Annotated in this window: 56 protein-coding genes and 1 pseudogene; 23 read left to right on the top strand and 34 right to left on the bottom strand. The window is 74.7% G+C overall.

The window, feature by feature from the left end; all coding sequences use genetic code 11:
• Positions 1-198 precede the first annotated feature (198 nt).
• Both ACYVJ4_RS11665 and ACYVJ4_RS11660 read left to right on the top strand, forming a co-directional pair.
• Positions 199-567, top strand: a complete 369-nt coding sequence (locus ACYVJ4_RS11665; protein WP_460460292.1) for a gamma-glutamylcyclotransferase family protein — start codon at positions 199-201, stop codon at positions 565-567.
• Positions 564-1376, top strand: coding sequence for an LLM class flavin-dependent oxidoreductase (locus ACYVJ4_RS11660; RefSeq protein ID WP_460460291.1), 813 nt, complete (start codon positions 564-566; stop codon positions 1374-1376). Before ACYVJ4_RS11665 ends, ACYVJ4_RS11660 begins: the two co-directional genes overlap by 4 nt.
• Positions 1377-1382: 6 nt before the next feature.
• Here ACYVJ4_RS11660 and ACYVJ4_RS11655 read toward each other — a convergent pair whose 3' ends face one another.
• The 5 genes from ACYVJ4_RS11655 to ACYVJ4_RS11635 are packed head-to-tail and all read right to left on the bottom strand — an operon-like array spanning position 1383 to position 5570.
• Positions 1383-1901: a GNAT family N-acetyltransferase gene (locus tag ACYVJ4_RS11655; RefSeq protein WP_460460290.1), complete on the bottom strand. Its 519-nt coding sequence runs from the start codon at positions 1899-1901 to the stop codon at positions 1383-1385.
• 60 nt (positions 1902-1961) lie between these two features.
• Positions 1962-2822 carry a pyrroline-5-carboxylate reductase gene (proC, locus tag ACYVJ4_RS11650; protein ID WP_460460289.1) on the bottom strand — a complete coding sequence of 287 codons (861 nt, stop codon included), beginning with the start codon at positions 2820-2822 and terminating at the stop codon, positions 1962-1964.
• Positions 2823-2824: 2 nt separating this feature from the next.
• Positions 2825-3760: a proline dehydrogenase family protein gene (locus tag ACYVJ4_RS11645; RefSeq protein WP_460460288.1), complete on the bottom strand. Its 936-nt coding sequence runs from the start codon at positions 3758-3760 to the stop codon at positions 2825-2827.
• Positions 3761-3782: 22 nt separating this feature from the next.
• The gene (locus tag ACYVJ4_RS11640) at positions 3783-4604 is read right to left on the bottom strand and encodes a sugar phosphate isomerase/epimerase family protein (protein ID WP_460460287.1); all 822 of its coding nucleotides are present in this window, start codon (positions 4602-4604) and stop codon (positions 3783-3785) included.
• Positions 4605-4637: 33 nt separating this feature from the next.
• Positions 4638-5570, bottom strand: coding sequence for a Ppx/GppA family phosphatase (locus ACYVJ4_RS11635; RefSeq protein WP_460460286.1), 933 nt, complete (start codon positions 5568-5570; stop codon positions 4638-4640).
• 54 nt (positions 5571-5624) lie between these two features.
• Here ACYVJ4_RS11635 and ACYVJ4_RS11630 point away from each other — a divergent pair, with 54 nt between their 5' ends.
• The 9 genes from ACYVJ4_RS11630 to ACYVJ4_RS11590 all read left to right on the top strand — a co-directional run bounded on the left by ACYVJ4_RS11630 (position 5625) and on the right by ACYVJ4_RS11590 (position 13907).
• Positions 5625-6530, top strand: coding sequence for a hypothetical protein (locus ACYVJ4_RS11630; RefSeq protein ID WP_460460285.1), 906 nt, complete (start codon positions 5625-5627; stop codon positions 6528-6530).
• Positions 6531-6532: 2 nt separating this feature from the next.
• Complete coding sequence (locus ACYVJ4_RS11625; RefSeq protein WP_460460284.1) at positions 6533-7240, top strand: class I SAM-dependent methyltransferase; 708 nt, start codon at positions 6533-6535, stop codon at positions 7238-7240.
• A 48-nt stretch (positions 7241-7288) separates the two neighbouring features.
• Complete coding sequence (locus ACYVJ4_RS11620) at positions 7289-7642, top strand: hypothetical protein (protein WP_460460283.1); 354 nt, start codon at positions 7289-7291, stop codon at positions 7640-7642.
• A 56-nt stretch (positions 7643-7698) separates the two neighbouring features.
• A complete protein-coding gene (radA, locus tag ACYVJ4_RS11615; RefSeq protein ID WP_460460282.1) occupies positions 7699-9096 on the top strand; it encodes a DNA repair protein RadA in 1398 nt (465 codons plus the stop codon).
• Between the two features lie 151 nt (positions 9097-9247).
• Positions 9248-10339: a DNA integrity scanning diadenylate cyclase DisA gene (disA, locus tag ACYVJ4_RS11610; RefSeq protein ID WP_460460300.1), complete on the top strand. Its 1092-nt coding sequence runs from the start codon at positions 9248-9250 to the stop codon at positions 10337-10339.
• Between the two features lie 7 nt (positions 10340-10346).
• Positions 10347-11255, top strand: coding sequence for an HhH-GPD family protein (locus ACYVJ4_RS11605; RefSeq protein WP_460460281.1), 909 nt, complete (start codon positions 10347-10349; stop codon positions 11253-11255).
• A 75-nt stretch (positions 11256-11330) separates the two neighbouring features.
• Positions 11331-12125 (top strand): ABC transporter permease, encoded by a 795-nt coding sequence (locus ACYVJ4_RS11600; protein ID WP_460460280.1) that lies wholly within the window; start codon positions 11331-11333, stop codon positions 12123-12125.
• Positions 12118-12918 carry an ABC transporter permease gene (locus ACYVJ4_RS11595; RefSeq protein WP_460460279.1) on the top strand — a complete coding sequence of 267 codons (801 nt, stop codon included), beginning with the start codon at positions 12118-12120 and terminating at the stop codon, positions 12916-12918. The genes ACYVJ4_RS11600 and ACYVJ4_RS11595 overlap by 8 nt, the downstream gene beginning before the upstream one ends.
• Complete coding sequence (locus ACYVJ4_RS11590) at positions 12915-13907, top strand: ABC transporter ATP-binding protein (protein WP_460460278.1); 993 nt, start codon at positions 12915-12917, stop codon at positions 13905-13907. The genes ACYVJ4_RS11595 and ACYVJ4_RS11590 overlap by 4 nt, the downstream gene beginning before the upstream one ends.
• Here ACYVJ4_RS11590 and ACYVJ4_RS11585 read toward each other — a convergent pair whose 3' ends face one another.
• A complete protein-coding gene (locus ACYVJ4_RS11585) occupies positions 13908-14783 on the bottom strand; it encodes a polysaccharide deacetylase family protein (RefSeq protein ID WP_460460277.1) in 876 nt (291 codons plus the stop codon).
• Positions 14784-14804: 21 nt separating this feature from the next.
• A complete protein-coding gene (locus ACYVJ4_RS11580) occupies positions 14805-15353 on the bottom strand; it encodes an amino-acid N-acetyltransferase (protein WP_460460276.1) in 549 nt (182 codons plus the stop codon).
• Positions 15354-15414: 61 nt separating this feature from the next.
• Between ACYVJ4_RS11580 and ACYVJ4_RS11575 the strand changes: the two genes are divergently transcribed.
• The 3 genes from ACYVJ4_RS11575 (at position 15415) to ACYVJ4_RS11565 (ending at position 19789) form a co-directional block, all read left to right on the top strand.
• Positions 15415-16458 carry a LacI family DNA-binding transcriptional regulator gene (locus ACYVJ4_RS11575; protein WP_460460275.1) on the top strand — a complete coding sequence of 348 codons (1044 nt, stop codon included), beginning with the start codon at positions 15415-15417 and terminating at the stop codon, positions 16456-16458.
• Positions 16459-16663: 205 nt separating this feature from the next.
• Positions 16664-18157, top strand: a complete 1494-nt coding sequence (locus ACYVJ4_RS11570; RefSeq protein WP_460460274.1) for a GH1 family beta-glucosidase — start codon at positions 16664-16666, stop codon at positions 18155-18157.
• Between the two features lie 66 nt (positions 18158-18223).
• Positions 18224-19789, top strand: coding sequence for a GGDEF domain-containing protein (locus tag ACYVJ4_RS11565; RefSeq protein WP_460460273.1), 1566 nt, complete (start codon positions 18224-18226; stop codon positions 19787-19789).
• A gap of 94 nt (positions 19790-19883) precedes the next feature.
• Here ACYVJ4_RS11565 and ACYVJ4_RS11560 read toward each other — a convergent pair whose 3' ends face one another.
• The 3 genes from ACYVJ4_RS11560 to ku form a co-directional block, all read right to left on the bottom strand.
• The gene (locus tag ACYVJ4_RS11560; protein ID WP_460460272.1) at positions 19884-22433 is read right to left on the bottom strand and encodes an ATP-dependent Clp protease ATP-binding subunit; all 2550 of its coding nucleotides are present in this window, start codon (positions 22431-22433) and stop codon (positions 19884-19886) included.
• 221 nt (positions 22434-22654) lie between these two features.
• Complete coding sequence (locus ACYVJ4_RS11555) at positions 22655-22900, bottom strand: hypothetical protein (RefSeq protein ID WP_460460271.1); 246 nt, start codon at positions 22898-22900, stop codon at positions 22655-22657.
• Positions 22901-23151: 251 nt separating this feature from the next.
• Positions 23152-24141, bottom strand: a complete 990-nt coding sequence (gene ku, locus ACYVJ4_RS11550) for a non-homologous end joining protein Ku (protein WP_460460270.1) — start codon at positions 24139-24141, stop codon at positions 23152-23154.
• A gap of 73 nt (positions 24142-24214) precedes the next feature.
• Here ku and ligD (ACYVJ4_RS11545) point away from each other — a divergent pair, with 73 nt between their 5' ends.
• Both ligD (ACYVJ4_RS11545) and ligD (ACYVJ4_RS11540) read left to right on the top strand, forming a co-directional pair.
• Positions 24215-25177: a non-homologous end-joining DNA ligase gene (gene ligD, locus ACYVJ4_RS11545; RefSeq protein ID WP_460460299.1), complete on the top strand. Its 963-nt coding sequence runs from the start codon at positions 24215-24217 to the stop codon at positions 25175-25177.
• Positions 25167-26114: a non-homologous end-joining DNA ligase gene (gene ligD / locus ACYVJ4_RS11540; protein ID WP_460460269.1), complete on the top strand. Its 948-nt coding sequence runs from the start codon at positions 25167-25169 to the stop codon at positions 26112-26114. Before ligD (ACYVJ4_RS11545) ends, ligD (ACYVJ4_RS11540) begins: the two co-directional genes overlap by 11 nt.
• 30 nt (positions 26115-26144) lie before the next feature.
• On the opposite strand, the gene ACYVJ4_RS11535 is transcribed toward ligD (ACYVJ4_RS11540), so the two are convergent.
• From ACYVJ4_RS11535 to ACYVJ4_RS11505, 7 genes are all read right to left on the bottom strand, one after another.
• Positions 26145-26486 carry a histone-like nucleoid-structuring protein Lsr2 gene (locus ACYVJ4_RS11535; RefSeq protein ID WP_460460268.1) on the bottom strand — a complete coding sequence of 114 codons (342 nt, stop codon included), beginning with the start codon at positions 26484-26486 and terminating at the stop codon, positions 26145-26147.
• Positions 26487-26612: 126 nt separating this feature from the next.
• The gene (locus ACYVJ4_RS11530; RefSeq protein ID WP_460460267.1) at positions 26613-26771 is read right to left on the bottom strand and encodes a hypothetical protein; all 159 of its coding nucleotides are present in this window, start codon (positions 26769-26771) and stop codon (positions 26613-26615) included.
• Positions 26772-26799: 28 nt separating this feature from the next.
• The gene (lysS, locus tag ACYVJ4_RS11525) at positions 26800-28269 is read right to left on the bottom strand and encodes a lysine--tRNA ligase (RefSeq protein WP_460460298.1); all 1470 of its coding nucleotides are present in this window, start codon (positions 28267-28269) and stop codon (positions 26800-26802) included.
• Between the two features lie 94 nt (positions 28270-28363).
• Positions 28364-29257: a carboxylating nicotinate-nucleotide diphosphorylase gene (gene nadC, locus ACYVJ4_RS11520; protein WP_460460266.1), complete on the bottom strand. Its 894-nt coding sequence runs from the start codon at positions 29255-29257 to the stop codon at positions 28364-28366.
• Entirely contained in the window at positions 29254-30930 is a 1677-nt protein-coding gene (locus tag ACYVJ4_RS11515; RefSeq protein ID WP_460460265.1) for an L-aspartate oxidase, read from the bottom strand. The genes nadC and ACYVJ4_RS11515 overlap by 4 nt, the downstream gene beginning before the upstream one ends.
• Positions 30927-31835, bottom strand: a complete 909-nt coding sequence (panC, locus tag ACYVJ4_RS11510; protein WP_460460264.1) for a pantoate--beta-alanine ligase — start codon at positions 31833-31835, stop codon at positions 30927-30929. Before panC ends, ACYVJ4_RS11515 begins: the two co-directional genes overlap by 4 nt.
• Positions 31832-32737: a Rossmann-like and DUF2520 domain-containing protein gene (locus ACYVJ4_RS11505; protein WP_460460263.1), complete on the bottom strand. Its 906-nt coding sequence runs from the start codon at positions 32735-32737 to the stop codon at positions 31832-31834. The genes panC and ACYVJ4_RS11505 overlap by 4 nt, the downstream gene beginning before the upstream one ends.
• A 42-nt stretch (positions 32738-32779) precedes the next feature.
• On the opposite strand from ACYVJ4_RS11505, the gene ACYVJ4_RS11500 reads away from it, so the two are divergent.
• Genes ACYVJ4_RS11500 through ACYVJ4_RS11490 form a run of 3 tightly spaced genes read left to right on the top strand, consistent with a single transcriptional unit; the run spans position 32780 to position 35086 of the window.
• Positions 32780-33499 carry a methyltransferase domain-containing protein gene (locus tag ACYVJ4_RS11500; protein ID WP_460460262.1) on the top strand — a complete coding sequence of 240 codons (720 nt, stop codon included), beginning with the start codon at positions 32780-32782 and terminating at the stop codon, positions 33497-33499.
• 4 nt (positions 33500-33503) lie between these two features.
• The gene (locus ACYVJ4_RS11495) at positions 33504-34520 is read left to right on the top strand and encodes an SAM-dependent methyltransferase (protein ID WP_460460261.1); all 1017 of its coding nucleotides are present in this window, start codon (positions 33504-33506) and stop codon (positions 34518-34520) included.
• The gene (locus ACYVJ4_RS11490) at positions 34517-35086 is read left to right on the top strand and encodes a hypothetical protein (protein ID WP_460460260.1); all 570 of its coding nucleotides are present in this window, start codon (positions 34517-34519) and stop codon (positions 35084-35086) included. Before ACYVJ4_RS11495 ends, ACYVJ4_RS11490 begins: the two co-directional genes overlap by 4 nt.
• A gap of 11 nt (positions 35087-35097) precedes the next feature.
• Here ACYVJ4_RS11490 and ACYVJ4_RS11485 read toward each other — a convergent pair whose 3' ends face one another.
• Genes ACYVJ4_RS11485 through ACYVJ4_RS11475 form a run of 3 tightly spaced genes read right to left on the bottom strand, consistent with a single transcriptional unit; the run spans position 35098 to position 38269 of the window.
• The gene (locus ACYVJ4_RS11485) at positions 35098-36357 is read right to left on the bottom strand and encodes a cytochrome P450 (RefSeq protein ID WP_460460259.1); all 1260 of its coding nucleotides are present in this window, start codon (positions 36355-36357) and stop codon (positions 35098-35100) included.
• Positions 36339-37775 (bottom strand): PH domain-containing protein, encoded by a 1437-nt coding sequence (locus tag ACYVJ4_RS11480; RefSeq protein WP_460460258.1) that lies wholly within the window; start codon positions 37773-37775, stop codon positions 36339-36341. Before ACYVJ4_RS11480 ends, ACYVJ4_RS11485 begins: the two co-directional genes overlap by 19 nt.
• Entirely contained in the window at positions 37772-38269 is a 498-nt protein-coding gene (locus ACYVJ4_RS11475) for a PH domain-containing protein (RefSeq protein ID WP_460460257.1), read from the bottom strand. Before ACYVJ4_RS11475 ends, ACYVJ4_RS11480 begins: the two co-directional genes overlap by 4 nt.
• An 88-nt stretch (positions 38270-38357) precedes the next feature.
• Between ACYVJ4_RS11475 and ACYVJ4_RS11470 the strand changes: the two genes are divergently transcribed.
• Positions 38358-39491 (top strand): NADH-quinone oxidoreductase subunit D, encoded by a 1134-nt coding sequence (locus ACYVJ4_RS11470; RefSeq protein WP_460460297.1) that lies wholly within the window; start codon positions 38358-38360, stop codon positions 39489-39491.
• Positions 39492-39524: 33 nt separating this feature from the next.
• Here the strand turns inward: ACYVJ4_RS11470 and ACYVJ4_RS11465 are convergent, their stop codons facing one another.
• A complete protein-coding gene (locus tag ACYVJ4_RS11465; protein WP_460460256.1) occupies positions 39525-40061 on the bottom strand; it encodes a hypothetical protein in 537 nt (178 codons plus the stop codon).
• An 81-nt stretch (positions 40062-40142) separates the two neighbouring features.
• Here ACYVJ4_RS11465 and ACYVJ4_RS11460 point away from each other — a divergent pair, with 81 nt between their 5' ends.
• Entirely contained in the window at positions 40143-40838 is a 696-nt protein-coding gene (locus ACYVJ4_RS11460; protein ID WP_460460255.1) for a DUF1684 domain-containing protein, read from the top strand.
• Here the strand turns inward: ACYVJ4_RS11460 and ACYVJ4_RS11455 are convergent.
• The 3 genes from ACYVJ4_RS11455 to ACYVJ4_RS11445 all read right to left on the bottom strand — a co-directional run bounded on the left by ACYVJ4_RS11455 (position 40835) and on the right by ACYVJ4_RS11445 (position 43267).
• Positions 40835-41827 carry a glycine betaine ABC transporter substrate-binding protein gene (locus tag ACYVJ4_RS11455; protein ID WP_460460254.1) on the bottom strand — a complete coding sequence of 331 codons (993 nt, stop codon included), beginning with the start codon at positions 41825-41827 and terminating at the stop codon, positions 40835-40837. The genes ACYVJ4_RS11460 and ACYVJ4_RS11455 overlap by 4 nt on opposite strands.
• 133 nt (positions 41828-41960) lie before the next feature.
• The gene (locus ACYVJ4_RS11450; protein ID WP_460460253.1) at positions 41961-42668 is read right to left on the bottom strand and encodes an ABC transporter permease; all 708 of its coding nucleotides are present in this window, start codon (positions 42666-42668) and stop codon (positions 41961-41963) included.
• The gene (locus ACYVJ4_RS11445; protein ID WP_460460296.1) at positions 42665-43267 is read right to left on the bottom strand and encodes an ABC transporter permease; all 603 of its coding nucleotides are present in this window, start codon (positions 43265-43267) and stop codon (positions 42665-42667) included. The genes ACYVJ4_RS11450 and ACYVJ4_RS11445 overlap by 4 nt, the downstream gene beginning before the upstream one ends.
• Positions 43268-43389: 122 nt before the next feature.
• Here ACYVJ4_RS11445 and ACYVJ4_RS11440 point away from each other — a divergent pair, with 122 nt between their 5' ends.
• A complete protein-coding gene (locus ACYVJ4_RS11440; protein WP_460460252.1) occupies positions 43390-44538 on the top strand; it encodes an ABC transporter ATP-binding protein in 1149 nt (382 codons plus the stop codon).
• Here the strand turns inward: ACYVJ4_RS11440 and ACYVJ4_RS11435 are convergent.
• On the bottom strand, positions 44535-45200 hold the full coding sequence (locus ACYVJ4_RS11435; protein ID WP_460460251.1) for a response regulator transcription factor: 666 nt from the start codon (positions 45198-45200) through the stop codon (positions 44535-44537). The two genes, ACYVJ4_RS11440 and ACYVJ4_RS11435, sit on opposite strands and share 4 nt — an antisense overlap.
• Positions 45193-46392: a sensor histidine kinase gene (locus tag ACYVJ4_RS11430; protein WP_460460250.1), complete on the bottom strand. Its 1200-nt coding sequence runs from the start codon at positions 46390-46392 to the stop codon at positions 45193-45195. Before ACYVJ4_RS11430 ends, ACYVJ4_RS11435 begins: the two co-directional genes overlap by 8 nt.
• Positions 46393-46520: 128 nt before the next feature.
• On the opposite strand from ACYVJ4_RS11430, the gene ACYVJ4_RS11425 reads away from it, so the two are divergent.
• The gene (locus tag ACYVJ4_RS11425; RefSeq protein ID WP_460460249.1) at positions 46521-46970 is read left to right on the top strand and encodes a DUF6069 family protein; all 450 of its coding nucleotides are present in this window, start codon (positions 46521-46523) and stop codon (positions 46968-46970) included.
• 10 nt (positions 46971-46980) lie between these two features.
• On the opposite strand, the gene ACYVJ4_RS11420 is transcribed toward ACYVJ4_RS11425, so the two are convergent.
• From ACYVJ4_RS11420 to ACYVJ4_RS11385, 8 genes and pseudogenes are all read right to left on the bottom strand, one after another.
• Positions 46981-47463 (bottom strand): DUF3180 domain-containing protein, encoded by a 483-nt coding sequence (locus tag ACYVJ4_RS11420; protein WP_460460248.1) that lies wholly within the window; start codon positions 47461-47463, stop codon positions 46981-46983.
• The gene (folK, locus tag ACYVJ4_RS11415; protein WP_460460247.1) at positions 47460-47999 is read right to left on the bottom strand and encodes a 2-amino-4-hydroxy-6-hydroxymethyldihydropteridine diphosphokinase; all 540 of its coding nucleotides are present in this window, start codon (positions 47997-47999) and stop codon (positions 47460-47462) included. The genes ACYVJ4_RS11420 and folK overlap by 4 nt, the downstream gene beginning before the upstream one ends.
• Entirely contained in the window at positions 47996-48355 is a 360-nt protein-coding gene (gene folB, locus ACYVJ4_RS11410) for a dihydroneopterin aldolase (RefSeq protein WP_460460295.1), read from the bottom strand. Before folB ends, folK begins: the two co-directional genes overlap by 4 nt.
• Before the next feature lie 41 nt (positions 48356-48396).
• On the bottom strand, positions 48397-49233 hold the full coding sequence (gene folP / locus ACYVJ4_RS11405; protein ID WP_460460294.1) for a dihydropteroate synthase: 837 nt from the start codon (positions 49231-49233) through the stop codon (positions 48397-48399).
• A gap of 82 nt (positions 49234-49315) precedes the next feature.
• On the bottom strand, positions 49316-49882 hold the full coding sequence (gene folE / locus ACYVJ4_RS11400) for a GTP cyclohydrolase I FolE (protein ID WP_460460246.1): 567 nt from the start codon (positions 49880-49882) through the stop codon (positions 49316-49318).
• 13 nt (positions 49883-49895) lie between these two features.
• Positions 49896-51932 carry an ATP-dependent zinc metalloprotease FtsH gene (gene ftsH, locus ACYVJ4_RS11395; protein WP_460460245.1) on the bottom strand — a complete coding sequence of 679 codons (2037 nt, stop codon included), beginning with the start codon at positions 51930-51932 and terminating at the stop codon, positions 49896-49898.
• 222 nt (positions 51933-52154) lie between these two features.
• Positions 52155-52706, bottom strand: a complete 552-nt coding sequence (gene hpt / locus ACYVJ4_RS11390; protein WP_460460293.1) for a hypoxanthine phosphoribosyltransferase — start codon at positions 52704-52706, stop codon at positions 52155-52157.
• A gap of 66 nt (positions 52707-52772) precedes the next feature.
• A pseudogene (locus tag ACYVJ4_RS11385) lies at positions 52773-52868 on the bottom strand (hypothetical protein); the annotation flags it as partial.
• Positions 52869-52903 lie beyond the last annotated feature (35 nt).

Genomic DNA, 52903 nt, shown 5'->3' with positions numbered 1-52903 from the left:
CGGCACCCTGCTCTGCGGGCGCCACCACCGCCACGTCCACGCCACCGGCATGACCGCCCGCCTCGTCGGCGGGCGCATCGTCTGGTCCACCGATCCACCGGACCGAGTACCAGACCACAACGCACCACCGAGCAGAGCCACTGCAGCGGTCGACGGCCTCGTCCGACGCTTCGTGACGCGGCTGCGAGGATCGAGCCCATGACCGAGCGGTTGTTCGTCTACGGCACCCTCGCACCGGGGCGGAGCAACGCGCACGAGCTGGCTGGCGTCCCGGGCACCTGGACGCACGCCACCGTGCGCGGGCACCTGCTGCCCGAGGGCTGGGGCGCCGCGCTGGGCTACCCGGCGCTCGTGCCGGACGACGACGGGCCGACGGTGGCCGGTCTGGTGCTGGCGTCCGACGCGCTGGCCCAGCACTGGGACCGGCTCGACGCGTTCGAGGGCGACGGGTACGACCGCGTCGTCGTGAGGGCCACCACGGACGACGGCAGCACGGTCGCGGCCTGGGTCTACGTGCTGCGGCCCGGTCCCGGCTCGCCGCACCAGCGGCCGGGTGCCACGTCGTGACGCCGCGGTACTCGCTGACCACCGGTGCGGCCGGGGAGCTCACGCCACAACGGCTGGCCGAGCTGGCGGCGCTGGCCGGGTGGGACGCGGTCTTCCTGGAGGACTACCTCGTCTACCAGGGTCACGACGAGCAGCCGACCTGGGACCCGTGGACGTGCCTGGCCGCGATGGCGGTGGCCACCACGCGCCTGAAGATCGGCACGACGGTGACCCCGCTCCCCCGCCGCCGCCCGTGGGACCTCGCTGCCCAGGTGGTCTCGCTCGACCAGCTGAGCGGCGGTCGGGTCGTGCTCGGGGTGGGAGCCGGCGACGGCGGCGACCCGGGCTTCTCGCGGGTCGGCGGGGCGACGACCGCGGCCGGACGTGCCGCCGACCTCGACGAGTCGCTCGAGGTGCTCGCCGCCCTGATGACCGGCGAGCCGGTCCACCACCGCGGACCGCGCCACACGCTGGACGGGCTGCGGCTGGCCGCGCGTCCGGTGCAGCGGCCACGGGTGCCGATCTGGGTCGGCGGCGACCTGACCGTCCCCGGCGTCCGGCGTCGCATCGCCCGGTACGACGGCTGCTGCGCCTACAAGGGCTCGACCGACGTCGACCACCCCGAGATCACGCCCGACGACGTGGCCGCGCTGCTGGCCGAGGTCGCCGACGTCCGCGGGACGACGGACGGGTTCGACATGAAGGTGGGCGGCGACCCCGATGGCTGGCCCGCGCTGGCCGCGGCCGGCGCGACGTGGCTCGGCCGGTGGGTAAGCCCGCTCGAGCCCGACGCGGTGCTCCGCGCGGCGGAGCAGGGTCCACCTCGCTGAGGCCGCTCAGAGCTCGGTGGTGGGGACCCAGCCCGGGTCGTCGCCGACCGGCAGGATCATCGCCAGCTCCTCGACGTCCGCGTCGTTGGTCATCGGACGACGCTCGTCGGCCGGGCGGAAGCCGGCGCTGCTGAAGAACGCGACAGCGCGGCCGTTGTCGGTCGAGACCCACAGCTTCACGGCGCGGCGGCCGTCGTCCTTCGCGTGCCGTGCGGCCTGCCGGGTGAGCTGCCACGCGACGCCCTTGCCGCGGAAGTCGGGTGAGACCCACATGCCGAACAGCTCGGCCACGTCGGCCTCGCTGGCCTGCCCCACGGACGCGATGCCGACGGGCTGCCCGTCGGACTCGGCCAGCAGCCGGGCCGACCGCCCCATCCGCAGCCGCCAGAACGACTCGTCGTAGTCCTTCTCCTCGTCGTAGGACGAGGCGAAGGCGTCGGGCGCGTCCTGCAGCGCCGCCAGCCGGATCTGCTGGTACGCCTGCCAGTCATCGCCCCCGAGGGCTCGCACGGTGACCTCGCTCATGCCCCAGAGCCTCCCAGACCGAGCGCCTCCGCGGCAGGGCGGGGGCGCGTGAGGATCGCCTCAGCCGTTGCCGGTGGCCAGCTCGCGGCTGCGGTCGCGCGCCGCCTCCATCGCCGTCAGGAACGCCGCCCGGACCTTGTGGTCGTCGAGCTCGCGCAGCGCGGCCATCGTCGTCCCCGCCGGGCTCGACACCTGCTCGCGCAGCACGGTCGGGTGCTCGCCGGTCTCGCGCAGCATCGTGGCCGCGCCGTACAGCGTCTGCACGACGAGCTCGGTGGACGTCGCGCGCGGCAGCCCCAGCAGCACGCCGGCCTCGATCATCGCCTCGACCACGTAGAAGATGTACGCCGGTCCCGACCCGCTGATCGCGGTGACGGCGTCCTGGTACTGCTCGGGGATGCGGACGACGCGCCCGCACGAGCGCAGCAGCTCCTCGGCCTCGGCCAGGTGCGCCTCGTCGCAGTGCTCACCGGGGCTGATCGCGGCCATGCCCTCGTCGACCAGCGCGGGGGTGTTCGGCATGACCCGCACGACCGGGGTGCCCTGCGGCAGACCGGCTTCGAGCGTCGCCGTCGTGATGCCCGCGGCCAGCGACACCACCAGCGTGCCCGGCTGGATCGCGTCGTGGACGTCGGCGAGCGCCGTGGCCATGTCCTGCGGCTTCACGACGAGCACGACCGTGCTCGCACCCCTTGCGGCAGAGGCGTTGTCGAGCACCTGGACGCCGTACTTCTCGGTGAGCTCGGCCGCCCGCTCGGGCCGTCGCTCGCTGATGACGACCGAGTCCGCCGACCGTCCCGAGCGCAGCAGCCCCGACAGCAGCGTCTCGCCCATGACGCCCGCGCCCAGGACGGCGAGCGGGCCCTGCCGTCGTCCGGTCGGCTGCTCGGCGCCCTCGGCCGACGGCTGCTGCTCGGTCATGGTCAGCCCTTCGTCACCAGGGAGCGCAGGAAGAACACGGTGTTGGCCGGGCGCTCGGCCAGGCGGCGCATGAAGTACCCGTACCAGTCGTCGCCGTAGGGCAGGTAGACGCGCATCTTCTCGCCCTGGTCGGCCAGCCGCTGCTGCTCGTCCGGGCGGATGCCGTAGAGCATCTGGTACTCGTAGCTGCCCTGGCTGCGCCCGGCCTGCACGGCGAGCGCGCCGCCGATGTCGACGAGCCGCGGGTCGTGGGTGGCGAGCATCGGGTAGCCGTCTCCCTGCATCAGCGCCTTCATGCAGCGCACGTACGAGCTGTCGACGTCCGCCTTGCTCTGGAAGGCGACGGACTCGGGCTCGTCGTAGGCGCCCTTGCACAGCCGCACCCGCGAGCCCGCACCGGCCAGGTCGCGGCAGTCGGCCTCGGTGCGGTGCAGGTAGGCCTGCAGCACGGCGCCGACCCACGGGAAGTCGCCGCGCAGCTCGCGCAGCACCGACAGCGTCGAGTCCGTGGTCGTGTGGTCCTCCATGTCGAGCGTCACCGTGGTGCCGGCCTGCGAGGCGGCCTGGCAGATGTCCCACGCGTGCTCGAGCGCGATCTTCTCGCCGTCGCCGTCCAGGGCCTGGCCCACGGCCGACAGCTTCACCGACACCTCGGCCCGGCCGCCCTCGGTCAGCCCGGGGGCCTGCAGGTGCTCGAGCAAGGACACGTAGGCGTCACGGGTGGCGCGCGCCTGGGCGATGTCGAGCGTGTCCTCGCCGAGGAAGTCGATCGTGGCCAGGCGGTGCGAGTCGGTGAGCTCGGTCGCGGCCCGCACGGCGTCCGTCACGTCGGCACCCGGGACGAACCTGCGGACGACGCCGCGGGAGATCGGCGCGGTCTCGACCAGGTGACGCACCCGGTCGCTCTTGGACATCTGCAGCAGGGCCTGACGGAGCATGGCGCCAGACTAGGGCAGCAGGTCAGGCCGGGCGCCCGCCCGCCGGTGCCGCGAGGTTGAGCCGGGCGAAGGCGAGCGCCTCGGCCAGGTCGGTCTCGCGGTCGGCCCGGTCGCGCAGCCGTCGGGTCGACACCTCGACGACGACGTTGCCGGTCCAGCGCGCGGCGGCCAGCCGCTCGAGCAGCTCGGCGCAGGGCTGGGCGCCCCGGCCCGGCACGAGGTGCTCGTCCTTGGCCGAGCCGAGGCCGTCGGCCAGGTGCACGTGCACCAGCCGGTCGCCCAGGGCCTCGGCCATCGCCAGCGCGTCCGACCCGGAGGTCGCGGTGTGCGACAGGTCGAGCGTCACGTGCCGGTAGTCGAGGTCGACCGGGTCCCAGCCCGGCAGGTAGGCCTGGATCTCCCGGTTGCGGGCCCGCCACGGGAACATGTTCTCGACCGCCAGCCGCAGCCCCGTGCGCTCCTCGAGGTCGTGGATGCCGTCGACGAAGCCGCGCGCGTAGTCGCGCTGCCAGCGGAACGGCGGGTGCACCACGACGGTGCCGGCGCCGACCTCCTGCGCCACCTCGCACGCGCGGTCGAGCTTGGGCCACGGGTCGGTGCCCCACACCCGCTGCGTCACCAGCAGCGTCGGCGCGTGGATCGCCACGACCGGGAGCTGGTGGTGCCACGAGAGCCGTTGCAGCGCAGCGGGGTCCTGGCTTACCGGGTCGGTCCACACCATGATCTCGATGCCGTCGTAGCCGAGCCGGGCGGCCATCTCGAACGTCGCGGCGCACGACTCCGGGTACGCCGAGGCGGTCGACAACGACACCCTCGCGGGCGCCTCGGTCACCGGCCGGCTCATGCCCTCCACCCTAGGAGCCCGCGCTCCTGGCGCTCATCCCGCACCGATCCAGTCCAGGCGCCGCAGGATGACCCCCTCGCGCAGGGCCCACGGGCAGATGTCGAGCGAGCTCGCCCCGAGCAGGTCCATCGCGGCGTCCGCCACCACCGCCCCGGCCAGCAGCTGGCGCGCGCGCAGCGGCGAGACGCCGGGCAGCTGCGCGCGCTCGGCGGCCGGCATGGTCGTGAGCCGGTCGAGCCAGTCCGCGACGTCCGCGCGGGCGAGCGTGCGCACCGCGAACGGCCCGTCGGACGACGGCGCCGCCCCGGCCACCCGTGCGAGCGACCGCAGCGTCTTGCTCGAGCCGACGACGCGGTCGGGAGCCCCGCCCACCGTGACCTTGCGGACGACGCGCGCCACCTCGGTGCGCACCCAGCGCCGCAGCTCGCGCACCGCGTCCGGGTCGGGCGGGTCGCCGGGCAGCCGCTCGCGGGTGAGGCGCCCGGCACCGAGCGGCAGGGACAGCGCGACGTCCGGCTCCTCGTCCAGGCCGGCCGCGACCTCGAGCGAGCCGCCGCCGATGTCGAGCACCAGCAGCCGGCCGCTCGACCAGCCGAACCAGCGGCGCACGGCCAGGAAGGTCAGCCGCGCCTCGTCCTCGCCGGTGAGCACCTGCAGGTCGGCCCCGGTGGCGCGCACGACGTCGTCCAGCACCGCCGCGCCGTTGGGCGCCTCGCGGATCGCGCTGGTGGCGAAGCCGAGCACGTCCTCGCAGCCCTGGTCCTCCGCGACGACCAGCGCAGCGCGGACGGCGGCCAGCAGGCCGGCGGCGCCCTCGTCGGAGATGGCCCCGCCCGCGTCGAGGTGCTCGGCGAGGTGCAGGTCCGCCTTGTGCGAGAAGGCAGGCAGCGGGTGGGCGCCCGGGTAGGCGTCGACGACGAGCAGGTGCACCGTGTTCGAGCCGACGTCCAGGACACCCAGCCGCATGGCGCCGACGCTACCGGCCCGGCGCCGCCCCCGGACGCCGCCTAGGCTGGCGACGTGCCAGAGACCTCGCTCGACACGCCCCGCACCTGGGTCGAGTTCGTCGACCCCACCACCGCCGACGACGAGACGCCGCAGGTCTTCCGCTGCGACCTGACCTGGCTGACGTCGTCGTGGACCTGCATCTTCGGCCGGGGCTGCGAGGGCATCTACGCCGACGCCCCCGACTACGGCTGCTGCACGCTCGGCGCCCACTTCACCGAAAAGGCCGACCACCGCCGCGTCAAGGAGGTCGTCGCCGACCTCACCCCCGAGACGTGGGAGCGGCACGCCGAGGGCACCGGCAAGCAGGGCTGGACCGAGCGCGAGGACGGCGCGAAGAAGACCCGCGTGGTCGACGGCGTCTGCATCTTCTTCAACTCCAAGGACTTCGCCGGCGGCTACGGCTGCGCGTTCCACCACGAGGCGGCCCGGCGCGGCGTGCCGTTCCACACCCTCAAGCCCGAGGTCTGCTGGCAGCTGCCGCTGCGGCGCACCTACCGCACCGTCGAGCGCCCCGACGGCACGTCGTACCTCGAGGCCTCGATCGGCGAGTACGACCGGCGCGGCTGGGGACCGGGCGGCCACGACCTGGACTGGTACTGCAGCGGCAACTCCGAGGCGCACGTCGGCGCCCAGCCGGTCTTCCGCTCCAACGAGGGCGAGCTGCGCGACCTGATGGGCGACGCGGGGTTCGAGGAGCTCGCGCTGCGGTGCGAGGCGCACCTGGCGACGGTCAGCACGGCGCGCACCACCGCTGCCGGACGACGGCTGCTGCCGCTGCTCGTCCACCCCGCAACCCTTGCGGCAGAGGCGGAAGGGCGCATCGCGCCGCGCGGCGACGACGGCCTGGCCGCCGACGTCCCGGAGAAGGCGCGGGTCGAGCGGCGCGGCAGCGGCCGGGCCGCGAACCGCCGCCGCTGACCATGGGGCTGCCCGGCGTCGTCCCGAGCCCCAACATCTGGCACCACGCCGCCGTCTACGAGCGCGAGAACCGTGCCTTCGACCCGGACGGCGTCGTCGAGCGCGCCATGGCCGAGCGCCACGACTGGACCGGCCAGGTGCTGCTGGACGTGGGGTGCGGCAACGGTTTCCACCTCCCGCGGTGGGCCGGGCGGGCCCGTCGCGTGGTCGGCGTCGAGCCGCACCCGCCGCTGCTGCAGGCCGCTCGCGAGCGGGTGGGCGCGCTGCCGCCGGACGTCGGTGCGCGCGTGCAGGTGCGGGCCGGCACGGCGCAGGCGCTCCCGGTGCCGGACGCCTCGGTCGACGTCGTCCAGGCGCGCTGGGCCTACTTCTTCGGGCCGGGCTGCGAGCCGGGACTGGCCGAGCTGGCCCGCGTCGTCCGGCGGGGCGGCACGGCGTTCGTCGTCGACCACGACGCGACGCGCTCGACCTTCGGCCGCTGGTTCCAGCGCTCACTGCCGTCCTACGACCCCGTTGCGGTGCAACGGTTCTGGGCACGCCAGGGTTGGCAGCGCGAACCGCTGGACGTGCGCTGGGAGTTCGCCGACCGGGCCGACCTCGAGGCCGTCGTCCGGATCGAGCTCACGCCGGACGTCGCGGACGACGTCCTCGCCGAGCACACCGGTACGACGCTCGACCACGCCGTGAACCTGTGGTGGCGCCGGTTCTGACGGCGCCGCAGGGCTTGCACCGCGGCCGGATCGGAGGATTCTGGAGCCATGAGCGCGCACGCCAAGGAACCGGCGCCCCCGCTGCGCCACGTCGACCCCAACACCCACCACATGGACAAGCCACCGGCGATCTCGCTCGTCGAGCTGGCCCTGGTGGCCGCGGCCTACCTCTTCGCCCTCGTCGCCCCGAGCTTCGTGGTGTCGCCGTCGGCCACGAGCGCCTCGGGCGGCAAGCTCGCGCTGGCGGCCGGGCTCACCGTGCTCGGCGTGCTGGTCGCCCTCGTGGTCGCGATGATGGCCTACCGCCGCACCCGCAACTTCTCGTGGCTGGTGATCGGCATCGTCCCGTCGATCACGCTGGTCGCCGGCGCGGCGATCCTGGCCGGGACCAAGGCCGGCTGACGGCGGGGTCGGGCGCGTCGGGCGGCGCTGTCGGCGGCCTCTCCTAGAGTCGCGGCATGTCGTCCAGCACCTCCCGCAAGGCCGCCCCGCCCAAGCCCTCGTTCCGCTGCGCGGAGTGCGGCTGGGTCACGTCGAAGTGGGTCGGCCGCTGCGGCGAGTGCCAGGCGTGGGGCACCGTCGACGAGGTCGGTGCGGTCACGGTGCGCACCACCGCTGCCGGCCCGGTCACGGCGCCCGCCCGCCCGATCGTCGAGGTCGACGCCCAGCTGGCCCAGGCCCGCGCCACCGGCGTCGGCGAGCTCGACCGCGTGCTCGGCGGCGGGTTGGTGCCCGGCGCGGTCGTGCTGGTGGCCGGCGAGCCCGGCATCGGCAAGTCGACCCTGCTGCTCGACGTCTGCGGCCGCGAGGGGCGCGAGGGCCGTCGGGTCCTGTACGTCACCGGCGAGGAGTCGGCCGCCCAGGTGCGGCTGCGCGCCGAGCGGATCGAGGCCATGGCGCGCACCCTCTACCTCGCCGCCGAGACCGACCTCGGCGCCGTGCTCGGCCACGTCGACCAGGTGCAGCCCGACCTGCTCGTCATCGACTCGGTGCAGACCATCGGCTCGGCCCAGGTCGACGGCGCCGCGGGCAACGTCGCGCAGGTGCGCGAGGTCGCGGCCGCCCTGATCGCCGTCGCCAAGGCGCGCGGCATCGCCACCCTGCTGGTCGGCCACGTCACCAAGGACGGCTCGATCGCCGGCCCCCGGGTGCTCGAGCACCTCGTCGACGTCGTCGTGCAGTTCGAGGGCGAGCGGCACTCGCGCCTGCGGCTCGTGCGCGCGGTCAAGAACCGCTACGGCCCCACCGACGAAGTGGGCTGCTTCGACCTCTCGGACGCCGGCATCGTCGGCCTGCCCGACCCGTCCGGCCTGTTCCTGTCGCACGGCACCGACTCCCCCGAGCCCGTGCCCGGCACGTGCGTCACGGTCACCCTCGAGGGCCGTCGTCCGCTGCTGGCCGAGGTCCAGGCCCTCGTGGCGCCGAGCGTGCTGCCCTCGCCGCGCCGGGCGACGTCCGGGCTCGACGGCAGCCGGGTCTCGATGCTCACGGCCGTGCTCGAGCGGCGGGCCCGGGTCAGCATGCGCAACGCCGACATCTACGTCTCGACCGTGGGCGGGGTGCGGGTGAGCGAGCCCGCCACCGACCTCGCCGTCGCGCTCGCGGTGGCCGGCGCCGCCGCCGACCGCGCCCTGGTGCCGCGCACCATCGCCTTCGGCGAGGTCGGGCTGGCCGGCGAGATCCGTCCGGTCGGGGGCGTGCCTCGCCGGCTGTCGGAGGCCGCGCGCCTGGGCTTCACCACCGCCATCGTCCCGGCCGGGGCGCTCGCCGGCGGTGGCCAGCCCGAGGGCATGAAGGTGCTCGAGGTGCCCGACCTGGCCACGGCGGTGCGGGTGGCGACGCTGCGGCCCGTGTGAGCCCGGTGACGATCCGGTGACGACGGGCGCGGCCGCGGCCACGACGCTCGGCGTCGACGGCCCCGCCCGCTACGATCAGGGCACCGCGGGCGCCGGTCGGCGACCCGGTGCCAGCACGACGTCAGCAGCACGACCACCGGCGCGGCAGGGGATGCACGTGGCGATCGCAGAGCCGAACGAGGACGAGCTCCTGCGCTCGACGCTGGCCGCGGCCGCCCCCGGCACCCTGCTGCGCGACGGCCTCGAGCGGATCCTGCGCGGCCGCACCGGCGCCCTGATCGTCCTCGGCAACGACCGCACGGTCGAGAGCATGTCGAGCGGCGGCTTCCCGCTCGACGTCGAGTTCTCGCCGACCCGCCTGCGCGAGCTGGCCAAGATGGACGGCGCGATCGTGTGCGACCGCGAGGCGGCGCGCATCCTGCGGGCCAGCACGCAGCTGCTGCCCGACCCGTCGATCGAGACCGTCGAGTCCGGCACCCGGCACCGCACCGCCGAGCGCGTCGCCAAGCAGACCGGCTACCCGGTGATCGCCGTCAGCCAGTCGATGCGCATCATCGCGCTCTACGTCGGCAACCGCCGGCACGTGCTCGAGGACTCCAGCGCGATCCTGTCGCGGGCCAACCAGGCGCTCGCCACGCTCGAGCGCTACAAGCTGCGCCTCGACGAGGTCACCGGCACCCTGTCGGCCCTCGAGATCGAGGACCTCGTCACCGTGCGCGACGTCGCCGCCGTCGTCCAGCGGCTCGAGATGGTCGGCCGGATCAGCGACGAGATCGCGGGCTACGTGATCGAGCTGGGCAGCGACGGCCGCCTGCTGACGCTGCAGCTCGAGGAGCTGATCGGCGGCGTCGGCCCCGACCGCACGCTGGTGATCCGCGACTACCTCGAGCCGGACGCCGGCGAGGCCGAGATCGACGCCATGCTGGCCGGGCTGGCCCAGCTGTCGTCCACCGACCTGCTCGACCTGGCGTCGGTCGCCCGGCTGATGGGCTACAGCGTCGTCGGCGACGCGCTCGACGCCGCGGTCAGCCCGCACGGCTACCGCCTGCTGTCGAAGGTCCCGCGCCTGCCCGGGGCCATCGTCGACCGCCTGGTCGAGCACTTCGGCAGCCTGCAGAAGCTGCTCGCCGCCGGCCTGGAGGACCTCCAGGCCGTCGACGGCGTCGGCGAGGGCCGCGCTCGCGCCGTCCGCGAGGGCCTGTCGCGCCTGGCCGAGTCGAGCATCCTCGAGCGCTACGTCTGACCCCGTCGTGCCCGACCGCCCGACCCGCGCGGCGGCCGACCTCGTCGAGCCGCTGCTGCGCTGGTACGACCAGCACGCGCGCGACCTGCCGTGGCGCACCGCCGAGCGCACCCCGTGGGGCGTGCTCGTCAGCGAGGTGATGCTGCAGCAGACGCCGGTGGTGCGGGTCGAACCGGTCTGGCACGCCTGGATGCGCCGCTGGCCGACCCCGGCCGCCCTGGCCGCCGAGCCGGCAGGCGAGGCGGTGCGCGCCTGGGGCCGGCTCGGCTACCCGCGCCGGGCGCTGCGCCTGCACGCCGCCGCCACCCAGATCACCGAGCGGCACGGCGGGGTGGTGCCGCACGACCACGACGCCCTGCGGGCGCTCGACGGCGTCGGCGAGTACACCGCCGCCGCCGTGGCGACCTTCGCCTTCGGCGGGCGGCACGCCGTGGTCGACACCAACGTGCGCCGGGTGCTGGTGCGCACCCTGGTGGGCGACGCGTACCCCGCCACCGCGCTGACCGCGGCCGAACGCCGGCTGGCCGAGCAGGCCGTGCCGGACGACGACGACCTGGCCCCGCGCTGGGCGATCGCCGTCATGGAGCTCGGCGCCCTGGTCTGCACGGCCCGCGCCCCGCGCTGCCCGGACTGCCCCGTGGCCGACCGGTGCGCCTGGCGGCGGGCCGGGTCGCCGGCGCACGACGGTCCCCCGCGCCGTGGGCAGGCCTGGCACGGCACCGACCGGCAGGTGCGCGGCCGGCTGCTGGCCGTGCTGCGGACGGCCGACGGCGACGTCCGGCGGGCCGAGCTGGTGGCCGCGGTGCCGGACGACGAGCTGCGCGACCCGCGGCAGCGCGACCGCTGCCTGGCCGGGCTGGTCGAGGACGGCCTGGCCGAGCCGGTGCCGCCGGACCGCTTCCGGCTGCCGACCTGATCCCGCGCGGCTCCGACCTGACCCGCGCTGCTCCGACCTGACCTGAGCCCGCGACGCGAGTAGGCTCTCGCGCTTGTGCGCCCCTACCTCGCCTTCGCCTCCGCGGGGTTCGCGCGCTACTCGGCATACCGGGCGGCCAACCTCGCCGGGGCGTTCACCAACACGGTCTTCGGCGTGGTCAAGGCGAGCATCACGACCGCCGCCATCGCCGCCGCCGGCGGCGCGCTGGCCGGCTACGACGCGCGGCAGGGCGCGACCTACGCCTGGATCGTCCAGGGCCTGCTGGCCACCGTCGCGCTGTTCGGCTGGAACGAGCTGGCGCTGCGCATCCGCACCGGGGACGTCGCGGTCGACCTCGCCCGCCCGGTCGACCTGCAGCTGTCGTGGCTGGCCACCGACCTGGGCCGCGCGGCGTTCATGCTGCTGCCCCGCGGCCTGCCCCCGCTGCTCGTCGGCCTGCTCTTCTTCGACGTCGCACTGCCCGGCGCGGTGCTGCCCTACCTGCTGGCGGCGGTGAGCCTGGTGCTCGCCGTGGTGGTGTCGTTCGCCTGCCGCTTCGCCCTCAACCTGGTGGCGTTCTGGCTGCTCGACGTCCGCGGCGCCGTCACGCTGTACGTGGTCGCCAGCAACGTCCTCGCCGGGCTGATCGTCCCGGTGCACTGGTTCCCGGCGTGGATGCGCACGTTCGCCTCGCTCACGCCGTTCCCGTCGATGCTGCAGGCGCCGGTCGACGTCCTGTCCGGCCGCGACACCGGCTGGGCGGCCGTCGAAACCGTTGCGGTGCAGGTGTTCTGGGCAGTCGTGATGCTCGGTGTCGGGCGTCTGGTGCTGGCCCGCGCGACGCGGAAGCTGGTGGTGCAGGGTGGGTGACCTGCACGCGTACCGGGTGCTGCTCGGCTCGCGCCTGCGCTCGCAGACCGCGTACCGCACGAGCTTCGCGCTGGACCTGGCCGGCCAGCTCGGGCTGGCGCTGCTCGAGTTCAGCGAGATCTACGTCATCTTCCACAACGTCGACGTCCTGGGCGGGTTGGACGTCGGCGCCGCGCTGCTGGTGTTCGCGCTGGCCAACGTCGGGTGGTCGCTGGCCGACACCGTCTTCGGCCACATGGACACGCTGCCGACGTTCATCCGCGCCGGGACGCTGGACGCGATGCTGGTGCGGCCGCTGCCGGCGCTGGGCCAGATGATCACCAGCGACCTGTCGCTGCGGCGGTTGGCGCGCACCGCGATGGGCCTGGTCGTGCTGGCCGTCGCGCTGCCGCTGTCGGTCGACAGCTGGACGCCGGCCAAGGTGCTGCTGCTGGTCGTCACGCCGTTCACGGGCGCCCTGATCTACGGTTCGTTGTTCGTGTCGGCCGCGGGCGCGCAGTTCTGGCTGGTCGACGGCTCGGAGCTCACCAACGCGTTCACCTACGGCTCGTCGTACGTCGGCAGCTACCCGGCGAGCGTGCTGAGCCACGCGGTGCGGGTGTTCTTCGCGTTCGTCGTCCCGGCGGCGTTCACGGCCTACCTGCCGGCGCTGGTGCTCACCGGCTCGCCCGGGCCGCCGGGGCTGCCGGCCTGGCTCGGCTGGTGCACACCGGTGATGGCCCTGCTGGCCTGGCTGACGGCGCTGGCCTGGTGGCGGACGGGGTTGCGGCACTACACGGGAGCGGGCGGATGAGCGAGCAGAGCCAGCGGGACGACGAGGTCGTCGCGGTCGAGGGGCTGCGGCGCGAGTTCGTGGTGCGCCGGTCGACCGGTCGCGTGCGACGCGCCAAGCAGGTCGTGAACGCGGTCGACGACGTCACGTTCACGATCCGGGCGGGCGAGTCGGTCGGGTACATCGGCGCCAACGGCGCGGGCAAGTCCACGACGATCAAGATGCTCACCGGGATCCTGGTGCCGACGGCGGGGACGGTGCGCACCTGCGGGCTCGAGCCCGTGCGGCACCGGCGCGAGATCGCGCGCCACGTCGGCGTCGTCTTCGGCCAGCGCAGCCAGCTGTGGTGGGACCTGCCGCTGGTCGAGTCGTTCCGGGTGCTGGCGGCGATCCACGGCCTGCCGGACGGCGCGTGGCAGCGGCGGCGGGACGAGCTCGTGGCCCAGCTCGAGATGGCGGACTTCCTCGAGCAGCCGGTGCGCCAGCTCAGCCTCGGCCAGCGGATGCGCGGCGAGGTCGCGGCCGCGCTGCTGCACCAGCCCCGGCTGGTGGTGCTCGACGAGCCCACCATCGGGCTCGACGTCCTGAGCAAGGAGCGGCTGCGCCAGTTCCTGCGCGAGGAGCGCGCGCAGCACGGCACCACGCTGCTGCTGACGACGCACGACATGGGCGACGTCGAGCGGCTCTGCGACCGCGTGCTCGTCGTCGACCACGGCCGGCTGGCCTACGACGGCACGCTGCCCGGCCTGGTGCAGCGGGTCGGTGCCGAGCGGGTGCTGGTGGTCGACCTGGTCGAGCCGTGGCCCGACCTGGACGACGTGCCCGGCACGCGGCACGTCGGGTCGCAGGGCGACGGGCTGCGCCAACGGCTCGCCTTCGCGCCCGAGGCCACTACTGCGGCAACGGTCCTGGCGGCCGTGACCGCGCGGGTCGAGGTGCGCGACCTGGCGGTCGAGGAGCCGGACGTCGAGGACGTCGTGCGCCGGCTCTACCTCAGCGACCGCGGCTGATCAGCAGCCGGGCACCGACGCGAACCGGTAGCCCTTGGCCGCCAGCCGCGGCAGCGCCCAGCGCAGCGCCGCGACCGTCTGGCTGCGGTTGCCGCCGCCGTCGTGCATCAGCACGATGCGTCCGGGGCGCGCGTCGTGCAGCAGGTGGTGCTCGATCGTCGCGACACCGGGCTTCTCCCAGTCCTCGGTGTCGACGCTCCAGATGACGACCCGCTGGCCCTGCTCGGCCGCGATCCGCCGCACGTGCGCGTCGACGGCGCCGAACGGCGGGCGCAGGCAGGTCGCCGACGGCACGCCCTGCTCGACCTCCTGGCGCAGCTGCGCCAGCGGCAGCTCGGTGAGGTCCTTGTGGTGGCTGGTGTGGTTGCCCACGGCCTGGCCGGCCTGGCGCACCAGCCGGGCGGTGCTGCGGTGCAGCCGCACCTCCATGCCGATCTGGAAGAACGTCGCGCGCGCGTGGTACTTCGCGAGCAGCGCGAGCACCTGCGGCGTCCAGTGCGGGTCGGGCCCGTCGTCGAAGGTCAGGTAGAGGACGCGCCCGCCGTGCACGGCCGAGACGTCCGCGGGCGGCGGCCCCAGCGTCTCGCCGGACGTCGACCCGGACGTCGCCCCGGACGTCGACCCGGACGTCGACCCGGACGTCGGCGTCGACGACGGCGCGCTGCTGGCCGGGGCCGGGTCGTGCTCGGGCTGCGCGACCGGCAGCACGGAGGGCACCCCGACGCCGAGCCGCGGCACGCCGGAGGCCGGGCCGGCCGTGGCCGCCGGGCGGCCGTCGTCCGACCGGTGCTCGTGCACCACGGCCCCGGCCGGGGCGGCCGCGACCGCCCCCAGCGCCAGCACGCCCAGCAGCACCGCCCCCCGAACCCTGCGCACGACCCCTGCTCCCCCTTCAGCTCACCGCTCGGAACCGCCCGCGGCCGGTGGCGCGAGCTCGCGCAGCATCCGGGAGTTTCCCAGGGTGTTCGGCTTGACCCGGTCGAGGTCGAGGAACTCTGCGACCCCCTCATCGTACGAGCGCAGCAGCTCGGCGTAGCCCTCCGGCGTCACCGGCGTGCCGTCGATCTCAACGAACCCGTGCCGGCCGAAGAACGCCACCTCGAAGGTCAGGCAGAACAGCCGCCGGACGCCGAGCTGCTCGGCCCGCTCGACCAGCGCCTCCAGCAGCGCGCCGCCGACGCCGTGCCGGCGGAACCGGCCGTCGACCGCGAGCGTGCGCACCTCGGCCAGGTCGTCCCACAGCACGTGCAGCGCCCCGCACCCGGCGACGACCCCGTCGACCTCGGCGACGACGAACTGCTGCAGGCCCTCGTAGTAGGCCACCGCGTCCTTGCTCACCAGAACCCGGTCGCGGGCGAGCGGCTCGACGAGCGTGCGGATGGCGCGGACGTCGTCGGTGCGCGCCGCGCGCACCTGCACGCCCGCCCTGGCGGCGTCCGGACCCATGCCGCCCATCATGCCGTTCCCTCCGCGTTGCTGGACGGCCTCACCCGTACACTTCCGCAGCGTGGACCACGGTCGGCGCAGCAGCAGCACCCCGCACGCGGGCGCCCCGACGCTGGAGTCGGTGGCCGCCCTCGCGGGGGTCTCGCGCGCGACGGCCGGCCGGGTGCTGTCGGGCTCGCCGCGGGTCAGCGAGCACGCGAGCAAGGCGGTGCTGGACGCGGCCCGCGAGCTCTCGTACGTCACGAACCGCGCGGCGCGCTCGCTGGTCACCCGGCGCAGCGACTCGGTCGCCTTCGTCGTGGCCGAGGACGAGGCCCGCGTCTTCGCCGACCCCTTCTTCCCGGCCGTGCTGCGCGGCGCCCACCAGGTGCTCGCCGACGCCGAGCTGCAGCTGGTGTTCGTCGTGCTGTCGACGCCGGCCGAGCACGAGCAGTTCTTCCGGTTCGCCGCGGGCGGCCACGTCGACGGCGCGATCTTCGTCTCGCTGCACGGCGACGACCCGCTGCCGCGCCGGCTGCGCGAGGTGGGCGTGCCGAGCGTCCTGACCGGCCGTCCCTACCGCGCGGACGACGACACCCCGCACGTCGACGCCGACAACGTGGGCGGGGCCCGGCTCGCCACGCAGGCGCTGCTCGCCGCGGGCTGCCGCCGGGTGGCCACCATCGCCGGGCCGCTCGACATGCCGGCGTCGCAGGACCGCCTGGCCGGCTTCGAGGCCGAGCTCGAGCAGGCCGGCGTCCGGACCGCGCGCGCCCGGGTGACGCACGGCGACTTCACGACCGAGAGCGGCTACCAGGCGATGCGCCGGCTGCTGCGCGCCACGAGCGCGCCCGACGGCGTGTTCGTCGCCAACGACTCGATGGCGGTCGGGGCGCTGCGCGCGCTGCGCGAGGCCGGGCTCGACGTCCCGGGCCAGGTCAAGGTCGTGGGCTTCGACGACAGCCCGGTGGCCGCCGCCTCGCACCCCGCGCTGACGACGGTGCGGCAGCCGACCGAGCAGCTCGGGCGCGAGCTCGCGCTGCTCGTCACCGGCCTGGCCGCCCGCACCACGACGCCGCGCTCGCTGGTGCTGCCGACCGAGCTCGTCACCCGGGCCACCTGCTGATCGCCGTGCCGCTCCTTGACACCACCGCCCGCCGTGCCGGACGATCGAGACCTGTGAGAGCGCTCTCACGCGCTTCTCGCGGCCGGACCCGCCACGCAGGCCTCGTCCAGCGCGTCGAGCACCCCGTCGGCGGCGGCTCCCCCGCCCCGCGCGGGGCGGGGGAGCCACACGGCCGCCGCACCACGCCAGCCTCCCGAGGAGCACCGTGACCACCACCTCGCCCGACACCGGGTCGACCACCTCGCCCGCCCGCACCTTCCCGGCCGGTTTCGGCTGGGGCTCGGCGACCGCGAGCTACCAGATCGAGGGCGCGGTGGCCGAGGACGGGCGCACCCCGTCGATCTGGGACACCTTCAGCCGCACGCCCGGCGCGGTGCTCGGCGGCGACACCGGTGACGTGGCCGACGACCACTACCACCGGTTCCGCGAGGACGTCGCGATCATGCGCGAGCTCGGCCTGACCACGTACCGGTTCTCGGTGGCCTGGCCGCGGATCACGCCGCACGTCGGCCCGGACGCCCTCGGGCCGGTCAACGAGGCGGGCCTCGACTTCTACCGCGCGCTCGTCGACGAGCTGGTCGGCGCGGGCATCGAGCCGGCCGTCACGCTGTACCACTGGGACCTGCCGCAGGCGCTCGAGGACGCGGGCGGCTGGACCGACCGCCGTACCGCCGAGCGCTTCGCCGAGTACGCCGCCGTCGTGGCCGAGGCGCTCTCGCCCGACGTCCGGACCTTCATCACGCTGAACGAGCCGTGGTGCTCGGCCTACCTCGGCTACGCCAGCGGCGTCCACGCACCCGGTCGCCAGGACCCGGCCGCGGCGCTCGCCGCCGTGCACCACCTCAACCTCGCCCACGGCCTGGGGGCGGCCGCCGTCCGCGCGGCCGCGCCCGGTGTGAAGATCGGCCTCACGCTCAACCTGGCCTGGGTGCACACGCCGGACGGCGCGGGCTGGGGTCCCGAGGTCGAGGCCGCGCGCGAGGGCGACCTGGACGCCGTGCGGCGCGTCGACGGGCTGCAGAACCGCGTCTTCCTCGACCCGGTCATGCGCGGGAGCTACCCGGCCGACGTCCAGCAGGACACCGCCGCCGCCACCGACTGGTCGTTCGTCCAGGACGGCGACCTCGACCTGGTGCACCAGGTGCCCGACGTCCTGGGGCTGAACTACTACTCGCCCACCGTCGTCCGGCACTGGGACGGCACCGGCGAGCGCGAGACCGCCGACGGGCACGACCCCAAGGCCGGCACGCCGTGGATCGCCTGCGAGGACGTCGAGTTCCCCGCCCAGAGCGGCCAGCACACCGACATGGGCTGGCCGGTCGACCCGGTCGGCATGACCGAGCTGCTGCTGCGCCTGCACCGTGAGCACCCCGGCACCGAGCTGATGGTGACCGAGAACGGCGCGGCCTTCCCCGACGTCCTGGTGAGCGAGGACGACGGGCCGGCCGTGCACGACGCCGACCGGATCGGCTACCTGCACGCCCACCTCGGCGCCGTGCTCGACGCGGTCGAGGCCGGCGCTCCGGTGACGGGCTACTTCCTGTGGTCGCTGCTCGACAACTTCGAGTGGTCGTACGGGTACTCCAAGCGGTTCGGCATCGTCCACGTCGACTACGCCACCCAGGCGCGCACCCCGAAGGACAGCGCGCGCTGGTACTCGGCCGTCGTCCGCTCCGGGGGCACGCTCCCCGCCGGCTGAGGTCAAGGTGGGGCCGCGAGGTGCCGACGCCACGGGGTGACGCCGGTACCGAGCGGAGGGGACGCGGTGGACGACGAGCTGCGCGCCTACGAGCAGGCGTACCGGTTGCTCGAGGCCGTGCAGGACGACGAGCCCGAGGCCGCGGAGGCCGAGCTGCTGCTCGCGCTGCGCCGCGCCCGTGAGCGGGGCTGGACCCACGTCGAGCTGGTGCTGCTCCTGGTGCGCTGCGCGCACGGCCTGACCCACCACCCCGGCCGCAGCACCTGGGAGCACGTCGAGGAGCTGCTGGCCGGCGCCCGCCGCGCCGGCGCACCCGCGCTCGAGGCCGCCGGCCTGGGCGTGCGGGCCGTGCTGGCCGGCCTGGACGGCGACACCGCCACCCTGCTCACCGACGCCGCCGAGGCGCAGGTGCTGCTCGAGGCCGACGGCCTGCCCGCCGCCGACCGCAGCACGGCGTACGTCGTGGTGGCGGCCGCCTACAACAGCCTGCGGCTGTGGGAGCTCGTCGACGACCTGTACGACCGGGCCGAGCGCTGCGACCGCGACGACCTGACCGCCGCCCAGCGCGGCGCCATCGCCGTCGACCGGGTGATCGTGCGGTTGGAGTGGTCGATGGCGCTGGCCGAGGTCGGCGACGAGGTCGGGGCGCTGCACCAGCTCGCGCGCGCCCGGCGGGCCGTCGACGTCGGGCGCGAGACCCCGATGCCGCGGCTGTGGTCGCGCGTCGTCCACGCCGGCGGCGAGATGGTCGACCTGCTCGCCGACCCCGCCCCGCTGCGGCACGAGACCGCGGTCGAGGCGGCGGTGGCCGAGCTGCGCGAGGCGGGCGACCAGGAGCTGCTCCCCCTGCTCGAGGCGTCCTGGGCGCTGGCGCTGCACCGCGGCGGCCACCACCGCCGGGCCGCCCGTGTCGCGCGCCGGCTCGACGTGGGCACCTCGCCGTCGTCCGGCGGCTCAACCGTTCCCGCGTGGGTGCAGGCGCTGGTGCTGCGGGGTCGTCGTCCGAGCCGCCGGCTGCGCGCGCAGGCCGCCTACGCCGAGCGCCTCGCCGCTGCCCGCTGGGCCGCGCGCCGCGCCGTGCTCGACGCCGCCACCTCGCAGGTCGAGGTGGCCCGGCGCCGCACCGAGCGCGAACGGCTGCTGCTCGACGCGACCACCGACGCCCTCACCGGGCTGCGAAACCGCCGGGTCTTCGACGGCTGGCTCGACGGCACGGCGCCGCACGACCAGCGCGGCGGCCTGCTGCTGGTCGACCTCGACGACTTCAAGGAGGTCAACGACCAGCACGGCCACGGCGTCGGCGACGAGGTGCTGCGCCTGGTCGGCCGCAGCATCACCGCGGTGCTGCGACCCGGCGACGTGGGCCTGCGGCTGGGCGGCGACGAGTTCGCGGTCGTCGTCCCGCACGCCGACGACCTCGGCGAGCTGGTCGAGCGGGTGCGCGCCCTGCGGCTGCGCCTGGGCCAGCAGAGCTGGGAGTCGCTGACGCCCGGTCGCGCGCTCACGATCTCGGCCGGCGTCGGCTGGGCCGGGCCGGCCGAGCGCCCCGCGGTCGACCGCACCGCGCTGTACCGCGCCGCGGACGACGACCTGTACGTCACCAAGCGCGCGCGGGTGCCGAGCGGCACCTGACCCACGCTCCCAGCCAGCGACGACGAAGGGCGGGACCCCGTGGGGGTCCCGCCCTTCGTGGTGCCAGGCCGTCGTCAGCCCGTGCGAACGGCGGTCAGCCGTCCTGGACGTCGCCCAACTCGCCGAGGTCGACCGGTGCGGACGAGGCCGCGGGCGTCGCGGGCGCTCCGACCGTGGCCGGCTCGGGGACGGCGGTCTTCGGCGTGCCCTGGAAGGTGAAGGCGCGCTCCTTGCCCTCGCCCTCGACGTCGACCAGGACGATCGAGCCCGCCTTCAGCTCGCCGTACAGGATCTTCTCGGACAGCACGTCCTCGACGTCGCGCTGGATCGTGCGACGCAGCGGGCGCGCGCCGAGCACCGGGTCGTAGCCCTTCTCGGCGAGCAGCACCTTGGCCGCGGGCGTGAGCTCGATGCCCATGTCCTTGTCCTTGAGGCGCTCGTCGAGCTTGGCCAGCATCAGGTCGACGATCTGGATGATCTCGTCCTGCGTCAGCTGCGGGAACACGATGGTGTCGTCGACGCGGTTGAGGAACTCCGGGCGGAAGTGCGTCTTCAGCTCGTCGTTGACCTTGGCCTTCATCCGCTCGTAGCCGGTGGAGGTGTCGGAGCCGGACGAGAAGCCGACGCCCTGGCCCTTGCTGATGTCCCGGGTGCCGAGGTTCGTCGTCATGATGATGACGGTGTTCTTGAAGTCGACCATCCGGCCCTGGCTGTCGGTCAGGCGACCGTCCTCCAGGATCTGCAGCAGCGAGTTGAAGATGTCCGGGTGGGCCTTCTCGACCTCGTCGAACAGCACGACCGAGAACGGCTTGCGCCGCACCTTCTCGGTGAGCTGGCCGCCCTCCTCGTACCCGACGTAGCCGGGCGGGGAGCCGAACAGCCGCGAGACGGTGTGCTTCTCGCTGAACTCGCTCATGTCGAGCTGGATCAGCGAGTCCTCGTCGCCGAACAGGAACTCGGCGAGCGTCTTGGCCAGCTCGGTCTTCCCGACGCCGGTGGGGCCGGCGAAGATGAACGAGCCGCCAGGACGGCGCGGGTCCTTCAGGCCGGCCCGGGTGCGGCGGATCGCCTGCGACAGCGCCTTGATGGCGTCGTCCATGCCGACGATGCGCTTGTGCAGCTCGTCCTCCATGCGCAGCAGGCGCGAGGACTCCTCCTCGGTCAGCTTGAAGACCGGGATGCCCGTGGCGGTGGCGAGGACCTCGGCGATCAGCTCCTCGTCGACCTCGGCGACGACGTCCATGTCGCCGGCCTTCCACTGCTTCTCGCGCTCGCCCTTCTCACCGAGCAGGCGCTTCTCGGTGTCGCGCAGGGCGGCGGCCTTCTCGAAGTCCTGCGCGTCGATCGCGGACTCCTTCTCGCGGCGGGTGGCCGCAATGCGCTCGTCGAACTCGCGCAGGTCCGGCGGGGCGGTCATCCGGCGGATGCGCAGCCGCGCGCCCGCCTCGTCGATCAGGTCGATCGCCTTGTCGGGCAGGAACCGGTCGTTGATGTACCGGTCGGCCAGCGTCGCGGCGCCGACCAGCGCGCCGTCCGTGATCGAGACGCGGTGGTGCGCCTCGTAGCGGTCGCGCAGGCCCTTGAGGATCTCGATGGTGTGCGCGAGGTTGGGCTCGGCCACCTGGATCGGCTGGAACCGGCGCTCGAGCGCGGGGTCCTTCTCGATGTACTTGCGGTACTCGTCGAGCGTGGTGGCGCCGATGGTCTGCAGCTCGCCGCGGCTCAGCATCGGCTTGAGGATGCTGGCGGCGTCGATCGCGCCCTCGGCTGCGCCCGCCCCGACGAGGGTGTGGATCTCGTCGATGAACAGGATGATGTCGCCGCGGGTGCGGATCTCCTTCAGCACCTTCTTCAGGCGCTCCTCGAAGTCACCGCGGTAGCGGCTGCCGGCGACGAGCGCGCCGAGGTCGAGCGTGTAGATCTGCTTGTCCTTCAGCGTCTCGGGCACCTCGCCCTTGACGATCCCCTGGGCCAGGCCCTCGACGACGGCGGTCTTGCCGACGCCGGGCTCGCCGATGAGGATCGGGTTGTTCTTGGTGCGGCGGCTCAGCACCTGCATGACCCGCTCGATCTCCTTCTCACGCCCGATGACCGGGTCGAGCTTGCCCTCGCGGGCGCCCTGCGTGAGGTTGCGGCCGAACTGGTCGAGCACGAGCGAGCCGGACGGCGTGCCCTCGGCGGGGCCGGTGGCCGCGGGCTCCTTGCCCTGGTAGCCGCTCAGCAGCTGGATGACCTGCTGACGGACGCGGTTGAGGTCGGCGCCGAGCTTGACGAGGACCTGGGCGGCGACGCCCTCGCCCTCGCGGATCAGGCCGAGCAGGATGTGCTCGGTGCCGATGTAGTTGTGGCCGAGCTGCAGCGCCTCGCGCAGGCTCAGCTCGAGGACCTTCTTGGCGCGCGGGGTGAAGGGGATGTGGCCGGAGGGCGCCTGCTGGCCCTGGCCGATGATCTCCTGCACCTGCTCGCGCACGGCGTCGAGCGAGATGCCCAGGCTCTCCAGAGCCTTGGCGGCGACGCCCTCGCCCTCGTGGATCAGCCCGAGCAGGATGTGCTCGGTGCCGATGTAGTTGTGGTTGAGCATCCGCGCCTCTTCCTGCGCGAGCACCACCACACGTCGGGCCCGGTCGGTGAACCTCTCGAACATCTGCATTCTCCTCGCGAGCGGTTTGGCAGGAGCGGGGCTCTCCCCTCCCTCGCCACGTCGATGCTATCCCCGTGGTACGACACCGACCTGTTCGCGGCCCACATCGTGACCTCACGGACACCTGCACGGCCCAGACCTGCGTCTGATCGGCTCAACGTCGCCCGGACCTGAGCGTGTTCCGCCGATCCGCTCGCGTTCGCCCTGCGCGCAATCCCCAGGCCTCAGGCGTCGAGGCCGCGGACGTCGTCAGAGCGCCGTGCCGCCCACGCCGCCACCTCGGCTCGCGCGGCGCCCAGCGGACCCTGCTCGAGCCGATCGCCGTCCTCCCAGTCCGCGGTCCAGCCGTCGTCCAGATCGGTGACGTGCACGACGCCACGGCGGCCGAGCACGGCTGAAAGGTCGTCGAGCGCGGACAGCACGCGCTGGACGTCGTCCCACCGATCCGGGTGGTCGGCCAGAGACTCCAAGGCTACCCGCAGGAGCGGGACGTGCTCGTCGCACAGCGCGAAGGACTCAGGGACCGTCTCGCGCAGGCGTGCGGCGCGGGCGTGGTCGCCGCTCGCGTCGAGCCGGTCCGCGATCGCCAGACGCGGTCCTCGAGTACGAAACGTCGAGGATTCACTCTCCAAGGGTTGCACGTGGTTGTCACGGCCCGCAGCCCTTGGAGAGCAGGTCTAGCCCTGCACAACGTGGTCAACAGCAGGAAGGGCCCGGAGGGTCAGGCGGACTTCTTGGTCGCGGTCTTCTTGGCGGTCGTGGCCTTCTTCGTCGCCGTCTTCTTGGCGGCGGTCTTCTTCGCGGCGGTCTTCTTGGCCGTCGTCTTCTTGGCCGCGGTCTTCTTGGCCGCGGTCTTCTTGGCGGCCGGCTTCTTCTCCTCGGACGCCGGTGCGTCGGACGACGCCGAGCCCGAGCCGCCCGCGCGCCGGTCCTTGGCCGCGTCGACCGAGCGCTGCAGCGCGGCCATCAGGTCGAGCACCTGCCCGCGGTCGCCGGACGACGACGTCCCCTCGGCCGGGAGCTTGGCGCTCTCGCCCTTGTCGAGCTTGGCCTCGACCAGCGCCGTCACGGCGTCGCGGTAGTCGTCGTCGAACTCGTCCGGGTCGTAGTCGCCCGCCATCGAGTCGATCAGCGAGGAGGCCATGGCCAGCTCCTGCGGCCGCAGGTCCTCGACGTCGCCGAGGGTGTCGAAGTCGGCGGCACGGATCTCGTCCGGCCACAGCATCGTCTGCAGCACGATGACGTCGTCGCGCACCCGCAGCACCGCGAGCGTCGAGCGATTGCGGATCGCGACGTGCACCAGCGCCATGCGGTCGGAGGCCTTGAGCGCCTCGCGCAGCAGCGCGTACGGCTTGACGCCGGACTTCTCGGGCTCGAGGTAGTAGCTCTTCTCGAGCAGCATGGGGTCGATCTGCTCGGAGGGCACGAAGCGCTCGACGTCGATCTCGCGGCTGCCGCTGACGGGCAGCTCGGCGAGGTCCTCGTCGGACAGGACGACGAGCTCGCCCTCGGGCGACTCGTACCCCTTGGCGATGTCGTCGTACGCGACCTCCTCGCCGCACACCTGGCACACGCGCTTGTAGCGGATGCGGCCGCCGTCCTTGCGGTGCACCTGGTGGAACGAGAGGTCGTGGCTCTGCGTGGCGGTGAACATCTTCACCGGCACGTTGACGAGGCCGAACGAGACGGCGCCCTTCCACATCGCCCGCATGGCCCGCTCCTCCCGGTCGACGGCGGTGCCGGACGGCTCTGCCGAGGTGTCCCTGCACGACGCTACAGGCATCATGGGCCCCGTGCGCCCCATGCTCGCGACTCCAGCGGCGCCGGGATCCCGGCCGCCGGAGGGCGACGCGTGGGTGCACGAGGTCAAGTGGGACGGCATGCGGATGCTCGCCGAGGTCACCGACGGCCGCCTGCGGCTGACCTCGCGCACCGAGTCCGACGTCACCGCCGCCTTCCCCGAGCTCGCCGGGCTGGCCGAGGTCATGGCCGACGGCCTGCTGGACGGCGAGGTCGTGGCCATCGTCGACGGACGCCCCGACTTCGGCGCGCTGGCCGAGCGCTGGCACGTGCGCGAGGCGCGCCGGGCCGCCGCCCTGGCCGAGCGCTTCCCGGTCTCGTACGTCGTCTTCGACGTCATGCGCCTGTACGGCGTGCCGCTGGTCGGCCGGGCCTTCGACGAGCGCCGGCACACCCTCGAGCGGCTCGACCTCGGCGACCCGGCCGACGCGCACTGGCAGGTGCCGGGCGTGTTCGACGACGGCGCCGTGCTGCTGGAGGCCACCCGCGAGAGCGGCCTCGAGGGCGTCGTCAGCAAGCGCCGCGCGTCGACGTACCAGCCCGGACGACGCAGCCGCGACTGGGTCAAGCGCGCGCACCGCAGCAGCCAGACCTGCGTGGTGGGCGGGTGGCGCCCGCAGACCGGGACGACGTCCACGCCGGCGTCCCTGCTCGTCGGCCTGCCGGACGGCGCGGGCGGGCTGACGTTCCTCGGCAAGGTCGGCTCGGGCATCGGGCCGACCGCGAGCGCCGACCTGACCCGCCGGCTCGGACCGCTGGCCACCGGGGCGTCGCCGTTCACCAGCGAGGTGCCGGCGGTCGACCAGCGCGGCACGTCGTGGGTGCGACCCGAGCTGTGCGTCGAGGTCGAGCACCTCGGCTACGGCAGCGGCGGGCGCCTGCGCCAGCCCGCGTTCCGCGGCGTGCGCACCGACGTCACCCCCGAGGAGCTGCGCCGTGAGCCCTGACCGCCGCGAGCCCCCCGACCCGGCCGACGCCCACGAGGCGCAGGTCGAGATCGACGGGCACCGGCTGCGGCTGCGCAACCTCGACAAGGTGCTCTACCCCGAGGCGGGCACCACCAAGGCCGAGATCATCGACTACTACGCGCGGGTGGCGCCGGCCCTGCTGCCGATGCTGGCCGACCGCCCGGTGAGCCGGTTCCGCTGGCCCAACGGCACGGGCGCGGCGTCGTTCGTCGAGAAGGCCGTGCCGGCCGGCACGCCGCGCTGGGTGCGCACGGTCACCCTGCCGGTGCCGGGCTCGACGAAGAAGGACCGCGGCACCATCGAGTACCCGCTGGTCGACGGCCTCGCACCGCTGGCGTGGCTGGCCAACCTGGCCGCGCTCGAGCTGCACGTGCCGCAGTGGACCGTCGGTCCGCGCGGCGGCGCGCACGACCCCGACCGGCTGGTGGTGGACCTCGACCCGGGCGCGCCGGCCGCGCTGCCCGAGTGCGCGGAGGTGGCGCTGCTGGTGCGCGAGCGCCTCGCGGCCGACGGGCTGACCTGCGTGCCGGTGACCAGCGGCAGCAAGGGGCTGCAGCTGTACGCCCCGCTGTCGGGAGAGCAGGACTCCGACGTGGTGCGCGAGTACGCCCGGCTGCTGGCCGAGGAGCTGGCCGGCGGTCACCGCTCGAAGGTCGTGTCGTCGATGAGCAAGGCGGTGCGGCCGGGCAAGGTGCTGCTCGACTGGAGCCAGAACCACGCCGCCAAGACGACGATCTGCCCCTACTCGTTGCGGGGGCGGGCGCAGCCGAACGTCGCCGCGCCGCGCACGTGGGACGAGGTCGAGGACGCCGGGAGCCTGGCCCAGCTGCCGTTCTGGGAGGTGCTGGACCGGCTCGAGGACCTGCGCCACGTCACCGACGGCATGCTGGAGAAGGGCCCCCGGGTCCCGACGTAGAGCCCGAGGTCGGGGTGACCGGGCCGCGGCTCAGTGGGCCTTGTCGTAGGCCTCGCGGACGGCGGCCGAGATGCGGCCGCGCTCGCTGACCTGGTGCCCGTGGGACTTGGCCCACTCGCGGATGGCGGCGACGTCCTCGCCGGACGCCGAGCGGCGGGCCGCCGTGGTGCGGGCCGAGCCGCTGCGGGCGCTGCGCCCGGTGACCTTGCGGGCGTTGCCCACCCACACGGCGAGCGCGTCGCGGAGCTTGGCGGCGTTCTTGTCGTTGAGGTCGATCTCGTAGGAGACGCCGTCGAGGCCGAACGTCACCGTCTCGGCCGCGTCACCGCCGTCGAGGTCGTCGATCAGCACGACCTGAACCTTCTGCGCCATTTCTTCGCCGCCCGCTCTCGTGTCGAGAAAATGTGCCGCGAAATGCGTTCGCGACGTCCGGGACGAAGTATTTCGGCGCCAAGATCATCTGTCAAAACAATGCGCGGCAGAAATGCCGGGGAATTCTCAGGACGACGGGTGCGCGGCCTGCTCGTCCTGCTGCTTCTCCCAGCGGGCCTGGGCCGCGCGCTCGCGCCGGTCGCCCAGGAGCATGGCCCGCACGGCGACGACGAACAGGAACAGCACGCCCGCCGACGGGACGAGCGCGAGCAGGGCCTTGACCATGGACGACAGGGTACGCGGCGCCGCTCGGTCAGCTCGGCAGCGGCTTGACCAGCGGGAACAGGATGGTGTCGCGCAGGCCCAGGCCGGTCAGGGCCCGCAGCAGCCGGTCGACGCCCATGCCCTGCCCGCCGGTCGGCGGCAGGGCGTACTCCATGGCGCGCAGGAAGTCCTCGTCCAGGCGCATGGCCTCCTCGTCGCCGAGCGCGGCCAGCTTGGCCTGCTCCTCGAAGCGGTGGCGCTGCACGACGGGGTCGACCAGCTCGGAGTAGCCCGTGGCGAGCTCCATGCCGCGCACGTACAGGTCCCACTTCTCGGTGACGCCCGGCTCGCTGCGGTGGTCGCGGGTGAGCGGCGTGGTCTCGACCGGGAAGTCGCGCACGAAGGTGGGCGCCACGAGGTGGTCGCCGACCAGGTGCTCCCACAGCTCCTCGACGAGCTTGCCGTGGCCGAAGTGGGCGGGGTCGACGTCCAGGCCGAGGCGCTCGGCGTGCCCGCGCAGCTCGGCGACCGACGTCTGCGGCGTGACCGCCTCGCCGAGCGCGTCCGAGAGCGAGCCGTACATCGTGAGCGCGGTCCACTCGCCGCCGAAGTCGTACTCGGTGCCGTCGGCCAGCGTCGCGACGTGCGAGCCGTGCACGACCTCGCACGCGTTCTGCACGAGCACGCGCGTCAGCTCGGCGACGGTGTCGTAGTCGCCGTACGCCTCGTAGAACTCGAGCATCGAGAACTCGGGGCTGTGGGTGGCGTCGGCGCCCTCGTTGCGGAAGTTCCGGTTGATCTCGAAGACCTTCTCGAGCCCGCCGACCGCGGCGCGCTTGAGGAACAGCTCGGGCGCGATCCGCAGGTACAGGTCGATGTCGTAGGCGTTCATGTGGGTCGTGAACGGGCGGGCCGCCGCGCCGCCGTGCAGCGTCTGCAGCATCGGCGTCTCGATCTCGACGAACCCGCGCTCGTGGAACGTCTCGCGCAGGCTGCGGACGACGCCCGCGCGGTGCCGCACCATGTCGCGCGCCGCCGGACGCACGATGAGGTCGGCGTAGCGCTGGCGCACGCGCACGTCCTCGGCGAGCTCGGCGCCCTCGTGCAGGTTCGGCAGCGGGCGCAGCGCCTTGGCGGCCAGCTGCCACGCGTCGGCCATGACGCTCAGCTCGCCGCGCCGGCTCGAGATCACCCGCCCGTGCACGAAGACGTGGTCGCCGAGGTCGACGTCCGCCTTCCAGGCTGCGAGCGCGTCCTCGCCGACCTCGGCCAGGCTGAGCATCGCCTGCAGGCGGGTGCCGTCGCCCTCCTGCAGCGTGGCGAAGCAGAGCTTGCCGGTGTTGCGCACGAAGACCACGCGGCCGGTGACGCCCACGACGTCGTCGGTCTCGGCGCCGGTCTCGAGGTCGGCGTGGGCCGCGCGCACCTCGGCCAGCGTGTGCGTGCGCGGCACCCCCACCGGGTAGGGCTCGACGCCCTCGGCCAGCAACCGCTCGCGCTTGGCCCGGCGCACCCGCATCTGCTCGGGGACGTCGTCCTCGACGGGGGCGGGCGGCGGCTGCTCGGTCACCCGCGGAACCCTACCGAGCACCGCGCGCCCCCGGCGAAGGGGTTCAGGCGAGGTCGAGGGCGAGGTCGAGCACGGGGCTGGAGTGGGTGAGCGCGCCGACCGAGAGGAAGTCGACGCCGGTCTCGCCGTACTCGCGGGCCCGCTCGAGGGTCAGCCCGCCGGTGCCCTCCACCTCGACCCGGTCGGGCGTCGCGGCGCGCACGGCCTGGACCGTCTCGCGCAGCAGCGCGGGCGTCATGTTGTCGCACAGCAGGAACCGCGCGCCGGCGTCGACGGCCTCCAGCGCCTCGGCGACCGTGGTCACCTCGACCTGCACGTCGACGTCCGGGTAGCGGGCGCGCACGGCCTCGTACGCCGCGCGCACCGAGCCGGCCGCGAGCTTGTGGTTGTCCTTCACCATCGCGACGTCGTAGAGGCCCATGCGCTTGTTGGTGCCTCCGCCGCAGCGCACCGCGTACTTCTCGAGCGCGCGCAGCCCGGGCGTGGTCTTGCGGGTGTCGAGGACCGTGGCACCGGTGCCCTCGAGCTCGTCCGCCCAGCGCCGGGTGTGGGTGGCCACCCCCGACATCCGGCACACCAGGTTGAGCGCCGTGCGCTCGCCGACGAGCAGCACCTGCGTGGTGCCCCGCGCCTCGACCAGCACGTCGCCGCGACGCACGCGGTCGCCGTCGGCCGCTCGCAGCGAGACCTCCACCGGCGCGACCCCGAGCCGGCGCGCGACGTCGTCCCAGACCAGGCCGAAGACCGCGAGCCCGGCCACGACGCCGTCGGCCCGGGCGACGACGTGGGCCACGGACTGCTGCTCGAGCGGGATCGTGGCGGACGACGTGACGTCTACGCCGTCCGGACCGCCGAGGTCCTCGTCGAGCGCCCGCCGGACGACGTCCCGCACCGCGTCGGGGTCGAGCCCGGCCGCTCGCAGCTGCTCGTCGCTCACGCGCTGGCCTCCTGGGGCTCGTCGACCGGGGCGTACTCGACGACCACGGCGCCGTCGTCCCCGAGGTGGCTGGTGAGGTGACCGCGCCAGCGCGCGTCGTCGCGCTCGGGGTGGTCCGAGCGCAGGTGGCCGCCGCGGGTCTCCTCGCGCCGGGCCGCGACCTCGGTCAGCAGCGAGCCGACCTGGTGCAGGTTGGTGGTCTCCCACGCGGCTGCCGTCGGCTCGGACGTCGTGCGGCCGGCGAGCGTCGCGAGCTCGGAAGCGGTGCGGCGCAACGAGTCTGCGCTGCGCAGCGCCCCCGCGCCGGACGTCATGGTCAGCTGGACGTCGAGCCGCGCGGCCGGGTCGAGCAGCGTGGGCTCGGTGTCGGGCGCGGCCGGCACGGTCGGCGGCAGCTCTCCGGCGGCGAGCCGGTCGGTGAGGTCGTCGGCGATGCGGTGCGCGAACACCAGCCCCTCGAGCAACGAGTTGGAGGCGAGCCGGTTGGCGCCGTGCACGCCCGAGCAGGCGACCTCGCCGCACGCGTACAGGCCCTCGATCGAGGTGCGCCCGCGCAGGTCGGTGGCCAGCCCGCCGCTCGCGTAGTGCTGGGCCGGCGCGACCGGCAGCAGCTCGGTGGCCGGGTCGAAACCCAGCTCGCGGCAGCGCTCGACGATCGAGGGAAAGCGCTTCTCGAGGAACTCGCGGCCCAGGTGCCGCGCGTCCAGGAACACGTGGTCGGTGCCCGTCGTCCGCATCCGGTCGACGATCGCGCGCGAGACGACGTCGCGCGGCGCGAGGTCCGCCAGCTCGTGCACGCCGGCCATGAACCGCACGCCCTCGGCGTCGACGAGCACCGCGCCCTCGCCGCGCACGGCCTCGCTGATCAGCGGCTGCTGGCCGTGCGAGCCGGCGCCGAGCCAGAGCACCGTCGGGTGGAACTGCACGAACTCCAGGTCGCGCACCGCAGCCCCCGCGCGCAGCCCGGCCGCCACGCCGTCGCCGGTGGCGACCGAGGGGTTGGTGGTCGAGGAGTAGACCTGCCCGAGACCGCCGGTGGCCAGGACGACGGCCCGCGCCATCGCCGCGCCGACGCCGTCGCGCTGGCCCTCGCCGAGCACGTGCAGCGTGACGCCGCAGGCCCGGCCGGACGCGTCCTGCAGCAGGTCGACGACCATGGCGTGCTCGACGACCTCGATGCCCGGGTCGTGCCGCACCGCCTCGAGCGCGGCGATCAGCGCGCGCGAGATCTCCTTGCCCGTGGCGTCGCCGCCGGCGTGCGCGATCCGGTCGCGGTGGTGGCCGCCCTCGCGGGTCAGCGCGATCTCGCCGTCCGGCGTCCGGTCGAACTCCGCGCCCAGGGCGACGAGCTCGCGCACGCGGGCCGGGCCCTCGGTGACCAGGGCGGTGACGGCCGCGACGTCGCAGATGCCGACGCCGGCGACGAGCGTGTCCTGCAGGTGCTCGTCCGGCGAGTCGGCCGGGTCGAGCGCGGCCGCGATGCCGCCCTGCGCCCACCGGGTCGAGCCCTCGTCGAGCACCGTCTTGGTCACGAGCAGCACCCGGTCGACCCGCTGCCGCAGCCGCAGCGCCGTGGTGAGGCCGGCGATGCCGGAGCCGACGACCAGCACGTCGGCCTGCGTCGTCCAGCCCGGCGGCGGCGCGACCAGCCGACGGGCCAGCGCCAGGCTCACGACGCCGCCCCGCTGAAGGCGTCGAGCGGCCCGCCCCCGGGGCCGAGCCGCAGCGGCACGTTGTCGATCAGCCGGGTGGTGCCGACGCGCGCGGCCACCGCCAGCAGCGCCTCGCCCTGGTACCACTCGGGCACGTCCTTGAGATTCTCCGGGTGCACCAGCACCAGGTAGTCGACCAGCACCAACGGCTCGGCGACCAGCACCGCCCGGGCGGCCCGGCGCACGGCGCTCGGGCCCTCCGCGGCGGCCGCGGCCCCGGCCCGCAGGGCCTGCGACAGCGCGAGCGCCGACTCGCGGTCGCTCGCGGTCAGGTAGACGTTGCGGCTGCTCATGGCCAGGTCGTCGGGCTCGCGCACCGTCGGCACCGCGACGACCTCGACCGGGAAGTCGAGGTCGCGCACCATGCGGCGGATCAGCAGCAGCTGCTGGGCGTCCTTCTGGCCGTAGTACGCCAGCTGCGGCCGGGTCAGGTGCAGCAGCTTGCCCACGACGGTCAGGACGCCGTCGAAGTGGCCGGGCCGCGACGTCCCCTCGAGCACGTCGCCGAGCGGGCCGGCGCTGACCCGGACGCCCGGGTCGCCATCCGGGTAGACGACGTCGGGAGTGGGCGCGAAGACGAGGTCGACGCCCTCGCGGCCGCAGATCTCGAGGTCGCTGTCGATGGTGCGGGGGTAGCGCGAGAGGTCCTCGCGCGGGCCGAACTGCAACGGGTTGAGGAACACGGTGACGACCACGTGGCGCGCGCGCTGCCGCGCCTCGCGGATCAGCGCGGCGTGCCCCTCGTGCAGCGCGCCCATCGTCATGACCACCGCGACGTCGCCGTCGTCGAGCGCCGCCCGCGCCGTCACGAGCTCGTCGCGGGTGTGCGCGACGACGGGCCGGCCCGGCTCGGGTGCGGCGGTCACGGCGTCTCCTTCGGTCGGGCCAGGACGTCGAGGAGGTTCTCGGCCGCCTGCGGCTGCAGCCGTCCGGACGCCAGCGCCCGGACCGCGGTCGCCCGCGCCAGCGCCACGTAGGTGGGCAGGACGTCGGGCGTCTCGCCCGCGAGCTCGGCGAGGTGCGCGGCCACGGTACCCGCGTCGCCGCGCGAGACGGGGCCGGTGACGGCGGCGTCGCCCTGCCGCAGCGCGCCGTCGAGCGCGGCGGACAGCAGGGGTGCGAGCAACCGGTCGGGGGCCTCGACCCCGGTGCCGCGCAGCACCTGCAGCGCCTGCGCCACCAGCGTCACCAGGTGGTTCGAGCCGTGCGCGAGCGCCGCGTGGTAGCGCGCCCGGTCGGCCTCGGCGACCCACACCGGCTCCGACCCCATCTCGACGACGAGCGCCTCGGCCACCGGCCGCGCGGCCTCGGGCGCGGTGACGCCGAAGCAGGCGCCCTCGAGCCGGGCCAGGTCGACCGAGGTCCCGGTGAAGGTCATGGCCGGGTGCAGGGCGAGCCCGATCACGTGGTGCGCCGCAGCGGGATCCAGGACGCCGGTGCCGTACCGCCCGCTCGTGTGCACGACGATCTGCCCTGCCTGCCAGGTGCTCGTCTCGGTCAGGCCGTGCACCAGGCCCGGCAGCTCGTCGTCCGGCACGGTGAGCAGCACCAGGTCGGCCGCGCGGACGACGTCCGGCACGGGCCGCAGCGGCACGCCGGGCAGCAGCGTCTCGGCCCGCTCGACCGACGCCCGGCTGACCCCGCTGGCGGCGACCACCCGGTGGCCGGCGCGCGCGGCCGCCGCCCCGAGCACCGCGCCCACGCGGCCGGTGCCGACCACGCCGACGTCGAGGCGCGCCGGCCGGCTGCCGGCCTCAGGACCGTCCACGAGCAGGACGCTAGCGCGGGGCCCGGTCGCTAGGCTCGGCGCATGGGACGGCACGAGCGGCTCGCCGAGCTGGCCGACGTCGGCTCGGACGGCCTGGTCGTCGCCGACCTGGGCTGCGGCACCGGCCGCACGGTGCGCGCGCTGCTGGCCGGCGCGCACGTCCCCGCGGTGGTGCACGCGGTCGACCACGCCTCCGAGCTGGACGACGACCTGCTGGCCGACGCCCGGGTGCGCTCGCGGCTCGCCGACCTCGACGACCCGCTGCCGTTCGAGACCGGCTCGCTCGACCGGGTGGTCTCGATGAACGTCGCCGAGAGCCTGGCCCGGCCCGACCTGCTGCTGGCGGAGTGCCACCGGGTGCTGCGGCCCGGCGGGCTCGCGGTGGTGGGGCACACCGACTTCGACACCGCGCTGTTCAGCAGCGACGACGACGCGCTGACCCGCCTGCTGGTCGACCGGTTCGTCGCCGTCGTGCCGTCCTGGCAGGACCGCGCCGACGGCTTCATGGGCCGCAAGCTGCTGCACCTGGCCACCGACTCGCCGTTCGCGGTCGAGGCCGTGCACTCGTGGGCCGACCCGCACCGCCGCTTCGACGAGGGGTCGTTGGCCTGGAAGATCGCGATGGGCATGCTCGCCGCCGCCGCGGACGACGACGAATTGGCGGCCCGCGCCGCGCGGTGGGTCGAGCAGGTGCGCGCGCTGGCCGACGAGGGACGATTCCTGTTCGCGGTGACGGACGTCGTCGTCGTCCTGCGCCGGTGAGCGGGTGACCCTCGTCGCCTGGCAGGACGCCTGGCAGGACGCGCTCTACGGGCCGGACGGCTTCTACCGCAACGGTTCTGGGCCGTCGTCGCACTTCCGCACGAGCGTGCACGCGGGCCGGCTGGTGGCGGGCGCGCTGGCCCGGCTGGCGGCCGCGTGCGGGCTGGGCCGGGTCGTCGACGTCGGCAGCGGGCGCGGCGAGCTGCTGGCCGCGCTGCACGCGGTCGACCCGGCGCTGGAGCTCGTGGGGCTGGACGTCGTCGACGCCCCGCCGGACCTGCCTCCCTCGGTGCGCTGGGCGCGCTCGCCCGGCGGGGCCGCGCTGCCGCTCGACGCGCCGTGGTGGGCGGGCTCCCTGGTGGTCGCGCACGAGTGGCTGGACGACGTCCCGTGCCCGGTCGTCGAGCGCGCGGACGACGGGGCGTGGCGGCTGGTCGAGGTCGACCCGTCGACGGGCGCGGAGCGGCTGGGCCGGTCCCCGAGGGCGGACGACGTGGCCTGGCTCGAGCGGTGGTGGCCCGCGCCCGGGGGTGCCGGCGAGGCGGGCGACCGGGCCGAGATCGGTCGGCCCCGGGACGACGCGTGGGGCGCGCTCGTCGCGGCCGCCCCGGGCAGCCTGCTGGTGGCGGTCGACTACGACCACGCGCGCGACGACCGCCCGCCGCGGGGCACCCTGATCGGCTACCGCGACGGCGCGGCGTGCGAACCGGTGCCGGACGGCCGCAGCGACGTGACCGCCCACGTGGCGCTCGACGCCTGCGCCGCAGCGGGTCTGGCGGCCGGGGCGACCGCCACCGCCCTGGTGCGGCAGCGCTCGGCCCTGCGCGCGCTGGGGGTGGACGGCCGACGTCCGGACGCGTCGTCGGCGTCCGCCGACCCGCGGGCCTACCTGGCCGCGCTGGCGGCCGCCGGCGAGGCGGGCGAGCTGCTCGACCCGGCCGGGCTCGGGGGTTTCGGCTGGCTGCTGCAGGCCACCGGGATTGGACAGGCCGACGCGGTGTTGGCCACGCTGGGCTCGTGACCGCCCTCCGCCCCGGCCGGGTGCTCGCCCTGGCGAGCGCGTCCGGCGTGCTCGCGCTGGTCGTCGCCGGGTGCGGTGACGGCGGCGGCACCGGGGCCACGCCGGCCGAGACGGTCACCGTGACGACCACGCCGGGCACGGCGTCCGGCACGCGCACGTCGACCCCCAGGGCGACCAGCGACGTCGAGGGGCGCGCGTTCGACCTCGGCACCGTCGCCAAGGCCGGGACGGTCGCCGGCGTGCTGGTCGTCGAGCTCGACCGGTGGACGCTGCCGGGCACGAGCGACAGCGCGCTGGCCACGAAGGGCGTCGAGCTGGCACCGCACCGCGGCGCGCGCTTCACGAACCAGAACACCGAGAAGACCTACAGCGCACCGGTCGCCGACGGCGCGCGCGTCGTGCTCAACACCTGCGTGCCGGGTGACGCGGGCCAGCTCGGCCTGCGGTCCGAGCCCGTCCTCGCGGCCACCTGGCTGGAGAAGCCCGACCCCGCGGTGGTGTTCGTCGTGTCGTACGACAAGACCGGGTCGATCACCAAGATGGAGTCCGACCCCCGCTGCCCGTGACGGGCTCGCGGTCAGCCGCGCACCGGCAGCGCGTGGTACCCGCGCAGCACGAACGTCGGACGGCGGGTGGCGGCCTCGGCCGGCTCGAGCGCCGGGAACCGTTGCAGCAGAGCGGGTAGCGAGGTCTGCAGCTCGAGCCGCGCGAGCGGCGCGCCGAGGCAGAAGTGGATGCCCGCGCCGAACGCGAGGTGCGGGTTGGGCGAGCGGTCGACGACGAAGCGGTCAGGCTGGTCGAAGACCTCGGGGTCGCGGTTGGCCGCGCCGAGCAGCGCCGCGACCTTGCTGCCCTCGGGCAGGCGCACGCGTCCGCGCGGCAGGTCGAGCTCGACGTCCTGGGTCGCCGTGCGCTCGAACAGGTGCAGCGGCGAGTCGTGGCGGAGCATCTCCTCCACCGCGAGCGCGACGAGCGCGTCGTCGGAGAGGTTGCGGCGCAGCAGGTCCAGCTGGTCAGGGGCGTCGAGCAGCGAGACCAGGCCGTTGCCGAACCCGTTGACGCTCGCCTCGTGGCCGGCGTTGAGCAGCAGCACCACGGTGGCCACCAGCTCGTGGTCGTCGAGCTTGTCGCCGCCGTCGCGCACCTGCACCAGGTGCGTGACGAGGTCGTCCCGCGGGCTGGCTCGCCGCTCGGCCGCCAGCTCCCCGACGTACGCCGCGAACTCCGCGCACGCGGCGCGCGCCTCGGCCTCCTGCTCGGGGGTGCGGTCGACCTCGTACATCGCGACGATCGCCTGCGACCACGGGCGCAGCAGGTGCCGGTCGGCCTCGGGCCAGCCGAGCAGCTCGGCGATGACCAGCACCGGCAGCGGCTCGGCGTAGTCGGCCACGACGTCGAACGAGCCGCGCGCCGCCAGGGCGTCACCGCACTCGTCGAGCAGGTCGGCGGCGAGCTCGGCGACCCTTGGGCGCAGCCGCTCGACGTGGCCGCGGCCGAACGCCGCCGCCACCAGCCGGCGCAGGCGCGTGTGCTTGGGCGGCTCGCTGTCGAGGATCGAGTCGGCGTGCAGCCAGTTGAACGTGCCCCAGCTCGTCTCGGGCCGCCGGGGCGCGAAGACGCGGCCCAGCCGCCGGTCGCGCAGCACGACGTCGGCCGCGCGGTGGGTGAGCGTCACGGCCACCCCGAGCGCCTCGTGCCACCCGACGTCCAGCCGCTCGCGCTCGCGCGCGAATGCGGGGTAGGGGTCGGTGACGAAGGCCGGGTCGCGCAGGTCGAACGCCTGCGCGAGAGGCGTCAGCGAGGGGTCGGGGGCGGTGGTCACGGGTGCTCCATCCATCGGCCCTGGTCGGCGTCGCCGGCGCTGGCGCGGGCGTGGCGGGCGCGAGCGGCCTGGTCGTCGAGCAGCGTGGCGACCAGCGCGGTCGGCAGGTGCTGCACCGACGGCGTGATCGGGCCGCGCGTGCTGTGCAGCACGAAGCTGGCCAGGCCGAGCCGGCGCTGCAGCGGTCCCTGCTGCACGCCGAGGCTCTGCGTGCGGGCGTGCGGGACGACGTCCAGCTCGCGCGTCAGCCGGCCGCGGCGCAGCAGGAGGACGTCGTCCAGGACGTCGACCCCGTGCCGCCGCCAGCCCACCGGGTCGAGCCACCGCGACGAGCGCGGCGCGACGAGGAAGCCGTCGTCGTCCCGGCTGGTGCCGGTGAGGCCGGCCGAGAGCGCCTGCGGCACCGGACCGGTCTCGTCGTGCGGGTCGAGGGTGGGCAGCGCCAGGCGCAGCACCAGCAGCGCCTCGGCGCGCGAGCCCACGGTGAGCAGCACGTTCTCCTGGCGCGCGGAGTCGCCGCCGACGTCGTTGCCGCCGCGCGAACCGCCTCCGTACCCGGCGACGTTGACCTCCAGCGACCACCAGTCGCGCCCGCGCCACAGCAGCGGCTGGCGCACGCGCACCGCCTGCACCCGGCCCGGCGGAACCGTCTGCGAGCGGGTCGTCAGCAGGCCGTGGTGCAGGCGGATGCCGTCGGGAGAGGTGGCCACGCGGAAGCCGAACGCCGAGGTGAACCGGCTCCACACCGCGCTGCCCAGGCCGATCGCCACCGGGAAGGCGCCAGCCAGCACCGCGAACTGGCGGGTGACCGCCACCGCCACGACGGCCGCCACCACCGCGACGACCGCCACGACCGACAGGCCGCTGCGCAGGAACGACTCGACCGTGCGCCCGACCGGGACGACGAGCAGCTCGTGCTCGGGCGCCTCGGGCGCCACCTCGCCCTCGTAGGTCAGCCCGGCCGCGCGCGCCAGGAGCGTGTTGCGCAGCTGCTGGGCGTCGTCCTCGCGCAGCAGCGAGAGCGTGATGGTCGAGTCGTCGCCGCCGGCCACCTCGAGCTTGAGCTCGGCCAGGCCGAAGAACCGGGCCAGCAGCGGCCGGACGACGTCGACGGCCTGCAGCCGGTCGAGCCGCGCCTGGCGCTCCTGGCGGAAGAGCACGCCGCGGTGCAGCCGCAGGGCGTCGGGCTCGACCCGGTAGGCCGAGCGCTGCCACGCGAGCAGGCCGTAGATGCCGACGACGACCACGACGCCGCCGAGCACGCCGAGCGAGATCAGCGCCTCCCGCCGGGAGGGCACGCCCTGGCGGAACACCTCGCCGCCGCGCTGCTGGGCCACCACGGCGAGCAGCACCGCCACGACCTTCCAGCCGCGCACCAGCGGGGTCAGCGGGTGCAGCCGCACCCAGCCCTCGTCGTCCGACGGATCGGTCACAGGCCGGCCAGCCGGGCCTCGCCGCGTCGGGCCAGCCGGTCGCGCAGGCGCGCGGCCTCGTCCGGGGTCAGACCGTCGATCGAGGCGTCGGTGCCGGGCGAGGCGGTGTGCAGCTGCACGGAGGAGTAGCCCATGCGGCGGGCGAGCGGACCGGCCTGGACGTCGACGAACTGCATGCGCCCGTAGGGCACCACCACGATGCTGCGGAACATCACGCCGCGCCGCACCAGCAGGTCGTCGTCGCGCTCGGCGTAGCCCAGCGCGCGCACCTGCCGCCCGATCAGCCACCAGGCCCACACCAGCGCGAGCACCGGCACGAGCAGCAGCGCCCACACCCAGGTGACTCCGACCAGCACGGCCAGCACCACCACGACGGCGGCCACCACCAGGCAGGCCCCGGCCGTGAGCAGCCGGCGGGCGGTCGCCAGGCGGTCGCTCACGGCGTGCCAGGCGACGTCGTCCGGGGCGAAGGGGTCGGCGCTGGTGGAGGGCACCCGGCCATGCTGGCACACCGCCCGAGGCGTCCGGGGTGGCAGACTCGCCCCCGTGACGGACGGCGGCGCGCGCGAGCTCACGGTCGGCATGGGGGCCGGTGACCTCGCCACCGCCGACATGGTGCTGAACATCGGTCCGCAGCACCCGGCCACGCACGGCGTGCTGCGCATCCGGCTGGTCGTCGACGGCGAGCGGATCGTCAGCGCCGACCCGGTCGTGGGCTACATGCACCGCGGCGCCGAGAAGCTGTTCGAGGTGCGCGACTACCGGCAGGTCGTGGTGCTGGCCAACCGGCACGACTGGCTGTCGGCCTTCTCCAGCGAGCTCGGCGTGGTGCTCGGGGTCGAGCAGGTGCTGGGCATGGAGGTGCCCGAGCGCGCCGTGTGGGCGCGCACGCTGCTGGCCGAGCTCAACCGGGTGCTCAACCACCTGATGTTCCTCGGCGCCTACCCGCTCGAGCTCGGCGCGATCACCCCGATCTTCTACGCGTTCCGCGAGCGCGAGGAGCTGCAGGCGGTGATGGAGGAGATCAGCGGCGGGCGCATGCACTACATGTTCAACCGGGTCGGTGGGCTCAAGGAGGAGCTGCCGGCCGGCTGGCTGGGACGGGTGGCGGACGCCCTGGCCGCGGTGCGCCGCCGGCTGCCCGACCTGGAGGGCCTGGTCGTCGGCAACGAGATCCTGCGCGCCCGCACCCGGGGGGTCGGCGTCCTGCAGCGCGAGGTGGCGGCGGCGTACGGCGCGAGCGGGCCGATCGCCCGGGCCGGCGGCCTGGACGTCGACCTGCGGCGCGACGAGCCGTACCTCGCGTACGGCGAGCTCTTCGCCCCCGGCGGCCCCGGCCGCGTGGTCACCCGCCAGGACGGCGACGCGCTGGCTCGGCTGGAGTGCCTGCTCGAGCAGGTGCACGTGTCGCTGGACCTCGCCGACGCCTGCGTCGACCGGCTGCGCTCGCTGCCCGCCGGGCCGGTGAACGTGCGGCTGCCCAAGGTGCTGCGGGTGCCCGAGGGGCACGCCTACACCTGGACCGAGAACCCGCTCGGCCTCAACGGCTACTACCTGGTCTCGCGCGGCGACAAGGTGCCCTGGCGGCTCAAGCTGCGCTCGGCGTCGTTCGGCAACGTGCAGGTGCTCTCGCGGCTGCTGCCCGGCTGCCTGATCGGCGACATGGTCGCGGTGCTCGGCTCGATGTTCTTCGTCGTCGGCGACGTCGACAAGTAGCCGCTGCTCCCCTCGGGGGCGCCGCTGGGACGGTCAGGCGGAGTGGCGGCCGTGGTAGGCGGCCTTGCGCTCGCGGACGTCGACGGTGGCGGCGAGCTCGGCCGTGGCCTGCGCCTCGCGCTCCTGGTCGACGGCGGCGAACACCGCGTCCTCGCCGGCCGCGGGGACGACGTCCGCCGCGACGACGGGCATCGGGAACATCTTCACCACCGGGTGCGGCACGGTGTCGACGAGCGGGTCGGGGCTGGCGGCCACGGCGACCACGGCGAGGCGGGCCGCGGACGCCGGGTCCGCGCCGACCACGGCCGGGGCCGTGGGCAGCGCGGTCGGCAGCGCGGTCGGCAGCGCAGTCGGCAGCGGAGCCGCCACGGGAGGCGCGATCGGAGCAGGCGACGGAGCCGGAGCGGGTGCGGCCTCGACGACCTCGGGCGCGCTGGCCGTCACCGGCACGCCGAGCGCGGCGGCCTCCAGCCGGTGCCGACCCGCGTATCCCCGGCCCACGGCAGCCGCCATCACCGCGCCGACGAGTCGCCAGCGCAGGGTCGTCCTGCCACGGTGCCTTCCGCTCACGGTCCAGATCGTAGGTCGTCACACCCGTCACATCCGTCACGCTGGTCCGGCGTGTCGCCCGGGCGCTGGCAGGATCGCCGCATGCCCCCCACCTCGCCGGCCCGCCCGACGGACGCCGCGCTCACCGCCCTGGACGTCGTCGACTGGCGCCGCCGCACGCACGCGCTGCACGCCCGGGTGCGCGAGCTCGCCGAGCACGACCCGGCGCAGGCGCACGCCACCTGGCGCGCCGGCCGCGACGAGCTGATGGGCACGCACCCCGCCTCCCCGCTGGCCGCCGAGCACCGCGCGGGCTTTACCGGGCTGGACGTCGCCCCCTACGACCCGCGGTACCGGTTCGAGGTGCTCGTCGAGCCGCCGGACGGCGAGCCCGGGCGCTTCGTGGCGCCCACCGGCACCGACGGCGACGTGCCGTACGAGCAGGTCGGCCGGGTGCGGCTGCCCGCGCCGGACGGCGAGGTGCTGCTCGACGTGTGGCGGCTCGCGTCGTACGGCGGGGGTCTGTTCGTGCCGGTGCGCGACGCCACGTGCGGCAGCACCGGCGAGCACCCCAGCTACGGCGGCGGCCGCTACCTGCTCGACACCGTCAAGGGCGCCGACCTCGGCCCGGGCGCGGAGCCGGGCACCGTCGTGGTCGACGCCAACTTCGCGTACAACCCGTCGTGCGCGTACGACCCGCACTGGGCCTGCCCGCTCGCGCCGCCCGGCAACACGACCGCGATGCCGCTCCCCGTGGGGGAACGGCACCGCGGGCCGTGGGTGCTGCCGGAGCCCTAGCCGGCCGAGAGCGAGCCGTCCGAGCTGAAGACGAGCCCGATCGCGACCTGGCCCTGCTTGATCGCGTTCTTGGTGAGCGGACCACCGGCGTCGAGCGCCTTGAACGAGGAGAAGGTCAGGCCGTAGGTCTTCTCCAGCCCGGGCCGGCAGAACGGACGCTGCGGGCACTCGGGCGGACCGCCCAGCACGAGGTTGCCGCACTTGGCGCCCAGCTCGGTCAGCGTCTTCACGCCGTACTTGTCGGCGAACGCCGTCGAGACCGCGAAGGCGTTCTGGTCGGCGGCCTCGGCCGGCTTGCCGAACGCCAGGCCCACGCCCTCGCCGAGGGTGGTGAGCGCCTGCACGGTGGCGTCGAGGTCGGGCGAGGCCTTGGCCTCGGCGTCGGCCCCGTTGGCCTTCTTGTTGAGGAACTCGGTGAGCGTGCCCGCGTACTCGGGGACGACGGTCAGCGAGCCCTTCTCGAGCTCGGGCTCGTAGACCTCGCGGTTGCCGACCGTGCGCACCGAGGCCTGGAAGCCGGACGCGTTCAGCGCGATGGCGTACAGGTTGGCGACGATCTGGTTCTCGCTGAAGTTCGCGGCGCCGACGACGACCTTGCCGCTGCCGCCCGAGCCTGCGGCGTCGAGCTGCTTGGAGGTCGCGTACTCCTTGGCGACGTTCGCCGGCGACTGCCGCTCGACGTCCGCCTTCTTGTTGAGCCCGACGAGCTCGTCGGTCGTCAGCGCGGCCGAGACCTTGTCGACGGCGGCGACGAGCGCGTCCGAGCTCTTGTCCTTGTTGATGGCCGGGATGAGGTTGTCGACGGTCTGCAGCTTCTTGTCGTCGTCCAGCACCACGAGGTCGGGGCCGGCGACGGCCTGGCAGCTCTGCTTGCCGCCGGAGCTGCCGGACGACGGCTGGGCCGTGCCGGACGACCCGGCGTCGCCGCAGCCGGCGAGCGCGAGGGTGGCGGCGACGAGCACGCCGCCGATGAGGGTGGGCCTACGCATGGGTTGCACTCCGCCTTCTGTGTCCCGTGCCCCCGAGCGGGGTCACGCGTGTCCGGGGGGCCGGTCGGCCCGCGTTGTCCAGTAGATCGTGACCCACCGACAACCGCGAGCGCGAGGGGGTTCGTGCTTACGGTCAGGACACGAGACGGGAACGGCGCAGCGCCGCCGGCGTCACCGACCGCTGGAGCCACGCGAGGAGCCCCTCGAGCACGAGGCAGAGCAGCGCGATGAGCAGCCCGCCCGCGAGCACCTGCTCGAAGCGCCGCTGCGAGAAGCCCAGGTTGATCAGCACGCCGAGCCCGCCGCCGGCCACGAGTGCGGCCAGCGACGCCGTGGCGCACACCTGCACGACCGCGGTGCGCAGCCCGGCCGCGAGCAGCGGCACCGCCAGCGGCAGCTCGACCGAGCGCAGCACCTGCCAGCCGCTCATGCCCATGCCGCGCGCGGCGTCCTTGGCGTCGGGGTCGACGCCCGCCACGCCCACGAACGCGTTGGCCAGCAACGGCGGCACGGCGAAGACCGCGAGCGCGAGCACCGTCGGCTTGTTGCCGAACCCCAGGTTGCCCACCGCGAAGATGGTCAGCAGGGCCAGCGTCGGCACCGCGCGCGAGAGGTTCGACAGGACGACGACGAACCCGCCACCCCGACCTCTATGACCCATCCAGATGCCGACCGGCAGGGCCACGGCGCAGGCCAGGGCGACGGCGCCGAACGTGATGCCGAGGTGCACCAGCGTGAGGTGCCCGACCCCGTCCGGGCCGCGGTAGTTCAGCGGGTCGTTGAACCACGTGATGGTCGAGGAGACGACTCCTCCGCCGTCGTTCCTCACGGCCGCGCTCATGCCGACCTCCGTCGCTGCCAGGGGGTCAGCGCCCGCGTGACCAGCAGCAGCACCAGGTCGAGCGCCAGCGCGAGCGCGACCGTCAGCACCGTCGAGGTCATGATCTCGGCGCGGTAGAAGTTGTTCTGGAAGCCGGCCAGCAGCAGCTGCCCCAGCCCGCCGTACCCGACGATGACGCCGACGGTCACCAGCGCGACCGTCGAGACCGTGGCCACCCGGACGCCGACCATGATGGCGGGCAGGGCCACCGGCAGCTCGACCTTCCACAGCATCCGGCCCGGCCCGTAGCCCATGCCGCGGGCGGCGTCGAGGACGTCGTCGGGCACCGACTGCAGGCCCACCAAGGTGTTGCGCACCAGCACGAGCAGCGCGTAGAGCACGAGGCCGATCAGCACCGTGGTGCGGGTGGCGCCCGTGAACGGCGCGAGGATCGCGAACAGCGCGAGCGAGGGGATCGTGTAGATGACCCCGCTGACGCCGAGCACCGGCCCGGCCAGCCGCGGACGGCGAGCGGCGAGCACCGCGAGCGGCATCGCCACGAGCGACGCGACCAGCACCGCGACGACGGTCAGGATGACGTGCTCCTGAAGAGCCTGCATGATGGCCGAGGTGTTCTCGCGCGCGAACTGCAGCGAGAACCACGGGTTGGGCGGCTCGTCGGCCGTCCGCACGGCGCCCACCAGCAGGTGGGCGCCCGGCACCAGGCCGTAGGAGGTCACGCGTGGACGGTACCCGAGGCGTGCCCATCCGGCTCGAGGGCGTGAGCAAGACCTACGCCGATGGCACGCAGGCCGTGCACGACCTGGACCTGGCCGTCGAGCCGGGCGAGCTGGTGGCCCTCGTCGGCCCCAGCGGCTGCGGCAAGTCCACGACGCTGCGCATGGTCAACCGGTTGATCGAGCCGACGTCGGGCCGGATCCTGGTGGGAGACACCGACGTCACGCGCACCGACCCGGTCAAGGCCCGGCGCGACATCGGCTACGTGATCCAGCAGGTCGGCTTGTTCCCGCACCAGACGGTGCGCGCGAACGTCGCGACCGTGCCGCGGCTCGTCGGCTGGGACAAGGCCCGGACGTCGTCCCGCGTCGACGAGATGCTCGAGCTGGTCGGCCTCGACCCGGCCACCTACGGCGAGCGCTACCCGCACGAGCTCAGCGGCGGCCAGCGCCAGCGCGTCGGCGTCGCCCGCGCCCTGGCGGCGGACCCGCCGGTGCTGCTGATGGACGAGCCGTTCGGCGCCGTCGACCCGATCGCGCGCGACCGGCTGCAGGCCCAGTTCCGGTCGATCCAGGCCCAGCTCGACAAGACCGTGATGTTCGTGACGCACGACATCGACGAGGCGGTGCGGCTCGCCGACCGCATCGCGGTGTTCAGCGTGGGCGGCAAGCTCGAGCAGTTCGCCGACCCCGCAACAGTCCTGGGCGCGCCCGCCAACGACTTCGTCGCCGACTTCGTGGGCTCCGACCGCGGCCTGCGCCGGCTGTCGGTGACGCCCATCGAGGCCGCCGACCTCGAGCACCCGCCCGTCGTCACCCCCGAGGACTCGCTCGCCGACGCCCGCGCCGCCATCGACGGCGCCGCCGAGCCGTACGCGGTCGTGGTCGACTCGAGCGGCGACCTGCGCGGCTGGGTCGGCCGCCGCGAGACGGCGGGCGACGGCGTGGTGGCCGACCGGATGCGGCGCTTCGAGGAGACCGCGGACGTCGGCGACACCCTGCGCCGCGCGCTGGCCGAGATCGTGCAGCACGACGCCGGCTGGCTGCCGGTGGTCGACGGCGACCGCTACCTCGGCGTGCTGACACCGGTGTCGGTGCACGCGGCGCTGCGCCGCACCGTGCCGCACGGGGCCGCGGAGCCCTCGACCGCCTAGACCAGCCCGGCGTCGTGCACGAGCAGCGCGACCTGGGTGCGGTTGCCCAGCGCCAGCTTCTCGAGCACGCGCGACACGTGCGCCTTGACGGTGGCGGTGCTCATCGTGAGGTCGTCGGCGATCTCGGCGTTGGTCATGCCCAGCCCCACCGCGACCGCCACCTCGTGCTCGCGCGCGCTGAGCTGGCCGAGCACCCGCCGGGCCTGCGCCTCGACGCCCGCGCGCGAGACCGCGCGGGCCATCAGCCGCCGGGTCACGTCGGCCGACAGCATCGGCTCGCCCGCCGCGACCGCGCGCACCGCCTCGACGATGCGGGCCGGCGCGGTGTCCTTGAGCAGGAAGCCGCTCGCCCCCGCGCGCAGGGCGCGCAGCACGTCGTCGTCGGTGTCGAACGTCGTGAGCACCAGCACCTCGGGCGGGCTCGGACGACGGCGCAGCCGCCCAGTCGCGACGACGCCGTCGACCCGGGCCATGCGCAGGTCCATCAGGACGACGTCCGGCGCGCGCAGGTCGACAGCGGCCATCACCTCGTCGCCGTCCGCCGCCTCGCCCACGACGCTGATCCCCTCGGCGCCGTCGAGCATCAGCACCAGCGCGCCCCGCACCAGCGGGTCGTCGTCGACGACGAGGACCCGCACCTCGTCCGCCGCCCGGTCAGCCACGCGGCCACGGTAGCCGCGCGAGCACCCGGAAGGTGCCGTCCGGCGTCCGCCCGTGGTCGACCGTGCCACCCACCAGCCGGGCGCGCTCGCTCATGCCCACCAGCCCCGACCCGCTGCCGGGCGAAGGCGGCGAGGCGCCGTCCGGCGGCAACGGGTTGGTCACCTCGACCACGAGCTGCTCCCCCGGCCTCCCGTCGACCTGCACCCGCACGGCCTCGCCGGGCGCGTGGCGGCGGGCGTTGGTGAGCGCCTCCTGCACCACGCGGTAGGCCGCGCGGCCCACCACCGACGGCGGCTCGTCGCCGGGCGCGACGCGGTCGAGCAGGTCGACGGCAGTGCCTGCGCTGCGGGTCTCGTCCACCAGCCGCGGCAGGTCGACCAGGCGCGGCTGCGGGCGCGGCACCGACGGCTCGGCGTCCTCGGCCCGCTCGACGCCGTCGGAGTCGTCGGAGTCGTCGGGATCGTCGCGCAGCACGGTGATCACCTCGCGCAGCTCGTCCAGCGCGGTGCTGACCCCGGTGCGCACGACGCCGGCCGCAGCGGCCAGCCGCTCGGGCGAGGCGTCCGGCCGGTACTCCAGCGCGCCCGCGTACGTGGCGAGCAGCGAGAGCCGGTGGGCCAGGACGTCGTGCATCTCGCGGGCGATCCGGGTGCGCTCGGCGGCGCGGGCCTCGGCCACCTTGCGGCCGGCCTCTGCCTCGGCCTGGGCCGCCCGCTCGCGCAGCGAGCAGACCAGCGCGTCGCGCGCCCGGCTCCACGCGCCCCAGCCGAGCAGCGCGGCGTGGGCGACCACGACCAGCACCAGCCACCAGGGGGTCGAGATCTGGTTCATCGGCCGCCAGATCCCTTGCACCGCATGGGCCAGCGCCCCCGCGCCCGCCACGACGGCCGCCGTCCGGAACGGCCGGCGACGGGCCACGTGCAGCGTGCCGATGGTCGAGCCCGGCGTGGCCGCGGGCGACAGCGCGGCCAGCACCGCCAGCGCCAGCGCACCGACCACCGGCCGCCGCAGCAGCACCGGCGCCAGCAGCACCGACGCCAGGCCGGCGACGGCGTCCAGCGCGACGGTGGCGCCCGCCGTCCCGCCGCTCAGCTCGCCGACCAGCGTGGACGCCGACAGCGCGGCGACCACACCGGCCACCGCCAGGACGACGGAGGTCGGCAGCGGACGGTCGGGCTCGGCGCGGTTCATGGGCGGCACGCTAGGACGGCGCCGCAGCCGGCGGTACCGACCAAAGTCGGGGGTGGCGGGCCGTCGGTCGAGCCGGCACCGACGGTCGGCCGATGTGGCGCCGACCGCTCCGGACGCAGGCTGCCGCCATGAACACCACCGAGAACCTCGCCCCCGTCACCGACGCCACCACCGACCCCTGCGCCACCCGCCGGCCCTCGCGCCGCCGGGCCCGCGCCACCACCGTGGCGGTCGCGACCGTCGTCGCCACCGCCACCTGGGCGCTGCAGCACCTCGTGCTGGGCGTCGACCTGCAGCTGGCCGGCCGGGACGGCCAGGCCCCGCAGACGGTCGGGGTGGCCAGCGTGATCGCCACCGCGCTCGTCTCGGGCCTGCTCGGCTGGGCCGCCCTGGCCCTGCTCGAGCGGTTCACGGCCCGGGCCCGCACCCTGTGGACCGTGCTCGCCGTCGTCGTCCTGCTGGTGTCGCTGGTCGGTCCGCTGGGTGCCGCCACCGCGTCGGCCACGGCCGGGCTGCTGGCCCTGCACCTCGCCGTGGGCGTGTGCCTGGTCGTGTCGATGCGGCGCACCTGCCGCTGAGCCGTTGCTGCTAGCGGGCGCCGACGGTGCCGGGCGGCGGGGCGTCGTCGTCGTCCGTGAGGTCGACCCGGCACCAGCGCTCGACCAGCCAGCCGACCACCCACAGCAGCACGGCCGACAGCAGGCTGACGGCGGCGCGCACGAGCAGGGCGCGCCGCTGCTCGACGTCGGCGGTGGGCAGCAGCACCAGCACCTGGGCCGCGTACCACCCCGACAGCAGGGCGCCGGAGTACTGCGACGCCTTGGCCAGGACGACGGTGCGTGCGGCCCGCAGCGGGTCGAGCTCGCGGTCGCGGTGGCCGCGGGTCCAGCGCCGCACCGGCCACCCGAGGGCCAGCACCACGCCGGACAGGACGACGATGACACCGGGCGCGGTCCACGGCAGGGTCGGCAGCTCGTGCCCGGAGGTCGACCACAGCCGCAGGCCCAGCCAGCCCAGCGCCGCCACGCCCGCGGCGAGCAGGAGCAACGACCGGTGCCGGGTCGGGGTCATCGCAGCGCCTCCACGTCGGCCGGTCGCACGCCGTCGCGGTCGGCGGCCTCGGCCAGCAGCGCGCCCACCGGCCGCACCGAGCCGTCGGGCAGCCGCAGCTCGGCGTCCGGCTGCACCGACGCCCAGGGCGCCAGCACGAAAGCCCGCTCGTGCGCGCGGGGGTGCGGCAGCGTCAGGTCGGCGTCGCCGCTCACCACCTCGCCGTCGTCGCCCGGGCGGCCGTAGGCCAGCACGTCGACGTCCAGCGTCCGGGCGCCCCAGCGCATGAGGCGCTCACGGCCGTGCGCGGCCTCGACCCGCCGGCCCACGGCGAGCAGCTCGCGCGGCGCCAGCGTGGTGCGGACGACGACCACGGCGTTGAGGTAGTCGGGCTGGTCGGGGCCGCCGACGGGGTCGGTCTCGACGACGTCCGAGACCGCGACGACCTGGATGCCGTCGGTGGCGTCGAGCTCGGCGACCGCCCCGCGCAGCGTCGCGACCCGATCGCCGAGGTTGGCGCCCAGCGCGAGCACGGCCTCGACCGGCGCGGCGCTCACGACCGCCACCGCCGCACCGCCACCACGACGTCGTCGAACGGCACCTCGACCGGCGCCGACGGCTTGTGCACCGTGACGTCGACCGCCTCGACGAGCTCGTAGGCCAGCGCGACGTCGGCCACGCGCTGCGCGAGCGTCTCGACCAGCTCGACCGGCTCGCCCGCGACGACGGCCACGACCTGCTCGGCCAGCTCGCCGTAATGCACCGTGCGGGTCAGGTCGTCGTCCGCGGCGGCCGGGCGGGTGTCGAGGTGCAGGACGACGTCGACGACGAACACCTGGCCCAGCGCCTTCTCGTGGCCGAGCACGCCGTGCCGCCCGCGGGCCCGCAACCCTTGCAGCGCAACACGGTCCAGGGGTCGACCCTGCTCGTCGAGCACCGGGCCGGCGTCGGTCGTCACGAGGCACCCCCCGCGTGCCGGCCCCGCGGGCGCTCGTCGGCGGCCGCCGCCGTGGCAGCCACGACCCGCACCGCGTCGGCGTTGGCGCGCACGTCGTGCACGCGCACGCACCAGGCGCCCGCCGCCGCGGCGAGCGCGGTCGTGGCGGTGGTGGCGTCCTCGCGGTCGGGCACCGCGCGGGGCTCGCCGTCGGCACCGGCCAGCAGCGAGCCGAGGAACCGCTTGCGCGAGGCCCCCACGAGCAGCGGCCGGCCCAGCCGCGACAGCTCGCCGAGGCGGGCCAGCAGCGCCCAGTTGTGCTCGGCGTTCTTCGCGAAGCCCAGGCCGGGGTCGAGCACCAGCTGCGCCGGGTCGATCCCCGCGGTGGTCAGCGTCTCGACCCGCGCCGACAGCTCGCGCGCCACGTCGGCGACCACGTCGTCGTAGTGCGCGAGCGAGCTCATGGTGGCCGACGGCCCGCGCCAGTGCATGACCACGAACGGCACCCGCGCCGCGGCGACGACCTGCGCCATGCCCGGGTCGGCCAGACCGCCGCTCACGTCGTTCACGACCGCGGCCCCGGCGTCCAGCGCCTGCTCGGCGACGGCCGCGTGCATGGTGTCGACGCTGACGACGACGCCGGCCTGCGCCAGCTCGCGGACGACGGGCAGCACCCGCCGCAGCTCCTCGACCGACGGCACCGGCTCGGCCCCCGGACGCGTCGACTCGCCGCCGACGTCGACCAGGTCGGCGCCCTGCTCGACGAGGTCGAGCCCGTGCCGGACGGCGGCCCCGGCGTCGAGCCAGAGCCCGCCGTCGCTGAACGAGTCGGGCGTGACGTTGACGACCCCCATGACCAGGCAGCGCTCCCGCGCCGCCTCGGCCAGCACGCCCGGCAGCCCCAGCACCGCGGCCGCAGGGCCGGCCTGGGCCACGTCAGCCCCGGCCGCGCAGCAGGCTCATCGCCTCGGCCCGCGTGGCGACGTCGCGCAGCTGGCCGCGCACCGCGCTGGTGATCGTGCGGGTGCCCGGACGCCGGACGCCGCGCATCGCCATGCACAGGTGCTCGGCCTCGATCACCACCAGCACGCCGCGCGGCTGCAGGTGGTCGACGAGCGCGTCGGCGATCTGGCTGGTCATGCGCTCCTGCACCTGCGGGCGGCGGGCGAACACGTCGACCAGCCGGGCCAGCTTCGACAGCCCGGTGACCCGGCCGTCCTTGTGCGGGATGTACCCGACGTGCGCCACGCCGTGGAACGGCACCAGGTGGTGCTCGCACATCGAGTAGACGTCGATGTCGCGCACCAGGACGAGCTCGTCGTGGCCGATCTCGAACGTCGTGGTGAGCACGTCGTCCGGCGTCTGGTCGAGGCCGGCGTAGATCTCGGCGAACGAGCGCGCGACCCGCTGCGGGGTCTCGCGCAGGCCGTCGCGGTCGGGGTCCTCGCCGATCGCGAGCAGCAGCTCGCGCACGGCCGCGGCGGCCCGTGGCTGGTCGATCACGCCCCGGCCCCGGTCAGGCGCCCGGCTCGACGGACCCGCCCTCGGGCACCTCGACCACCGCGGCCGGCGGGTGCTCGCGGTCGTCCTGCACGGCGTGCCCGTTGCTGGCGGCCTTCTCGTTCGGCGTCTGCACCGGCGGCAGGTCGCTGATCGGGCGGCGCTCGCTGCTCAGCCAGATCGGGCGCTCGGGCGCCTTGCGGACGTCGGCGAAGATCTCGAGCAGCTCGGGGCCGCCCAGCGTCTCCTTCTCGAACAGCTTGAGCACCAGGTCGTCCAGGACGTCGCGGTTCTCGACGAGCACCTGCCAGGCCTCGTCGTGCGCGGCCTCGATCAGCCGGCGGACCTCCTCGTCGACGACCCCAGCGACCTCCTCGGAGTAGTCGCGGCCGTGGCCCATGTCGCGGCCCATGAAGACCTCGCCGCTCTCGGCGCCGAGCTTGATGGCCCCGATCCGCTCGCTCATGCCGAACTGCGTCACCATGCGGCGCGCCAGCCCGGTGGCCTTCTCGATGTCGTTCGACGCCCCGGTGGTCGGGTCGTGGAAGATCAGCTCCTCGGCGACGCGGCCGCCGAGGGCGTAGGCGAGCTGGTCGAGCAGCTCGTTGCGCGTCGTCGAGTACTTGTCGTCGACCGGCAGCACCATCGTGTAGCCGAGGGCGCGGCCGCGCGGCAGGATCGTGATCTTGGCGACCGGGTCGGTGTGCCGCAGCGCCGCGGCGACCAGGGCGTGCCCGCCCTCGTGGTACGCCGTGATCTTCTTCTCCTTCTCGTTCATCATCCGGGTGCGCTTCTGCGGCCCGGCGACCACGCGGTCGACGGCCTCGTCGATCGCGGCGTCGTCGATGAACTTCGCGCTGTTGCGCGCGGTGAGCAGGGCGGCCTCGTTCAGGACGTTCGCGAGGTCGGCGCCGGTGAAGCCCGGCGTGCGGCGCGCGATCGCCTCGAGGTCGACGTCCGGTGCCATGGGCTTGCCCTTGGAGTGCACCGACAGGATCTGGTGGCGGCCCTTCTTGTCGGGCGCGTCGACCGCGACCTGGCGGTCGAAGCGGCCCGGGCGCAGCAGCGCCGGGTCGAGGATGTCGGGCCGGTTGGTGGCGGCGATGAGGATGACGTTGGTCTTGACGTCGAAGCCGTCCATCTCGACGAGCAGCTGGTTCAGCGTCTGCTCGCGCTCGTCGTGACCGCCGCCCAGGCCGGCGCCGCGGTGGCGGCCGACGGCGTCGATCTCGTCGACGAAGATGATGGCCGGCGCGTTGGCCTTGGCCTGCTCGAACAGGTCGCGCACCCGGCTGGCGCCGACGCCGACGAACATCTCGACGAAGTCCGAGCCCGAGATGGTGAAGAACGGCACGCCCGCCTCGCCGGCGACGGCGCGCGCGAGCAGGGTCTTGCCGGTGCCCGGCTGGCCGTAGAGCAGCACGCCCTTGGGGATCTTGGCGCCGACGGCCTGGAACTTGGCCGGCTCGGCGAGGAACTCCTTGATCTCCTGCAGCTCCTCGACCGCCTCGTCGACGCCCGCGACGTCGGCGAAGGTGACCTTGGGGGCCTCCTTGCTGACCATCTTGGCGCGCGACTTGCCGAAGCTCATGACCCGGTTGCCGCCGCCCTGCGCCTGGCTCATGAGGAACCAGAACAGGCCCAGGATGATGATGATCGGGATGATCGAGACCAGCAGCGACGAGACCCAGCTCGGGCGCGGGTTCTCGTCGTTGAAGCCGCCGGGCAGCTTGCCGGCCTTGGACGCCGTGTCGATCGCGGTGACGACCTGCTCGCCGCGGGGGGTCACGTAGAACGCCTGCACGCGGGTGGCGTCCTTGACGCCGTTGCCGGTGAAGGTCTGCCCCTTCTTCAGCGTCAGGTCGATGCGCTGCTCGCCGTCGACGAGCTTGACCTTGTCGACCTTGCCGGAGTCGATCAGGGTCAGCGCCGAGCTGGTGTCGATGCGCTGGAACGACTCGCCGATCGAGCCGAGGCGCAGCACCGACAGGCCGATGAGCACGATGAGAACGACCCAGACGAACGGGCCGCGCAAGATGCGCTTGAAGTCCATTGATGTAGGGGCCGAGACCCCGTCCTCCTGCTCGATCGACGCTGGCTGGGCCGCCGTCAGGCGCGGCGGACCAGTGGTCCACGACCTGGCCACGACGGTACACCGGTACCTGCGCGAGCACGGACGCCGTCCACTGCCCGCTCAACGTGCGGGGTCCGACCCGTGTTCCGGGCCGTGTCCCGGGTTGGTCCGGGTCGGTCCAGGTCGGTCGGTGCCGGTCGGTCAGGAGTAGACGTGCGGCGCGAGCGTGCCGACGAACGGCAGGTTGCGGTACTTCTCGGCGTAGTCCAGGCCGTAGCCCACGACGAACTCGGGGTCGATGTCGAACCCGACGTACCGGACGTCGACCTCGACCTTGGCCGCCGCGGGCTTGCGCAGCAGCGTGCAGATCTCGACCGACGCCGGACCGCGAGAGCGCAGGTTGGCGACCAGCCACGACAGGGTCAGGCCGGAGTCGACGATGTCCTCGACGATGAGCACGTTGCGCCCGGTGATGTCCTGGTCCAGGTCCTTCAGGATGCGCACGACGCCCGAGGACTTGGTGCCCGACCCGTACGACGACACGGCCATCCAGTCCATCTCGGCCGGGTGGTGCAGCGCCCGCGCCAGGTCGGCCATCACCATGACCGCGCCCTTCAGGACGCCCACCAGCAGCAGGTCCTGGCCGGCGTAGTCGGCGTCGACCTTCGCCGCCAGCTCACCCAGCCGCTGCTGGATCTGCTCGGCCGAGATCAGCACCGTCGAGAGGTCGTCGCCCATGTCCTGGTCGTCCACGAGGAGCAGCCTGCCACATGCCCGGCGGCCGCCCACGCCCCCGGGCAGCGCCACCCGTCCCTGGCCGCGCCAGGCCGTGACGAGGGCGTCGAGCGCGGCCACGTGCCGGCTCGAGAGCTGTCCGGCCGGGCTCCCGGCGGCGAGCGCCGCCCGGTGCAGCACGCGCCGGCGGACGGCCGGGGCGAGCGCCGCCAGCC

This window comes from Angustibacter peucedani (genome assembly GCF_054779595.1).
This window is presented reverse-complemented; position numbering and strand designations above follow the sequence as displayed.

Coding starts and splice junctions, on each gene's coding strand:
- ACYVJ4_RS11665 (WP_460460292.1), top strand. CDS start 199: ATGACCGAGCGGTTGTTCGTCTACGGCACCCTCGCACCGGGGCGGAGC.
- ACYVJ4_RS11655 (WP_460460290.1), bottom strand. CDS start 1,901: ATGAGCGAGGTCACCGTGCGAGCCCTCGGGGGCGATGACTGGCAGGCG.
- proC (WP_460460289.1), bottom strand. CDS start 2,822: ATGACCGAGCAGCAGCCGTCGGCCGAGGGCGCCGAGCAGCCGACCGGA.
- ACYVJ4_RS11645 (WP_460460288.1), bottom strand. CDS start 3,760: ATGCTCCGTCAGGCCCTGCTGCAGATGTCCAAGAGCGACCGGGTGCGT.
- ACYVJ4_RS11640 (WP_460460287.1), bottom strand. CDS start 4,604: ATGAGCCGGCCGGTGACCGAGGCGCCCGCGAGGGTGTCGTTGTCGACC.
- ACYVJ4_RS11635 (WP_460460286.1), bottom strand. CDS start 5,570: ATGCGGCTGGGTGTCCTGGACGTCGGCTCGAACACGGTGCACCTGCTC.
- ACYVJ4_RS11625 (WP_460460284.1), top strand. CDS start 6,533: ATGGGGCTGCCCGGCGTCGTCCCGAGCCCCAACATCTGGCACCACGCC.
- ACYVJ4_RS11620 (WP_460460283.1), top strand. CDS start 7,289: ATGAGCGCGCACGCCAAGGAACCGGCGCCCCCGCTGCGCCACGTCGAC.
- radA (WP_460460282.1), top strand. CDS start 7,699: ATGTCGTCCAGCACCTCCCGCAAGGCCGCCCCGCCCAAGCCCTCGTTC.
- disA (WP_460460300.1), top strand. CDS start 9,248: ATGCACGTGGCGATCGCAGAGCCGAACGAGGACGAGCTCCTGCGCTCG.
- ACYVJ4_RS11590 (WP_460460278.1), top strand. CDS start 12,915: ATGAGCGAGCAGAGCCAGCGGGACGACGAGGTCGTCGCGGTCGAGGGG.
- ACYVJ4_RS11580 (WP_460460276.1), bottom strand. CDS start 15,353: ATGGGTCCGGACGCCGCCAGGGCGGGCGTGCAGGTGCGCGCGGCGCGC.
- ACYVJ4_RS11560 (WP_460460272.1), bottom strand. CDS start 22,433: ATGTTCGAGAGGTTCACCGACCGGGCCCGACGTGTGGTGGTGCTCGCG.
- ku (WP_460460270.1), bottom strand. CDS start 24,141: ATGCGGGCGATGTGGAAGGGCGCCGTCTCGTTCGGCCTCGTCAACGTG.
- ligD (WP_460460299.1), top strand. CDS start 24,215: ATGGGCCCCGTGCGCCCCATGCTCGCGACTCCAGCGGCGCCGGGATCC.
- ACYVJ4_RS11535 (WP_460460268.1), bottom strand. CDS start 26,486: ATGGCGCAGAAGGTTCAGGTCGTGCTGATCGACGACCTCGACGGCGGT.
- ACYVJ4_RS11530 (WP_460460267.1), bottom strand. CDS start 26,771: ATGGTCAAGGCCCTGCTCGCGCTCGTCCCGTCGGCGGGCGTGCTGTTC.
- lysS (WP_460460298.1), bottom strand. CDS start 28,269: ATGCGGGTGCGCCGGGCCAAGCGCGAGCGGTTGCTGGCCGAGGGCGTC.
- ACYVJ4_RS11500 (WP_460460262.1), top strand. CDS start 32,780: ATGGGACGGCACGAGCGGCTCGCCGAGCTGGCCGACGTCGGCTCGGAC.
- ACYVJ4_RS11485 (WP_460460259.1), bottom strand. CDS start 36,357: ATGGATGGAGCACCCGTGACCACCGCCCCCGACCCCTCGCTGACGCCT.
- ACYVJ4_RS11470 (WP_460460297.1), top strand. CDS start 38,358: ATGGGGGCCGGTGACCTCGCCACCGCCGACATGGTGCTGAACATCGGT.
- ACYVJ4_RS11460 (WP_460460255.1), top strand. CDS start 40,143: ATGCCCCCCACCTCGCCGGCCCGCCCGACGGACGCCGCGCTCACCGCC.
- ACYVJ4_RS11455 (WP_460460254.1), bottom strand. CDS start 41,827: ATGCGTAGGCCCACCCTCATCGGCGGCGTGCTCGTCGCCGCCACCCTC.
- ACYVJ4_RS11450 (WP_460460253.1), bottom strand. CDS start 42,668: ATGAGCGCGGCCGTGAGGAACGACGGCGGAGGAGTCGTCTCCTCGACC.
- ACYVJ4_RS11445 (WP_460460296.1), bottom strand. CDS start 43,267: ATGCAGGCTCTTCAGGAGCACGTCATCCTGACCGTCGTCGCGGTGCTG.
- ACYVJ4_RS11430 (WP_460460250.1), bottom strand. CDS start 46,392: ATGAACCGCGCCGAGCCCGACCGTCCGCTGCCGACCTCCGTCGTCCTG.
- ACYVJ4_RS11425 (WP_460460249.1), top strand. CDS start 46,521: ATGAACACCACCGAGAACCTCGCCCCCGTCACCGACGCCACCACCGAC.
- ACYVJ4_RS11420 (WP_460460248.1), bottom strand. CDS start 47,463: ATGACCCCGACCCGGCACCGGTCGTTGCTCCTGCTCGCCGCGGGCGTG.
- folP (WP_460460294.1), bottom strand. CDS start 49,233: ATGGGGGTCGTCAACGTCACGCCCGACTCGTTCAGCGACGGCGGGCTC.
- ftsH (WP_460460245.1), bottom strand. CDS start 51,932: ATGGACTTCAAGCGCATCTTGCGCGGCCCGTTCGTCTGGGTCGTTCTC.